Raw genomic sequence first — 57671 nt, 5'->3', positions numbered from 1 at the left:
CCGAACAGTCGCAGGCTCCTACGCGACGACGTGTACGAAGCGATCCTCACTGCGATCGTCGAGGGTCGAATCGCTCCGGGAGACGTCCTCCATGCTGGAGAGCTCGCCGACACTCTCGGCGTCTCGCGTGAACCGGTCCGGGATGCCATCCCCCGCCTCGCGGACACCGGCCTCGTGGAAGTCCTCCCCTACCGCCACGCCGTTGTGACCGGCGCAACAACAGCAGCCGTCAACGAGGCGCTGTTCATCGCAGACGCCCTCAGCCGCCACGCCGCCAGGCGCTCCGTCGCCGACCTCGACGAGGCGGACCTGCTCCACCTCGACAACCTGATGCGGACCGCCGAAACACAGTACGACGCGGAGGAACCGGCCGCACTCGGCGGAACCATTCAGCAATACATCTCCGCCCTGGCCATCCCCACCGAGAACATCGAACTCATCGACGTACTCGCCACCGTGGCACCGCTGCTCCAGAGCCACATGCAGCAGACCCCCGATGGCAACAGCAGCACCCGCGTCATCACCATGATGCGCAGCTTCCACGCAGCGGCGGGACGACGCGACGCCCTCGCCGTGCACGACACCATCGGCGCGTTCCACGAGCAGAGCCGACACGAACTGCGTCAACCGCCCCGGAGAACCTCGACGAACACTGCTTCACCCCCTCGGCAAGCCGGCCGGCAGCCGGTCGGTCGTCCGCCCGCCAGACCCAGCTGATCCGGCGAAGCCGATGCCCGGGACCGCCGTCGCAGCCTGAGGCGAGATCACCCTCCTCCCACGAGCCGCCTCCCTCCGTCGCGGCCGACCGAGATCACCCATCGGCACCCGCAGACGCGGGCTGTCGATGTGTCGGAATCGTCGTACGCCTCCGCGACTGATACTCCTTATGCTGAGGCAACACGCGGTGCGGTGCACTGGAAGGAGTCCGATGCACAACCGTCGGATCCACGCACCGATTGGAAACGCACATGCCATCACCACACCGCCCCACCGCGGGAAGACTCACCGCCCTCATCGCCTTGCCAGTGCTGCTGCTCGGACTCGCATCGTGCAGCGCCGACACCGATCCAGCTTCCGAACCGGCGCCGAGCGAGTCCGCTGCCAACTCTTTCGAGAGCTGGCAGCTGAAGTTCGCGCAGTGCATGCGCGACGCGGGGATCGACTTCAAGGATCCGGACTCGAAAGGCGGCCTGTCTGGAACCACCGGCGACTCGGCGAGCGCAGCAGCGTCGGACGCCTGCATGGAGAAGCTCGGCCCCCCACCCGCCGGACCCGGCGGAGAAGAGTCCGGCGGCGGTACATCATTCCTCGAAGCCGCGAAGTGCCTCCGCGATGAGGGGTTCGAGATCGACGACCCCAAGGAGTCCAACCAGATCACCATCCCCGAAGGCGTTTCGGACCCCGTCCTGGAGAAGTGCGGCTTGCCTCCGGGAACCTCCGGCGCCGCAATCTCCACGGCCAACTGAACACGAGGCGTGCGCGGGTGTGGTGACGCACGTTTCCGTCATCCATCCGCGCACGCCCCATCGTCCGTTCGCAATTCAGGAGCGCCGCGGCGCGTCGCGCCAAAACTCGGGCTCCCGAGCGCGACACGCCGGACCGCTCCTGAATTGCGAACGGGTGGCGCGGCCGCGCTCCGCGCGTGACGCGCGGACTACGCGACGACCGGAGCCGTGACCGGCACCGAGACGGACGGCAGGATCGAGCCGTCGGCCGCAGCAGCCCAGACCTCGAAGGTCACACCGACGACCGAGTAGGCGGCGTACTCGCCGAGATCGATGCTGAACGCACCGTCCTCCTCCACCTCACCGAAGATCGTGGACCCGAACACGTCGACGGCGACATCCTGCGTTCCGGCAGGCACCGAACCGGTGATGACGCCGGACCCGGCGGCGATCGCATCGACCTCGACCCCCGTTGTGACGTGCTGCGAGACATGCTGCGAGACCGTCGAGCCGATGAGACCGGCCGGCTTGACCGATGACGCCGCCGCAGCCGGCTTCGCACTCAGCTGCACGACGAAGTTCGCCGTTCCACCGATGCTGCCGTCAGCGCCAACCGCGGTGGCCGTGAGCGTCGACAGCGGGATGGCACGACTGGCGAACGGTGCCAGGTCGACCGTGAACGAACCATCAGCCGCCACGACACCCTCCCGATAGGCGCCGGGCCTGAGCGCGAGACCGGAGATGCGAACCGTTGCCGCTCCCGGCGTCGCGTGGCCGGTCACGACCTTGTCGCGAGAACGGAACCAGTCGACAGAGGTGATCGACACTGCGGACGAAGCCGTGTGAGCTTCGGTCTGCACCGAGCCGGACACTGCGGGCGAGGCCGAGACGACGCTTGCGCCGACCGGGGCGAGGGCTGCTGCGGCCACGGCGAGCGCGATCATGGGCGTGGAGATGATGGACATGCTGCTCCTAGAAGTGAATCGAGTGATTATCTAGGAATCAAGTTATCTTAAATTTATGCAGAAGGCGCGGAACTGACAGTTCTGTAAGACTTCCCTCGCCATATGCATCACCTGTTGCACACGTCCGACCGGATGACGCTCCGGTCGAACGTGTGCAGCGCGCTGACTCACACGCGAGGATCAGCCCCCTGCACCCGGATCGGTGGTCGGCTCCGTCGAGGGCTCCGGCGCTGGCGGTTCCGGTGCGGGCGGCGCCGGTGGCGCCTCCGGCTCGGTCGACGGCTTCTCGGACGGCTCCGGGTTGGAGTACTTGCCGGAGTCCCGCGGCGGAGTCGCGAACGCATCGCCGCCGTACTTGCTGTTCGCGACCGCCATCACGGCTGGCCACACGAAGTGGCGGATGCCCGCGGCCTGCCGTCCGTTGAGGTTGCTGCTCCGGCTCCGGAGGTCGGCGTGACCCGTCGCATTGAAGACGCCGGTCACGGTTGCAGCCTTGGTGCTGGCCCCGCTCATCCAGGTGGCCTTGTTGTCATCGGTGGTCCCCGTCTTGCCGATGACCGGGATGCCGTCGCCGATGCGCGACTGGCTCGTGGTTCCGCCGGCGAAGGTCTGCTGCAGCGCAGAGTTGGCCGCCGCGGCGATGTCTGGTTCGAGCGCCTGACGGCAGTTCGCCCCCGGCGCTGGAATCTCGGTGCCGTCATGCTTCACGATGCGGTCGATGGCGATCGGATCGCACATCATTCCGCCGGCGGCGAGCGTCGCGAACGCCGCAGCCATGCTGATCGGCGCGACCTCGTTGGTGCCGAGGACGTCGGACGGGTACTTGCTGAGCTCTCCGCCGTCGGCGCGGTGGACGCCCATCGACGCCGCGGTGTCGCGGATGCCGCACAGGTCGAGCTTCTTCGCCATGGCGATGAACCCCGTGTTCTCCGAATTGACCGTGTTGAACAGCGCAGACCAGGTGCCGCCGTTGCCGCCCTCGTCGTTCTTCGGGTTCCAAGCCCCCGCCGACACCGTCCCGCCGTCGACGCAGCTGTCCTTGAACGTGCCCCAATTGGCGCGGCGTTGCGCATCGACCGTCTCGCCCAGGCCGTGGCCCTCCTTGAGCCACTCGATGAGCGTGAAGATCTTGTACGTCGACCCCGGCTGGAACCCGGCGGACCCGCCGTACTCGAAGTCGGTGTTGTAGTTGATCGCGGAGTAGTTCGGCCCGGTTGCGAGCACATCCGGGTCGTTCGCGTAGTCCTTGTTCTGCGCCATCGCGAGGATGCGTCCAGTCCCGGGCTGCACCGTCACCGAAACGCTGCCGACGTCGTAGGTGTCGACGGCGTGCGGAACGTACTCGTCGAGCGTGGTCTGCGAGACGTGCTGCAGGTCGAGGTCGAGCGTGGTGTAGACCTCGTACCCGCCGCGGATGAAGTTGGTCCAGCGCTCGTCGTCGGTCGCACCGAAGACGGGGTCGTTCTGGAACACCTTCGTGACGTAGTCGCAGAAGTACCCGGAGCCCGGACTCACGTTCGCGGCCGTGGTGCAGCCGGTGCTCGGCTGCGTGATCGTGGGGGCGATGGGCGTCTCATCGGCCAGGTTGAACTGCTCCTGGCTGATCTTGCCCTCCTTGAGCATCTGCGTGAGGACGTAGTGGCGACGCAGGAGTGTCTCGGCGTAGCCGTTGGCTGCGCCGTTGCGCTCGCGGTCCGGGCGGTCGATGCGGAGCGTCTCCGGGTTGTTCACGATCGCCATGAGCGTCGCCGCCTGTTCGAGCGTCAGATTCGCGGCGTTCGTATTGAAGTAGTAGCTCGCCGCCGCCTCGATGCCGTAGACCCGCCCACCGAAGCCGGCGATGTTGAGGTAGCCGCGCAGGATGTCCTGCTTGCCGTAGCGCTTCTCCAGGCCGACGGCCATCCGGATCTCACGGATCTTTCGGCTCTCGCTGGTCTCCGTGGCCTCCTCGTACGCCGCTTTGCGCTTGGCCTCGTCGGTGATGGCCTCCGCCTTCTGCACGAGGACGTTCTTGACGTACTGCTGGGTGATGGACGATCCGCCCTGCGGGTCCCCGCCGCCGGCGTTGCTGATGATGGCGCGCGCCGTACCCATCAGATCGACGCCGACGTGCTCGTAGAACCGCGGGTCCTCGGCGGAGACCGCGGCGTCCTTCACGAACTGGTTGATGGCGTCCCAGCCGACCTCGACGCGATTCTGCTGATAGAACGACGCCATCAGCACGGGGGCGCCAGCGCTGTCGACGGCGTAGATGTTGGACTTCTGGGCGAGCTCGTCGAGCGCCAGGTAGTCGGGGATCCCGTCGAAGACGCCGATGGTCGCGTTCGTGGCGTTGGCCGTCAGGGCGATGGCTGGGGTGACGGTCGCGGCGACGAGTACCCCGGCGGCGACACTCAAGCCGAGAAACCCCACAAGACCGCCGACCACTTCCCCCGTTTGACGCAAGCTCGTATTCCTCATGCGCAGAGCGTAACCCGGATGTGTGATAGTTGCCTGATGGAATACCCATCGGTGCCGAACACAACACTTGTGCGTGAACGGACCCTCCGACGGCGGCGTCGAACGGTTGCAATCGGTCTCACGGCAGCGCTCGTCCTGGGCGGCGTCGGGTACAGCACGGTGGTGCTCGCCCAGCCGCTTCCGGTCGCCGCGGCCGAGATCACCGTGCCGAGCATCGATCTCCCCGAGGCTGCGCAACTGAACTGGCCAGCGGTCGGGCGGGGCGCCATCGGGGCCGTCGGATTCGACGGTGTGCTCAGTTCGAGCGGTGGCGACGATCCGTTCCCCATCGCGAGCGTCGCGAAGACCGTCACGTCCCTCGTGGTGCTGGATCACAAGCCCATCCCGGAGGGCGAGAACGGCCCGGACATCGAGATCACCAACGATGACGTGCAGTGGCTCGACGACACGATCGCGGAGAACGGCTCGTGGGCGCCGGTCGTCGAAGGTTCCGTGTTCACGCAGCGCCAGGTGCTCGAAGCGATGATGCTGCCCTCCGCCAACAACTACAGCAAGACGCTCGCCATCTGGGCGTTCGGTAGCGTCGATGCGTTCCTCGAAGCGACGCGGGTCTGGCTGGCCGACCACGGCCTCACGGGTACGACCCTCACCAATACGAGCGGCCTCGGCTCATCCAACGTGAGCACCACGCGCGACCTCGTCGAGATCGGCAAGCTCGCGCACGCGAACCCGGTGCTGGCGAGCGTTGTGGCAGAGAAGACCGCGGTGCTGCCGGCGATCGGCGAGATCGAGAACCTCAACTCCCTCCTCGGCACCGCCGGCATCACGGGCATGAAGACGGGCACGGACGACGACTCCGGCTCCTGCATCCTCTTCTCGGCCGAGGTTCCCGTCGGCGACACGACGGTGACCGTCGTCGGCACGATCCTCGGCGCGACGAACTCCGGTTCGCGGAACGCGGCCCTCCTCGATCTCCTCGCGAGCGTCCCCGCCGCGTTCGAGGAGGTGCAGCTCACCACGGCCGGCGATCGATTCGGGTCGTACACGCCGTCGTGGGCGGATGGTGCGATCATCGGGAGCGATGTCGTGGCCGGGGCGGACGCATCGGTGATCGTCTGGAAGGGCACGACCGTCGCAGTAACTGCGTCAGCGCGCTCCTTGTCAGCCGGCGCCGCGGGTTCCCCCGTCGGCACCGCCACCTACACGCTGAGCGCACCAGCCCTCGGCCAAGGCGCCACGATCACGGTCCCCCTGACCCTGACGACCGACATCGCCCCCGCCACCCCATTCCAACGCCTCCTCACCCCCACCCTCTAACCCCTTCGCCTCTGCTGAGGGGTCGCAAAGTGTGGGTGTTCACTGCCTCGGACCCGCAGTTTGCGACCCCTCGCGGGCTGGATCGGGGGCGGTCAGGCGGCGGATTCGGAGAGACGGAAGACGGATTCGACGGCGAGCTCGGCTGCGATCGCGTCACCGGACGTGATCGCGGCGCGCAACAGCGGATAGTTCTCTTCGAGCGACTCCCACGCGGTGTCGTCCTCCGTGCGCGTCACGGTGAGCTGGAACGCGAGCGAGTCGATGATGTCCCGCGTCGCCCGCACGAGGACCGGGTTCCGACAGAACTGCACGAACTCGTCGACGAGCTGCCAACGGAGGCGGCCCGCTTCATCGCCGGCCCGGTTCTCGACGGCGACGATGGTGGCGTCGAGGCATCCGAGCAGCGTCGTGCGCTGCGCATCCGTCAGTGTGGGCACCGTCAACCGCACAACACCGCCGACGAGGGCACCCATCGTCTGCATCACGTGCGTCCGGTCACCGGCGTTCGGCTCGGCGACGCGCGTGTACCGCTGCGGGGCCATCTCGATGAGCCCGACCCTCGCCAGATCATTGAGCGCCTCACGGATGGGCGTGCGCGAAACTCCGAGCCAGTCCTGCAGGTCGTGATCGTTGAGCGTCTCGCCGGGGAGGAGGGTCCCGTCGAAGATCGCGGCCCGGATCTGCTCCGCGGCCGCTTCTCGCAGCGACTTGCGCTGGAACATCGATTCGTCTTTCGGGGGGACAGGCATCGTGAACTCCTCGATCACATGAAACAACAGGTGGTGTCATAGTCAGGTTACCTGCTCTGTTCGCGAACTGGCAGTCGCGGCGGCTTTCGGCGTCACGAAAGCAGCCACGACTGTCAGTTCGCGGGCCGGTTCGGTCGACTGGTTCGGTCAGCCGATGGCCGGACGCAGCGTGTAGTCGAGGAGGGCGGATGTCGTCCGCACCCCCGGCATCGTCTGACGGACGACTCCGAGGTACCTCCCCGCGCCGAGCGGCGGCAGGGCCGAGGCGCAGGACCAAGCGCCGGCGTCGTCGACAACGGTGGCGCAATAGGCACGGTTGCCCTGTACCTGGATGGATGCACCCGGCGCACCGGTGCCCCTGAACACCGGAACGGGCGTCGAGACGACAGCGCCGACCGACGGCGAGACGAGTCCGACGGACACGGACGGGTCCGTCAGCACAACGGGGTGCTCGATGAATGCGCGGTACGCCTCGCCCACCGCCGTCAACCCGTAGGACCCGGTCGCCTGCTCGAGGTCGGCCAGGTTGTAATCCCCCGACTTGCCGCCATCCCCGGCGCCTTCAGGCCCGGAGAAGGTGAACGCGAACAGGCCGGCGATGTTGTACTCGCCGGCGAGGTTATACAACCCCGTCAGCAGGCGCGTGAAGCTTGAGGCCCGCATCGATTCATCCGCTCCAGGCGCCCCTTTCGGGAACACGCCGAACTCGGTGACGACGAGCGGCTTGCCGTAGCGGTCTCGGAAGTTCGCCGCAGCATTGCGCACCGCGAGGAGTTCAGCACCGTTGACGTTGTCGAACCCGGTCGACTGGTCGAGGACGTCGCCGACAGCATTGCCGTACCCGTTCTGGTAATACCAGTGCACAACCGTGAAGTCCCATCTGACCGGCACCGGATGCTGATTCGATGCCGTCGGGACGGCGTTCCACAGCGCGTCGGTGATGCCCCAGCGACTGCCGGACGTACCGACGGCGAAGCTGGGCACGGTTCCCACCGGCGCGTCGCCGCCGACTATGGCGTCGTCGACTCCGGCGCGGATGCCCGCCTGGAGCGCGAGAACGCTCGCCCGCACCCGGTCGACGCACTCGGCATTGAAATGTCCGGGTTCATTCCCCCACGGATTCCCCGGATTGACGCACGCGTGGTCGGGTTCGTTCCCGAGCTCGAAGTACGGAACCGCCCCGGACGCGACCTGACGCGCGAGCGTCCGCCCGATGTGACGTCCGAAGCCCTCGTAGTAGTCCGCGCGGAGCGCCTCGTCGAAGACCGGCGCGCCCTCCCCCTGACTGGTCGCCCAATTGATCTGCACGAGGGGCGCCACGGTGAGCCCGTCCTCGTCGATCATCCGTTCGACGACGCTGAGGTCATTCGGCTTACCCGTCGCACAGTTGAATGGCGAGAACGTCGCGAACTCCTCGACAGCCGCAGCATCAGAGCAGTACAGCCCGGCACGCACGACATTCACGCCGAGGGACTCGTCGAGAGCCTCGGCTGCCGCGTCCCAGTCATAACCGACCCCGCCCGCGCCGACCTTGTCCCGCGTCAGCATGGTCGAGAGATTGACCCCGAGGAACGGCACCGCCTGCGATGCGCCTGCGAACACCTCGCTCGAGTGATCCGCTGCGGCAAGTGCCGGCTGTGGCGCAGCCACGACGCACAACACAGCTACGGAGACGGCGGACGCGATGCGGATTCGGTTAGTCGTATTGCTCACACATCATCTAAACACAAGACAATGTTCATATCGAGGACTGGTCTAGGTGGTGCGATTTTCGCCAATCTCATTCTCGAAGCAAGAAAATATTAGATGGTGTTGCGTTTACGTCATCTTTAGTGGATACTTGCATCTGTCGAAATATTAGATTGGTAGACCGTGAGGTTCGCGTCACGTCATCTCTCCACATCGCATCTCGACTCACACACCTGAAACCCACCATTTCGAGCGCTCGATTCGGGATCGACGCGGCGAAACCACACTCTCTTCCCGAACGCATCACGCAGCACCCGAGGTGCCCGCTCGTCGGCCACCTGCCCAACCGGTTCTCTTCTCCTGAGACCGGAACTCTCTTGAAAGGAACCTCGTGAAGAAAGTCACGAAACTACTCGCCGGTGCCGGCATCGTCGCTACCGCCTTCGGTAGCTTCTCCACCACAGCCATCGCCGCCAGTGCGGCCGAGGTAACTTCGGTGTCGACCGAAGCAGCTGCACCGCAGGCGCAGAACCCGCGCCAGTACGGCTGGATCCAGTTCTTCATCCCTGGTTCTCAGGCGAACTGGATCGCACCAGACCGCCTGAATGCAGGCGACATCAAGGCGCTGATCGTCCCCGACCCGCCGAACCACGACCTGTTCGGCCGGCAGTGGTCATACCCGGCCCCCAACGAATCAGGTCCTGTCTACACGCTCCGAGGTACGAAACTCTGCCTGACTGCCCCCGCGACTCTCGCGGAAGGGACGCGCATCACGGCTCAGACATGCGACGGCAGCACTCGCCAAAACTGGACGTTCGCCAAAACGAGCCCCACCGCAGCCACGCTCAAGTACACCGCAGACTCGTCCTACGGGCTCGGCGTGGTGGGCCCCGGCGTCCCGAATGTCTTCTTCTCGGTGACCAAGAACCCGTGGGCAATGCGCATCAGCGACCGCGTAACCACCGAACCGGAAGGCAACTCGAACGCTTCGGCTTCGGCGTCCGCCGACAGCAAGGCCAACGCAGCAGCCCAGGCAGCCGCCAAGGCCGACGCAAGCTCGACCGCGTCCGCAGCAGCAGACGGCGACGCGAAGGCAGCAGCACAGGCGGCAGCAGACACCGATGCTTCGGTTGACGCCTCCAAAGACTCCGATGCCGCCTCGATCGCTGCGGCTGAAGCAGCAGCACAGAATGACGCCACCGACACGACCAACGCGGAAGCATCCGCCGCGACGAACGGCGACGCCACCTCCGCAGCACAGGCAGCAGCCATCGCCACGTCCTCCACCGACGCATCGAAGGACGCCAACACGACAGCGAACGCCAACACGGCAGCCGCAGCAGACGCCAACACCGCAGCAACCGCAAACGCGAACGCCGCAGCATCCGCAGCAGCAGACAGCAACGCCAACGCCGCAGCCCAGGCCGCAGCACAGGCCGACGCCACCACCACCGCCTCCGCAGCGACGAATGGTGACGCCACCGCAGCAGCCGCTAAGGCAGCTGACGCCGACGCATCAGTCGACGCATCCAAGGACACTGACGCTGCAGCCGCTGCGGCAGCACAGGCGGCGGCACAGGCCGACAACTCCGCGAACACCAACGCACAGGCAAGCGCCGCGAAGAACGGCGACGCCTCCGCAGCGACTCAGGCAGCAGCCATCGCCACGTCCTCCACGGACGCATCGAAGGACGCCAACGCAACCTCTAGCACCAACGGAGCGAGCGCGACGACCGACACGACCGGCGACGCCAACGCGAACGCCACCAACGCGGTAGCCAACGCCAGCACCAACGGAAACGACTCCACGTCCAACACGAGCACGCAGGGCAAGGACTCCACGTCCAACACCAGCACGCAGGGCGCCTCGGCTTCGTCGAGCACCAACGGGTCCGAGGCCGGCGGAAGCCTCGCCCACACGGGCGCCGATGGCGTCTTCACCTCGCTCATCGCTGCGATGATCGCGCTCGGAGGTGGCGCGCTCGCGTTCATCTTCGCTCGCCGTCGCAAGCAGAGCCAGGCCGAGAGCAACGATTCGGCCCTGTAACACCTGAGCACTCAGTTGCTCACCGGCCCCCGTCCCGCACCCAGTGCGAGGCGGGGGCCTTCCCATGCATGCCATTCAAACAAAATATTAGATGGCCTTGTGTTTTGATGAACGGTATGTCATCATATGTGAGACATGAAATATCAGACAACGAAAGGACACGTGATGGCGAAGACACCCGCCACCCCGACCCCCACGCGGCGCACGATCGTCGTGCGCATCGTCAGCGCAGGAGCGGTGCTCTTCACGCTCTGGCACGTCTTCGCGACGTTCCTCTGGATCGCCCCGGTCACCCCGCTGCGCGATGCAGTGCCCGGCGACACGCTTCGGAACTACATGCTCCCCTGGTACGGCCAGAGCTGGAGCGTGTTCGCCCCGGAGCCGATCAACGGCGACTACTACCTCAGCATCCGTGCAATCGTCCTCGACGAGAACGGCGAAGAGCAGGCCACCGAATGGGTCTCAGCCACAGACGTGGAGACCTCGATGGCACACCACAACCTCTTCCCGCCGCGCGCGGCAGGTCTCGCCATCAAGCAGTCCTCGCAGCTGAAGGACGCCTGGCAGAAGCTCACCCCCGAACAGCAGGAAATCGCCAAGCTCAACTACTACAAGGGCGACTCATGGCTCGGCCGCTTGCAGATCGCAATGGACGAAGCCGCTGACAACAGCAACAAGAACGACGTCGTCAACTACATCGTCCAGGAACGCTACACGGACGCCTATGCAACTCAGGTCGCCAAGGCCGTGTGGGGCGACAAGGTCGTGCAGGTCCAGTACGAATCCTCACGCCAGAACATCATCCCCTTCGACCAGCGCAACAACCCGGACGCTGAGCGCCCCGCACCCACGATCGTCCCGCTCGGCTGGCGCGGACTCATCACCCTCGACGACCAGTCGACCGACGACTTCGCGAAGACCTTCCTCGACGCATACGACAGGAGCAGCAAATGACCACCGCACCTTCCATCCCCGTCCGGCTGAAAAACGTCGTGACCTCGCTCATCGGCCGCGGCTTCGCGGGCCTCGTCTCACTCGTTCGCTCGCTCATCGGCCAGGGTGAATCCTGGCTCCTCGACGGCAAGCACGCCCAGTACGGACTCGCCGTCACCCGGATGCTCCTCGGCGCCACCGTTCTCGGCATGCTCCTCACCAACTGGAGCACGCGCCTCTACACCTTCGCCTCCGGCGCATCCTGGACCGGTCAGCACGGCTCACCGACGTCGGAGTTCGCCTCGATCTGGCCCGTCAACATCATGGTTGAAGCGGCGACGAACGACACCCTCTTCACCACGCTCTACGTGATCCTCGGAATCGCAGCCGTCTCATTCATCGTCGGATACCGCACCCGGATCTCCCTCGTGGTGATGTTCATCCTCTGGGTGGGGCTCGTGGAGGTCAACGAGCTCGTCTCGGACCAGTCCGACAACCTGACCCGCATGGTCATGCTCGCGATGTTCTTCACCGCGTGTGCAGACCGCTGGTCCTTCGACGCCCGCCGCCGCGAACGCTTCGCCGGCACGGGCGGGAACGTCCTCGTGCGCTGGTCACGCTTCCAGCCGGTGCTCCCCGCCTGGTCGACGAGCCTCGCGCAGAACCTCGCGATCATCGTGATGGCGACGCACGTGTTCTTCATCTACGTCTCCGGCGCCATGTACAAGTCCGGCGGCGACCCGTGGTCCGGCGGCTGGGCCATCTACGACCCGATCCACACCGTCCAGTTCGGTCCGTGGCCTGAGCTGAGCGCCCTCGTCACCGCGTGGGGCCCCGGCGTCGCAGCGATGACCGCGGTCACCCTGCTCGTCCAGCTCGGCTTCCCGCTGATGCTCATGCGCCGCGGAACCCGCATCGTCGCCCTGATCGTCGTCCTCGGCTTCCACCTCGGCATCGCCGTGCTGATGGGCCTGCCCTGGTTCTCGCTCTCGATGATCGCCATCGACGCGATCTTCATCCGCGACATCACCTGGAAGGCGATGGCCGGCGGACTCACGAAGACCTGGCGCAGCACGTCCGGCAAGGCTCAGCCCACCGTGGCCGCAACACCTGCAGCCGAACTCGACGCCCCGGAAACCGAATCGGCCACCACCGAGTCCGAGCGCCAGCCCGCGCTCATCGCAGCATCATGACCCGGGCGCAGGTCGACGCGATCATCGTCGGAAGCGGCCCCAACGGCCTCGCCGCCGGCGTCGTCCTCGCCCGAGCCGGCCTCGAAGTAGTTCTCTACGAGGCCAACCCTGACATCGGCGGCGGGGCCCGGACGAGCGAAGCAACGCTCCCCGGGTTCCGCCACGATTGGGGCGCAGCAGTGCACCCCATGGCTTTCGCCTCCCCCTTCTTCCGCGACTTCCAGCTGACGGACCGCGTCGAGTTCAGCGTCCCGGACGCCTCCTACGCACACCCCGTCGTCGGTGCCGCGAGCGGAATCGCCTGGCACGACCTCGATCGGACCGTCGACGCCCTCGGAGCAGATGGCGCAGCGTGGCGCCGGCTCTTCGGCCCACTCGCCCAGCACATCGACCGCTACATCCAACTCGCGATGTCGCCGATGCAGCAGGGCGTGCGCACACCGTTGACGACCGCTTCATACGGAGTCCGCGTCCTCGCCCACAGCACCCCGCTCGGCGCACTCGCCTTCCGCGACCGCATCGCACCCGCCATGCTCGCCGGCGTCCTGGCCCACTCGATCGGGCCCATCCCGTCCTTCGGCACCGCTGCCCCCGGCTTGATGCTCGGAGCCCTCGCCCACACCGCCGGATGGCCGATCCCCCGCCACGGCACACAGAGCATCACCGATGCGCTCGCCTCCGACTTCCGCGCCAACGGCGGCACGATCGTCACTGGCGCCCGGATCACCGATCTGGCCGAGCTTCCCCCGGCCAGAGCCGTCCTCTTCGATACCGATCCGGGCCAGCTCCTCAGGATCGCGGGTCGCCGGCTCGCTCCGGGCTATGTGCGTGCGCTCAACCGATTCCGACACGGCAACGCCGCCTCCAAAGTCGATTTCGCCCTGTCCGGACCGATCCCCTGGGCGGACCCGGACATCCGATCCGCCGGCACGGTACACGTCGGAGGGACGCGCGCCGAGATCTCGGCAGCCGAGCAGGAGGTCGCTGCAGGACGCCATGCGGAAGCCCCGTACGTCCTCCTGTCACAGCCGAGCATCGTCGACCCGACACGGGCTCCGGGCAGCGCCCACTCGGTCTGGACCTACGCACACGTGCCCGCCGGATCGGACCTCGACATGACCGAGGCGGTCACCGCGCAGATCGAGCGGTTCGCCCCCGGGTTCAGGGACCTCGTCCTCGCCTCGCACGCGACTCCGGCCACCGCCATCGAACGCGGCAATGCGAACTTCGTCGGCGGCGACATCGCCGGCGGCGCCGTCGACCTCCGGCAGCTCGTGGCCCGGCCACGGCTGGGCGCCGACCCGTGGCGTGCAGGAACCGGACTCTACCTGTGCTCGGCCTCAGCAACTCCCGGCCCAGGCGTCCACGGCATGGGCGGCTACCATGCCGCGAGAACCGCGCTCCGGGATGTGTTCGGAGCCGCTGTGCCAGAGCTCGGACGTTCCTCGTCCTGACCGCAACACGAACGGCCACCCTGGCAACCGGTGAGAACCGATGCCGGGTGGCCGTAGACGATCCGATCCGCTTCCGAGAGCGGGCACGAGTCATACCGCCGCGAACGCGACGAAAGGCGCCGGACGGGCGAACTGCCCGGACCGACGCCAAAGACGAGGATTGCCGCACCGCGAGAGCGGCATCGGTTTGTCGATCAATCGTCCTCAGGCTTCGGCCACACTGCCGATGCGAGCTGCATCACGTAGGCATCCAGGAGTTGCTGAGCCTCGCCTGCACGACCAGCAGCAACCGCGTCCATCGCGGTGATCAACCGGCGCGTGCGAGAGTGTGATGCTCCGGCGAGATCGATCTGATGGCGTTCGATCACTTCCTCGCGGAAGAACAGGCGCAAGGGGGCCATGAGGTCGAACAGGACGGTGTCTGCAATCGCGTTGCTGCCGTTGTTGATGATCCGTTCGACGAAATCCAGGAATGCCGTCGTATCCGCGGTCGGCGTCGGATCGAGGCCGAGGGCCTGAGTGCTTCCGACGAGGCGGGACAGGTCGAGTCTGGAGTCGCGAATCACGAGGCAGACGAGGCGCCCGCCGACCTCCAGCCGGTCTCTCATGTCCGCGGCGCTCCACTCGGCGACCTGGGTGCGGCTGTTCCGAACGACCTCGACGAAACCGGCCGACGACAACCTGATGATCGCCTCTCGCACCGGTGTGCGTGAGACGCCGAACTCTTCGGCGATGGCATCGACGTTGAGTCGTTCTTCTGGCATGTATCGCCCGAGGATGATGTCGCTGAGGAGACGCTCGTAAATCGAGTCCCCGAGGAGCTGCTTGTCGATCATCCTGCTCGCGATCGGGACCTGCATGGTCGGCACCGGCATTGCGCGTCCTCTCACGATAGGGAGTTCTTCCCATCTAATATTTTCGAGTGATCACGAGTTTGCCATATTTTCAGTGTGAGTGCAACATCATCTAGTATTTTCTCGCGAGAAGTTTGGTACCACTACGTCGCCAGCAACGTGAGCCAGCCCAGGCCACCCCGGTCGATCCTGAGTCAATGAGTCCCACATCAGTCCTACTCATCGGTTCGGACCCCAGCGTCGTCAACCATGATCACCGGCGTCGCGCGCCCGACCCGCACCGCCACCTGGTCGAAGTAAGCCACCACCGCCCGCGCTGCAGCTCCCGCATCACGCCGATCGATGCCATCCTCCAACCCCGCCAACACGTCATCGAGCAGCCGGAGATCGGGAGCAGGTCGCAGCTGCGTCCGTCGATAGATCCACGGAGTCAGACTGAGGAGAATGGTCACGAGCGACTGATTCTCCGATGCGTCCACGACCACCATCAGCGCATCGATGACCGCCGCGATCCCCTCGATCACATCCTCTGCCGCCAATGCCTCATCGAGGCGCGCCCGCGCGAGACGGACCTGGGCGATGTCCTCGACGCAGATCTTCGGCACGCCGAGACGCATCGCGAGCCCTGCGAACACCCCCAGCGCCGACATCACCCAGGACAGCTGGTCGACATCCAGCACCGCGACGCGAGTCATCCGGCCTGGCAGCGTCTCGACGAGACCGATGAGTTCGAGGCGCCCGAGCGCATCCCGGAGCGGCACCCGCGAGACGCCGAGCCAGGACAGGAGCTGGTCCTCACGCAGGCGCTCCCCTGAAGCGAACTCCGTGCGCCGCAGCGCATCCAGCAGGACGACATACACCTGCTCCCGCAGCAGTTGCCGGGGCTTGACGAGCGACTTCGGGAACTCCGCAGCCACCCGGACCGGCGCTGGCTCGGCAAGCACTCGAAGCACCTGGGCGAACCAGGCGTCGAAGAGCCCGCGGACCCGCTCGACGTCGCCACGCTCGCACGCGCTGAGCATGTCGGCCACCCGGGCCGCACCGACGCCCAGGTGCGTGGCCAGGCCGGGCGTGGTGTTCGCGTACCAGCGCAGGTGGAGCGCGATGGCCCGCACCGCCCGCTGGAGCGTCGGATTCCCTGCCACACCGAGGAAGGCATCGAGCAGTTCGCCGAGCGCATCGCCCTCCGCAATCGCCCGGGCTTCTGCGAGCAGGTCTTCGACGATGAGCGCGTGATACGCGCGGATGCGCTCCAGCATCGCCGCATCGTGCGACTCGACGGCGAGCTGGACCTGCGTCCCGAACACATGCCTCAGGACGATGATCGCGTCGCAGATCTCTTGCGAGCCAACGTCGCGCACACGCGTCTCACGCTGCGGCAGCACATCGACGAACCCGTCGGCGTCGAGCCGGCTGAGCGCTTCCCGGACCGGGGTCCGCGAGGCGCCCATCCGCGCTTCGATCATGGACTCGCGCAGCCGCTCACCCGGGAGATACACACCGGCGACGATGTCTTCACGCAGGCGCCGGTAGACATCGTCGCGGAGGGAGGTTCGGTCGAGTCGGGGCGAGTTCTGAGGTACCGGCATTGCCATATCATATGGTTTGACGATCAAAACGCGTAGTCCGCGCACCACAACCCGCTCCCGCTTCTGCCGAGGGGTCGCAAAGTGCGGGTGTTTGCGCGTCGCACCCGCACTTTGCGACCCCTCGGCAGAAGGAAGTGGGCTAGTGCGTCAGAGTCACCTTGCGGAGGCCGGCGGGGGTGTCGGGGTCGAGACCCCGACCGACCGCGAGTTCGAGGGCGAGACGCTGCAGCGGGATGATCTCCGCGATGGGCGTCAGCAACTCATCGGATGAGGGCACGTCGATACGCGCCACGGCATCGGGAACGAGCCCAGCACCGACCTCGATGACGTCCCCGCCGAGCGCAGCAGCAGCCTCCGCGAACGACAGCACGGACGCCCGCCCGGACGTGCCCGCCGTCAACACGACGACCGCGCTCCCCGGGACGACCTGCCCGAGCGGGCCGTGCGTCGCATCGGCCGCACTCCACCCGGACGCCGCGATCGCGTTGGTCTCCATGAGCTTCAGCGCCCCCTCGCGTGCGGAGGACATCGAGTATCCCCGCCCGACGACGAGGACCCGCTGCCGCCCGTCGAGCGCAGCGACGAGGTGGTCGATGGGCTGCGCGAGCCCGTCGCGCACGACGTCGACGAGCGCAGCGACCCGCGCCTCGATCGACGACCAGCTCTCGCCGGACGCCCGCAACAGGATGAACGCGATGGCGAGGAGCTCGGCCGTGTAGGTCTTCGTCGCGGCGACCGACACCTCCGGCCCGGCGCTCAACGGGACGTGGATGCGCGCAAGGCCGGCCAGTCCACTCCGGGCGTCGTTCGTCAGCGAGACGAGCGGGACGCCGGTATCGACGATCGACGCCGCCGTCTCGATGAGGTCCGGCGACTGCCCGGACTGCGAGACCGCGATCGCGACGGCCGACGGATACCGCAGCTGCGTCCCGAACGCCGTCACGGTCGCCGGCGTCGCGAGCATCGCCGGGATCCGCAACAGGTTGTGGGCGAGGTACTGGCCGTACATGGCCGCGTGATCACTCGATCCGCGCGCGATGAAGACGAGCATCTCCGGCTTGTCGTCGCGGATGAGGCCGGCTGCTGCATCGATCGCCTCGCGCTGCCCTGCGAGCAGGTCGAGCCATCGGTCCGGTTGCTCGGCGATCTCCGAGCGCATGATCGCGCCGCGCACGATCCCGTCGCTCACAGCACCGTCGCTCACGATCCCGTCGCTCGTCACACCGTCGCTCACGAGGTGAGGCCCGTGATCATCGAGACGAGTTCGTTGTGCGTGGTCTCGGCGACGGTCTTCGTCGCCACCTGCGTGCCGCGGCGGAGAACCGTGACGCGGTCGGCGATGCGGAACACCTGCTCCATGTTGTGGCTCACGATGAGCACGGCCGCACCGCGCGCCTTGAGCTTGAGGATCGTCTCCTCCACCTTCGCGGTCTCCGCGACACCGAGGGCGGCGGTCGGCTCGTCCATGAGCACCAGACTGCTCGACCAGTGCGTGGCGCGAGCGATCGCGATGCCCTGACGCTGCCCGCCGGACAGGTCGCTCAGCGCGGCCTTCGCGGACGGGATGCGCACGTCGAGCTCGTCGACGAGCGCCTGCGTGCGAGTCGCCATCTCCTTGCGATCGAGGATGCCGAACGGCTTCTTCCGCAGTTCCCGCCCGAGGAACAAGTTCATGTAGACGGGCTGCAGATCGACGAGCGCGAGGTCCTGATAGACGACCTCGACACCCTTGTTGCGGGCGTCCGACGCATCCCGGAACGTCGTCCGCTCCCCGTTCAACCAGATCTCACCATCGGTCGGCTGGTAGAGCCCGGAGATGATCTTGACGAGTGTGGACTTGCCGGCGCCGTTGTCGCCGACGAGGGCGACGATCTCCCCCGTCTCGATCTCGAGATCGAACCGCTTGATCGCGACGATGCCGCCGAAGTGCTTCGTGATGCCGTCGAGCCGGAGCGGGTTGACCGCTCTGCCAGAGGCCGGCGGCGTCGAGGTGGTGTCTGCGATGGTCATGCTGTCCTCCCGGATGCACTGGAGACGCTGGATGCGCTGGATGCGCTTGCTGGAGTTGGGCCGCCGACACCGCGGAGTGCGTCGTCGACGGTGAGCGGTGCCGAGCCGTCGGCCGACCAGATCCCGGCGACGACCGGGTTGCCGGTGGACAGCCCGGAGATTCCGGCGGTGAGCCCACGCGACACGAACACCTGGGGGCGGAACCCGAAGATGACGGTGTCGCCGGGGGCCGCTCGGTGGTCGCCGAGCGGAACACTTGCGTAGTAGTCGATGGCGTCGGCCGCCGGCATGTCCACGTGCAGTTCCGGCGCGGTCGCGACATCGGCACCCGGTGAGACGAACAGGGCGCTCGTGGGCGTGCCCTCCAACACCGGGTCGACGTAGAGGCCGCCGCCGAACACGTACGCGTCACCGTTCCAGAGGTGCGAGACCTCCGACACGTACGCGATGGCCGGCTCCTCGACGAGGTCGTGCGCCGCGTGCAGCGGAGTCGTCCCGGTCAGTCCGTGGCCCGGCTCCACCTGCGTGGCGCCCGCCTCGGCGAGCGTCGAGAGGATGGAGACCGACGTCGTGCCCGGCGCGTTGACCTGCACGTCCTGACGTCCGGCCTGCTCGAGCGCCCGCAGCGCGGTGGTGAGCGTCGCGAGGTTCGGCGTCGACTTCGCCGTCCCGCTCGCGCGGTCGAAGAGCGTCGCGGGGAACGTGGTGATCCCGGCGAATCGCACACCGGGGATCGCATCGATCCGGTCGGCGATCGCAACGACATCCGCAGCATCGAACCCGCCCTCGTGACCGCGATAGAAGCGGTCCCCGGGGGCGACGATGCGCAACAGCAGGTCCTGCACACGACCGGCGGCGATCGCTGCCGCACCGGCTTCGGCCGCTTTCGTCTCCGAGAACACCGTCCAATAGAGCGGTGCGAGTGCAGCGGCGGCAGCGGCTCGGTGCTTGGGGATCTGCACGAGGTGACCGAGGTGACCTGCCCTGAGCCCACCCGCGGCGGCGGCGATCGCGCACTCCAGGTCGACACCGACCGAATGGCTGATGCCACCCGCGGCGATCGCCAGGGACGCGTCCGGGTTCCGGCCGATCTGCTTCGTCATCGCGAACGGCGTCAGCCCGAGGCGGGCGGCCTCTGCGGCGAGCGCCGTCGCATTGCGGGTGACCGCATCGAGATCGATCACGTACGTGTTGGCGGGGATCGTCCCGTCCTGGTGGAATCGCGCGGCCGCTTCGAGGAGCGTCGGGTTGCGGCGGCGGAGGAGGTCCAAGAACATCGGTGGTCCTAACTGCTCTTCTTGGCGCGGAGGGAGAGGGAGACGGCGATGAGGATGATCACACCGCGCACGATCATCTGCTGTGCGACGTTGAGGCCGCCGAGGAGCAGGCCGTAGTTGATCATGCTCATGAACAGGCTGCCGACGAGGGCGCCGATGATCGAGCCCTTGCCGCCCGTGAGCGCGGTGCCGCCGACGATGACCGCGGCGAGCACACTCATGAGGTCGGAGGTGCCGAGCGTGTAGGTGGCTCCCGCGAGCCGACCGGCGTACAGGAGGCCGGCGAGCGCCGCGGTCGCACCGCTCAGGATGAAGACGATCATCGTGACCCGGTTGACCCGGATACCGCTCACGGCTGCGGCCGCAGGCTTGTTGCCGACCGCGAGCACGTGGGCGCCGAAGCGACGCTGCCGGAGGACGTGCCACCCGATCGCGACGATGATCACGGTCCACCAGATGAGGATCGGGATGCCGAGGAGGGTGCCGCCGCCGAAGACGAAGCTGAACACCGGCTCCGTCACCGGGACCGACTGCAGGTTGGTGAGCTGTTGGGCGAGACCGGTGACGAGCCCCATCGTCGCGAGGGTCACGAGGAACGAGGGCAGTCGCATGATCGTGACGAACGCACCGTTCACCGCACCGACCGCAGCGCCGATCGCGAGCCCGGCGAGGGCCGCGATCCACCACTGGTGAGTCGACTGCAACGTCACGGCCGCGCCGAGCGATGACAGCGCCACCGTGGAACCGATCGACAGGTCGATGTGCCCGATCGAGAGCACGAACACCGCACCAACGGCCATGACCGTGATCGGGGCGGCCTGGGTGACGATGTTGACGAGGGTCGTCACATTGAGGAAGTTCCCTCCCTGCGTGGCCGCGAAGTAGATGAAGACGACAACGAAGCCGATATAGACGACGTACTGCCTCCAATCGACGTGCCGCAGGGCCTCGCCGGCGGTCTTCCGGCCGTCGGTCGTCGTGGTTGTCATGATGCGTCTCTTTCTCGTGGGGTGAGCTCAGTCTCTTCGGAGCGGAGCACGGTGTCGATGGCCAGTCGGACGGCGCCGACGATGGGGGCGTGTGAACCGAGGCTGCTGATGACGACCTCGAGGTCCGGGCGGCCGAGGAGGACGAGCCAGTCGCGGATCGGTTCGAGCAGTTCCACCCGGGTGCCGATGCCGCCACCGAGGACGAACAGTCCAGGATTCACGACGGCGTCCACGGCGACGAGCGCGTGGGCGAGCCATCGCGCCTCGGCATCGAGGGAGGCGGTTGCGTGCGGGTCGCCGAGCTCTGCGCGGTCGAAGACGGCTGCGGCGTTGTGCAGCGGTTCACCGGAACCGGTCGTGTACCGGCCGGTGATCGCATCGCCAGCGACGACCTCTTCGAGCGCACCGCGGCGGTGCGACGCCGGGTCCAGCGGGTCCGCGCCGAGCGGCAGGTAGCCGATCTCGCCGGCGCCGCCGCGTGCACCCGTCCAGAGCTTGCCGTCGAGGATGAGCCCAACACCGATGCCGGTGCCCACCGATACGAACGCGAAGCTGTCGTGCTTGGCGCCTGCTCCCTCGTGCAGTTCACCCAGGGCGGCGATGTTCACATCGTTCTCCAGGATCACCGGGTGGCCGAGCGCGGATTCGAGTTCCGTCGTGAGGCTGAATCCGGCGAGGTCGCCGAGGTTGGGGGCGCGATCGAACCGGCCCGAGTCGCCGTCGGCGACACCGGCGCCGCCGATGGCCGTCGCCACGACGTCGACCGAGGTCGCGCCGGCAGCCTCGGCGAGCTTCGCGACCATGTCGCTCAGCTGGAGGACGAGGCCGCGGCCGGCGCCGTCGATCGTCGGTTCGGTCAGTTCATACAGGACGCGGCCCGAGAGGTCGGCGATGCCGGCGCGGACCTTGGTGCCGCCGAGGTCGATGCCGACGACGAAGCCGGTCGATGCGCGGTGCGCGCCGGACGGGAGGTCGGTCGTGAGCGTGTTCACAGCACCTCCAAGACGTGTGCGGGGTTGGTGGCGAGCAGTTGCTCGCACTGGTCGGGGGTGACGCCGCGTTCGAGCAGCGCGTCGACGAAGACGGTTCCGAGATAGGAGTAGCCGAGCTGTCCGTGGGTGTCCGGGTTCATCCAGACCTCCGCGCCCGTGAGGTCCTGCGCGAGGAGGATCCTGTCGGTGTACCCGAGCTCGACGAGCCAGGCGACGAGATCGGCGCGACCGGCGTCAGAGCGGTGGAAGGCGTGCTTCTCGAATTCGCCCTCCTGGCGCGACTCCGGGGCAGGGCCGAGGAAGAAGTCCCAGTTCTGCTTGCCGATCGTGTCGATGGCGACGCGCGCACCGGCATCGAGGATCTCCCGGACGAGGTCATGGGACAGGTGGGTGTCCATGTGGCCGATGACGACCCGGTCGAAGTCGACGCCCTCGGATCCGAGGATCGCGAGCTGCTCGGCCGCCATCGTCCCGTGGGTCGTGTGGGTCATGATCGACAGACCGGTCTCCCGCTGCGCCCGCCCGATCGCCCGCAGGCACTTCTCCTCGTGCGCGGTGATCTCGCCGAGGCTCGTCGCCTGTTCACCGAACACGCCGGCGCGGACGCCGGATTCGCCGATGCCGCCCTGCACATCCCTGAGGAGGCGGGTCGTGAGGGTGTCGAGATCGGCCTCGCGGGACCAGGCTGGTGAGTAGGACTCCAGGTAGAAGGCGGTGCCCGACACGATGTGGAGGCCGGTGCGCCGGGAGATCTCGGCGAGTGAGGCTGCGTTGTGTCCATCGGCGTCCCGGCCGACGACCCCGTACGGGCTGAGGTCCACGACGGTGCCGAAGCCCAGTTCACGCAGACCGGTGAGCGCTGAGACCGCGAGATCGACGGCGTCGTCGCGGGCGCCGCCGGTGAGCCAGGGCCCAGGGGTGAGGGACAAGAGGTGTTCGTGTGGCATGACCCGGCCCAGCTGATCTGCTGGAACCGGTCCGAGCACGGTGGTGACCTGCCCTGGCATCGGTACTCCTTCGGTGGTGCGTGCGTGGTGCGGGTGCCCCAGGTGGTTCCGGTCCCTGAGCTGCCACTCCGGTCCCTGAGCTGCCACTCCGGTCCCTGAGCTTGTCGAAGGGCGACGAGCCGGGCGGTTGGCGCAGGGTGGGGTGGGACGTGGACCCTTCGACAAGCTCAGGGACCGGGGGGGACGACGGGACGTGGACCCTTCGACAAGCTCAGGGACCGGGGGGAGGTCGGGGCGTGGTCCCTGAGCTTGTCGAAGGGCGATGGGCGAGCGAGGCGGCTGCTGGGGGGAACGGCCGCCCCGCCCGGTCTGTGGGTCAGCCTCCCGTGACGCTCGACGGCGGCTTGGTTCCGTAGTCGGATTCCCAGCCCTTGTCGAGATCGGCCTTCGTGACCTTGGTCGGGTCGGACGCGACCAGCTCCGGTGCAGCCTTGCCGATCACGCCGTACGCTCCGGCGAGGGCCAGACCCTTGCCGATGCCGATCGAACCGTTACCGACCATGCCGGCGACCGTGTTCCCGGAGACCATCGCTGCGCCGAGCGTGGTGTCGAGGTCGTTCGTGACGACCTTGATGTCCGTGCGGCCGGAGGCCTTGATGGCGGCGACGACACCCTGTGCCGCGGTGGCCCAGGAGACGTAGATGCCCTTGAGGTTCGGGTTCTTGGCGATCATGGCGGCCGCGATGGTCTGCGTCGCAGTCTCGTCGGCGAAGCCTTCCGAGTCGACGATCTTCATGTCGGGGTACTCGTAGGCGAGCCAGGACTTGAACGCCTCGTCGCGCTGGTTGGTGAACCAGAAGTTCGCGTTGTAGGAGATGTAGCCGACGTCGCCCTTCTTGCCGAGAGCATCGCCCAGGATCTCGGCGTTGTCGCGGCCGGCCTCGGTGAGGTTCTCGGTGACGATGGACACGAAGTCCGTGCCGGCCTTGTAGCCCTCCGGCGGGGTCGTCATGATGACGAGCTTCGTCCCGGCGTCGACGGCGGGCTTGAACGCCTTAGCCGCAGAGGTCGGGTCGACCGCGATGGTGACGATGATGCTGGGCTTCAGCGCGAGGACCGTCTGCACGTTGTTGGCCTGGGTCGCTGCGTTGAAGCTGGCCTGCGTGCTGGCGACGACGTCGATGCCGAGCTGTTTGAACTCGTCGCGGGCGCCCTTCTCGACGGCTGTGACGAAGTCGCTCGACGTGTGCCAGACGAAGGCGGCGGTGAACTTGCCCGCCTTGACCTTGGCCTGTTCGTCGCTCGTGAGGGACAGCTCGGACAGCGCGCCCGGCTTCTCGCCGTTCGGGCCGGTGAATTCGAGGCTGGGCTTGGCTGCCGGAGTCGACGACGAGGTCGATCCGCTTCCGCCGCCCGCCGAGCAACCGGCGAGGGCGAGGGTGAGTGCGAGGGCTCCAACGGCGATTGCGCGGGGGCGGAACCTTCGGGTGGTGGCTGCAGTGCTCATGGGGTGTGACCTTCCGTGACCGGGTGAGGAGTGCCTGTCCGGTGGCGGCCCTCGGAGAGATCCGGCCCGTCACCATCGACTTGTTGGAAATCATTTTGATTTCAACAAGCAATCAAAGTCAACCCCGAGTTTGTATCGAACAGATTACGGGCCGATGAAAAGCTCTGACATTGGGTGATTTTCGAGGATTGGAGTAGTTTTGAGTTCAGGCTGATCGCAATAGGGGACGAGGGCTCGATGGTGCAAGACACGCGGGAGTTGAACCGCAAAGCGGTGCTCACGGCGCTGATGCAGGCTCGTCCTGCCAGCCGCAAGCAGATCGCGGAAGCCTCCGGGATCTCCGCGGCAACCGTCACGCGGGCCGTCGACCAGCTCCTCTCAGAGGGCATCGTCACCGAGACCGCCGAGATCATCGCCGAGACCCGCGGCCGCCGGGCGGTTCAGCTCGACATCGTCGCCGAGCGCAGTTATGTCGTCGGCGTGGATCTCGGGGCGTCGAACACCCGCATCATCGTCGCCGACCTCCTCGCACATCCGCTCGTCGCCGTCGAGACGCCGACCCCCGTTGAGACCGACTCCCTCGAACTCGCCGCCTGGCTCGCCGGCACCATCCGCGAGGCGGCCGGCGATGTCTGGGACCGCGTCGACCACGTCTCGCTCGGCCTCCCCGGTGCGGTGAGCCAGCGGGATCGGACGGTGTCGAACGCGCCCAACCTGCCGCAGGTGGAGACGGTGACGTTCCTCGATGACGCGCAGGACGCCATCGGCAAGCCCGTCCGTTTCGACAACGACGCCAACTATGCGCTCCTCGGCGAGCAGCACTTCGGCGCCGCTCGGTCGGCGAGGAACGCGGCCATGCTGACGATCGGGTCCGGCCTCGGCGCCGGCCTCGCGATCGACGGTCGCATCCTGCAGGGCGAGCACGGTCTCATCGGCGAGTTCGGGCAGCTCCCGGTCGGCCCGCTGGGGACCCGGCTCGAACACCTCGTGACCGGCGGCGGGATCATCCGTCGTGCGGCGGAGGCCGGGATCGAGCTGACGGCGCCGAACGAGCTGTTCGCGGAGGACGCCGGGCCGGCGCTCCAGACGTTGCGCGCGCACTTCGATCAGGCGCTGCTCATCGTGCTGACTGCGACCACCGTCTCCTGCGACCCGCAGACGATCGTTCTGGGTGGCGGCATCGCGAACTCCCTGACATCGACGCTCGACCGGTATCAGCTCGCGCTGGAGCAGAATCTGCGGGTCTCCCCCACGCTCGCCTCTGCGGAGCTGGGCGACTTCTCCGGGTCGGTCGGCGCGGTCGTGGCGGCCTTGCACGCCGCCTACGAGGACCTCGGCATCCAGGAGGACACGCTCATCCGTCTCCCCCATGGCACCGCGCTCGCCCGTCCCCAGGTCGATGCCGCCCGCGCCCACGTCGATGCGGCCCACGCCAAGGTCGATGCGGCCCGCGCCCAGGTCGACGCGGCCCGCGCCCACGCCAACCCCAACGCCATCCCCGCACGCTAACCCTCCCCTCCAGCTCGCGAACTGTCACTCCTGGCTGGTTGGACGCCTCCCATTCCAGCCGCAACTGACCGCTCGCGAGCTGTCAGTCGTGGCTGGTTTCGGACGTCCAGAACCGCCAGGAGTGACAGCTCGCGGGCGAGAGGCGAACGGAGGGGAGGAAGAAGACCTCGTCAGGGGCATGTCCGGACATCGCGAAATGGGGGCGTATCGCGCGCAAACGAGGTCCACTATGCTCGGCGACAGCCTTCGAGAGCGTCGCGCGACCCGTTCCCTGTCGTCGTGACTTCTTTCCCTGGTATCGAGGATCTCGTATCACCGCTTGCCAACCGCTCAGAAGGACCCCGCCATGCGACGCTCCGCCCTCCGAAGCATCATCATCGCCCCGCTCCTCGTCACGCTATTCCTCAGCGGGTGCACGCCGGACACCGGCGGCGAGGCACCGGCCTCTGCGCAACTCACCGCGACGCCCAGCGCCAGCCCCACTCGTGGTGCAGCGGGGAGCACCGGTGACAAGATCCTCGGCGCGCTCAATCCGACCGATGCCCCGGGAACCGACGACACGCTCTCAACCGATGCGGCGGATCCCGGCGAAGCGAATACCGATGAAGCGTCAGGCTCCGCAGATGGTGATGCAGCAGATCCGGACGCAGCCAACCCGTCGGGCGGTGGGCTCCTCGGCGGCGGAAGCACCGGCGGCAGCAGGAGCATCAAGATCTCACTCTTCGTCTACGGCATGAGCCCGGGCGACACGCTCGAGCTGTGGCCACGGGACGGGAACTGCGTCCGCGACGAGTGGAACGGCAACCTCGATGTCAGCAAGAACGCCTTCGTCGACCGGATGATGACCACCTACTCCGCCAGCGCGGCTTGCGCGTTCGAGAGCTCCTGGTCGACCTGGAACATGCGGCTGATGCGCGCCGACTCGCAACAGTACTTCGGCATCCTCGAGATCGAGCAGACCTCTGCTCCTGCGGCGCTGCAGTACACGGCCCGCGCATCCTGCCAGAACAACAACAACCTCAAGTGCGAGTCGAAGCAGCAGATCATCGTGATCCCCTCCGACAAGAAGCAAGAAGGATTGCTGCTCATCACGCTCAAGCCCGAGTGAGGTGCCGGTCGCGCTCCGGCAGTCGTCTCGCCGAGAGGCATCATCGCGATGTCCCTCGCCGTCTCGACGGTCATATCACCACCCAGCCGACGCGTGGTCGCTTACGAACTTGCCCCCGATAGGGCGCCGCTATTGGACGCCTAGGTAGCTTGACGGCTGCGTCCCCATCAATCAAGCCAACCCCATCCCCGCACGCTAACCCTCCCTCCAGCGCGCGAACTGTCACTCGTGGCTGGCTAGACGCCGCTCATTCCAGCCACAACTGACCGCTCGCGAGCTGTCGGTCGCGGCTCAGCGGATCTCGAACGAGTACAGCGAGTAGCCGAACGGTGTCGCCCGCTCGGTGCCGTGGAACCTGATGTACCGCCAAGTCCCGTCGAGGGTCAGATTCTCTGTTCCCCCTGAGCCGTTCGATGTTGTGGAGAGGGTCGTCCAGGGATCCGTCACGCTGTTCCGCGCCTCGATCCGGTAGCTCTTCCCGTACGCCGACTCCCAGACGAGCGTCGCCCGATGCACCGCTTTCGCTGAACCGAGATCCACTTCGAGCCACTGATCGTCAGTGTGTCCACTCGCCCACCTGGTGGTCGAATCGCCGTCGACGGCTGCACCCGCGGGCACCGACGTCGACTCATCCGAGGACGATGACACGGTGGCGTTGTTCGCGAGATCCGGTGTCGGAGCGCCAGCTGAGGACATCACCCGGAACTCCCACAGTGACACCCCGTACTGGGTGTGCCTCGTGTCGGCGAGCATCCGCACGTATCGGCCCGATACTCCCGACAGCGCGTGTGACTCGTCACCGCCCTGTCCGCGGGTGTCGTCGACGACCGTCTTCCAGTCGTCGGACGCGGTATCACGGACCTGGATCCGATACGCGTCGGCATACGCGTCCTCCCAGTCCAGCTCGACGGAATCGATCGGGACCACCTGCCCGAGATCGACGGAGATCCACTGTCCGTCGGCGGCCGTGCTCGACCAGCGGGTACTGCCGGCCCCGTCGACAGCCCTGGAGCCGTCGAGATCGCCGCGCTCGTTCGACGACGTCTCGGTCGGTTTGCCGATGGCGATGTCCTGCGGGTGCCCCTGGTTCGGTTGATCTGGACGATCTCCGATGGTGGAGATGACCGACTGGCCGGAAACAGTGCCGACCACGGCAGTGACCGTCGCGCTCACGCCGCCGCTGTCAGGCGCCGTGTATGTCCCGCTGTTGTCAACGGAGCCGACTCCCCCGGCCGAGCCGGCATCGTCACCACCGGCGACCGCCCATGTCGCATCGCTCCGCCCGCCGTTGCCATCCGGATCGAACGCGTAGGCCGCGAGTTGCGTCTTCGACTTCGGCAGCACCGATGCCGTGCGCGGTCCCACGAGGACCTGGGTCGGCGCGATCGTCGACGCGGCAGGTGTGCCGTACACGTGGATGTCCCAGATGGAGTAGCCGTACTGCGTCAATCGGCTGACCCCGTGGACGCGTACCCATCGGGCAGTCTGCCCGACGGCGACGTCGTCTGCCGACGCATCGGACTTGTCGACCGTCTGGACGTCATGCCACGGCCCGTCTTCAGTGTCCGCGGTCTGGAGGATGTACCGTTTCGCGGCGGCGGCCTCCCACCGGATACCCACACGGCTGATGTCGGTGGCACGCCCGAGATCGAGCGTGTAGTCGACGTCGTCGGACCCGTGTCGGCTTTCCCAACGGGTGTGGTCGTCGCCGTCCACCGCCTTGTCCGGTGTGCTGTCGCCGAGGCTGGAGGTCGCAGAGGCGTGAGCGCTGAGCGCCGCGTCCGGGATCGAGCCCACCGAGGAGGCGATCGACGTCCCTTCGGCGCCGCCCGCGGTCGCGACGACGTATCCGGCACCCGGAGCGTTCGTCGTCAGGGTGCCGTCGGCGGCGATCGTGCCCGGCCCCGTGTACGACCAGGTGATCGCACCGGGCAGGGCGGCAGGATCGCCGTACTGGTCCTGCCCCGTCGCCGCGAACTGCTTCGGCTCCCCGACCACGGCCTGATCGAAGCCGGGTGTCACCGTCAGTCCGGTCAGGACCGGAGCCGGAGCGACGCGGAACTCGTACGAAGCGTGGACCGACCCGATCGATGCGGTGACGGTCGCCTTGTCGGTTCGGGTCGTAGCCGTGTAGGTGGCATCGGCCGTGGATCCCGCACCGGGCCCACCCGACGCCTCGACCGTGCCGACATCGGCAGTCCACTGCACACCATCGAGCGGGATCGTGGCCCCGTACTGGTCGTAGCCGGTCGCCGTGAACACGGTCGTCGACCCCGGCACGACGGTGCGCGGGCTGCCGTCGGTGCCAACCGTGATCTTCGTGAGGCGCGCATCGAGATGCGAGGTGATCTGCGTGTTCGCCGGTACGGCGATCTGGCCGATGACCGTGTCCCCGTCGTAGACGTCGTAGCTGTGCTGCACGGTGTCCGGGTTGTCGAGCACGTAGCTGTAGGTCCCGTCGGCCGCCCGGAACACCTGGCTCAATGGATCGCTCGTGTGGCGGTTCGTCACCTCGGTGCCGACCGTGCGGTTCGACATCGCTTGGTAGTAGACCATGCCGGCCATCGACTGCCCCGTCACGGCTGGGTCACCAGCCGTCCACAACGCGTGGTGGATGTCGGCGTAGGTGTCCGGATCGTATTGCGCGAGGTATCCGAGCACGACCTGGCCGAGCGCATCACCCATCTCGCTGAAGACCGCCGCCGCGTGCGCCGTGTCACGTCCGGCCTCGTAGTCGGTCAGGTCGACGCCGTACAGGCGGTTGATCGTGTCCGCGTCCGGTTCGTAGTCGGTGACGAGGAATGGCAGCAACGGCGACTGGACCGGCCAGTCCGCCGGCTGCTTGTCTGCGTCCGCTCCATCGAGCTTCGCGGGCACGAGTGAGGCCGGAAGCGTGTCAGGGGTCCAGTACGCGGCAGGGAAGACGACGTCGCCGTTCGCCCCGATCGACACGTACAACGTGTCGGAGGCCGCATCCCACAGCGGATTCGACGCGATCTTCTGTGTGACGTAGCCGGGGTGGTTCCGTTCGAGCGCTCGGATCGCATCCTGCAGCTCACCGATGGCGGCCTGCCGGTCCTGGGTGATCTTCGTGTCGCCGTAACTGCCGACGCCCCACCACTTCTTCGTGAGCATCTGCACGTGTGCGACGTTGCCGCCCGCGATGCCGTCGCCGAGCGATTTCGGCCGGGCCGTCATCATCTGCTTCATGATCGACTTCGAGAAGTCGGGGTCCCAGCCGAAGTAGTCGAACCACGGCGCCGTCGGCATCCACTGGATGCCGTAGATCCACGCCGGGTCGCCGGAGAAGTAGGTCGCTTCCGCCTGACCGGAGTCGAACAGGATGCCGACCTGACCGTGCTTGTACGCCGGCGGGAACGCGCCGTTCCCGTCGTATGACGCAGACGCCGGGTTGCCGTGGACGTTCTGGTAGTAGTCGCGGACGGCTGCGCGTTCGGTGACGTAGGCCATCGCGCCTGCCGCCTGCATGTCCGCGTTGCCGAGGACGGTTCCGAGGAGGAACTCTCCGGCCTCGGACTGGATCGCCTCCGAGGACGACTCCTGGTTGTTGCCGCCGGGCGACGACACGCCGCCGGCGTTCGAGTGCCCCTCCCACACGCCGAAGGTCCGCAGGTGCGGGAACTGCGTGTCCGTGCGGTCCCAGTTGCCGTACTGCTTCACCACGAGGGTGGCCATGCCGGCGTACTGCTGCGCCCACGACGGATCCACCTGGGCGAGTAACGCCGTGGCGACGGCGAAGTAGCCGTAGTGGAAGTGGTTGTCGTTGAATTGCGCAGAACCGTACGAGTCCGCGAAACCGATGAGCGCCTTCCACGTCGGGTACATCGCGAAGAAGTGCTCACTCTCACCATCGGTGTACGTGTACCAGTCGGTGAGCGCAGCGGTGAGCGTGGTCTGCAGTTTCTTCTGGTTGTCCGTGTCGCCGATCTGCTTGGCCACCATCATGTATTCGGCGAGCTGCAGCAGGTCCTTGCCTCCCCAGTACGTGTCGCCGCCGTAGGTCGTCTTCGCGGCGTAGTCGGAGAGGTACTTCTTCATCACGGTTGTGGAATATGCGTTCTCGGCAGGACCGGAACCTGCGTCGACGGACGGGGCGCCGCCGATCGGTGTGATGCCTGAGAAGGCGTAGTCGAGCGTCCAGCCGCCGTGGCCGACGGTCGTCTTCATCACGCCGCGCGGGGTGTCGTAGGTCGCACCGGTGAACCGGAGGTTGTTGCTCGATTCGGCGTATTGGTGCTGGAGCCAGCCCTGGATCGTGTTGTGGTCATCACCCTGCAGCGTGTCGGTGGAGACGGACCACTGCTGCTCGACCTGCCCCTTGGCGGTGTCGTAGGTGTACGCCATCGTCGTGTCGCGAGGGATGGCGAAGGCCGTCTTGTGCAGGTCGTCGAGCGTGAGACCGCTCTTCGGCACGGCACTCAGCACGAGGTACGCGGTCCCGTCCGAAGCGTGCAGCGTGTTCCCGAATCGGGTGAATGTCGTCTCCTTCGGCGCGTGCACGCCGAACACGTGACCGTTCTGGCGGACCTCGAAACGATCCGTCGTCAGGGGAAAGCTCAGCTTCTTCCCGTCGGCGTCGGTGAGCTGCGCATCGTCGCCGAGGGTGATGGACGGCGTCATGCCGTGGAACTCGAACCACTCGTACGGCGACCCCTGCATGCTCGTGACGTCCATGTACTGGCCGCCGCTGCCCGCCTGCGGCATCCGCCAGCTGACGTTCCAATCGCCCCAGCGAAGCGCATCGGCCTCGCTCGCCGCGAATGTCGTGGAGAACCGTTGGGCGATACCGTCGGGCACGTTCGTGAGCAGCACCTGGTCGACGAGGACGTGCGCCCAGCCGGCGGTCAACGCATCGACCACCCGGAGCTGAGCGGTCCGGCCGGCGTAGGCGCTCACATCCCAGCTCTTCCACGCCAATGTCTCCGAGTTGTCACCCGTGGCGCTCTCGACGACCTGACCGTCGACGACGAGCTGCACGGCCTCCTGATCCGGATGATTGCCGCCTCCGATGAGGAACGCGATGGTCGACCGGTCGACCGTGAAGTCCGGAGACGTGAGCGTCCCGGTGGCCCCGTCGCCGTCCTCGTCGGTGAAGGAGTTGAGGAATCGATTTCCGAGCCAGCCGGAGACCGCGCTCTGTCCACGGCTGGCACCGTCGGCCACGCGCTGGAATGCATCACCGGTGGCTGTCCATCCGGTCGGAATGCCGTCTTCGAAGTCGCCGAGGATAGTGTCGGAGGCGTCCGGGGCGGGGGTCACCGTGCCGCCGACCGTGATCGGCTCGTCGAGCTTCATCGCGGTGCCGTCCGAGTTCCACGAGTTCGGGTAGCTCAGCTTCGTGCCGTTCGCGCTGTTCGAGGAGACGAACGGGTACGCCCAGAGATCACCGGAGAACTTGCTCACGAGCAGGTCCGTCCACCACTGGTTCGTCGGCACCGGCTTCCCAGCCTGCGACGGGTCGATGTACAGGTGTTGGTTGAGCGTCGCCTGCACGTCTGCACTGTCGCTGATGCTCGCGGGCGGGGTCGAGGCGTACGAGCCTGCGCCGACGCCGACACCGTCCACGTGCGGAGCAGGGGCAGCAGGCGAAATCGGATCCGCTGATGGGATATTGGCCGGCCGTGCATCGACGGATGTCGCTGGCGGCTGGACTCCCGCTGTCTCCGACGATGACGGAGCCAGAGCCGATGCCGATGCCGCGTGCACGGGACCGGCGGGTCCGAGCATCACGGCGAAGCACCCGATGAGGACGGCTCCCCCCGTCAGGGTGGTAAAGGTTCGCGTCGAACGCTGGTTGTGGACAGGGGAAGAATCACGGCGACGAGGCCCGACAGAGTTCCACACGAGCCAACAGTAGCTATTCGGTTGAGAACGGCTAGTCGTCAGTTCAGAGGACCACCTGTCATTGCGCGTGCAGGCCGCATCGCATTCCTGTCACGGGCACGTGCAACGGCGACAACGGCGAGCGCGATACCTCTGCCAGAGGTATACGATGAAGGCATGACATCGCTCTCGCCAACGGCGCACACGATCCTCGGCTACCTCGCCTCGCATCCGAGAAGCGGCTACGAGATCAAGCAGGCTGCATCGCGGAACCCGTTCTGGGGCATCAGCGACGGGCAACTGTACCCGCAGTTGCGTTCGCTTGCGGATGCGCTGCTGATCGAGTCCGATGGCGCAGACGCACCGCGTGGCAAGACCGTTTGGCGCATCACCGCAGCAGGACGGGACGAGTTGCTGGGCTGGCTGCGGAGCGACTCCGCACCGGTGGCCGTCCGAGACGAGAATCTCGTGAAGCTGCTCTTCGCCGCCCGAGTCGACCACGACGCCGCGAAACGCCTCCTCCATGAGCGACGGCGGCAGTTCGAATTCTTCCGAGACGCCGCCGCCGCGAGCACCCCCGGTGCGACGTGGACTGCGCACGAGCGGGCGTCGGCAGCTTCGGTCCCAGAGCTCGTCCGCGACTACGGCCTCGCCTATGCCGAAACGGCGCTGGCATGGTGCGACCGGGCGCTCTCCGCCATCGACGAGGCTGGGACGGACCGATGACCGCCCGCCTGCGTCCTGCACGGATCACCTTCGCGCGGATCCTCTTCCTCCTCGGCGGAACGATCAGTGTCATCAACGGCGCCATCGAACTCGGCCCCGACGCCAGACCCGAGGATCAGGCAACCGGTTGGCCGCTCATCATCGCCGGCGTGGGCGCACTCATCATGGTCGTCCTCCTGCGGCGTCCACGCCCATGGTTGCCGGCCGCGGCGGCAGTCTCGGGCGGTCTGATGATCGCGGTGAGGATCGCGCAGACGATTGTGATCGAATCGCCAGCCCTCCTCGTCACGTGCATCCTCCCCGCCTTCGCCGCATGGTCGCTGCTGCGCCCGGCCGGACGTGAATGGGCGTCGACGACGACGTCGGACTGGACGGCCCGCGTTGCTGCGGTCCGCCGGGAACGCGCCCGTCACGGTGCTGTCCGCCGCACCCTCGCCGGCGTCGGCGCCGTGGGACTCGTCGCCGTCGCACTCGTGGCCGTCACCGGGGCAGGGGTCGGCGCGGCACTTGCACCATGCAACCTGCCGGCATCCGCGGCGACGAGCGGCCTCGTCACCGAGTCCGGGCCCGCGTCCGCCCACAAACCGACCGGGTCCATTCGAGCGACGGACGGGACGCGGCTGGCATTTACCGCGTTCGTCCCAGCCAATCCCGTCGCGAGCGTGCTGTTCTACCACGGCTCCGGCGCGAACGCAGCCGCCGGCTACCTGCCCATCGGACGGACTCTGCAGCAGCAGGGGATTGCGGTGTATCTGTTCGACATCCGCGGGCACGGCGCCTCAGGCGGTCCACGCGGAGACACCCCGAGTACCACGCAGCTGGAGCAGGACACCGCAGATGCGTTCGCGTATGTCCGTCACCAGCAGCCCGACGTCCCGGCGTTCATCGGCGGGCATTCGGCCGGAGCCGGTGTCGTGCTGAACAGTGCCCACCTCTTCGGGTCCGCGCCGGCCGGCTACGTCTTCCTCGCCCCCGATTTCGGACTGCATTCCGGAACCGAACGGCAGGACAATGCGTCGAACTTCGCAACGATCTGTCAGCGTCCACTGATCGCTGCGACCGTGACGAACGGCCTCCTCGGAGCACACACCGATGCGGTCGCCTTCGCCTACACGGCCGAGCAGGTCCGATCCGGCCTCGTTTCCCACTACACGGCGGCGATGGCGATCGCGCAGAATGCGGACGACAGTGCTGAGGTACTCGCAGGCTTGCACGCACCGGTCGGCGTCTGGATCGGCGCCGATGATGAAGTGTTCGATCCATCAGCGGTGACGCGCTTCGCGCACGAGCACGGCGGCAGCAACGTAACGACTGATGTCGTCCCCCAAGCGACACACCTCGGGATCCTCGACGACAGCGCACCGATGGGGCACTGGATCCTCGAGCACACGAAGCAGCGCTGAGACGAACGGTACGTGCACGGGCCCCGCGGAAGTAGCGGATGTGCGGATCGTCAGCGCTAGCAGCGCCTGATCCCTCTGACACAACCGTCTTCACAGCGCGATCGACTTCGTCGAGCGTCTGCAGTCCCACGAGCTGAGAGAATCGAGCGTATGCGCCGCGTCTCTCTCCTCGCCCTGCTCGTGACGAGCATCATCGTGCTCACCGGGTGTGCGCAGTCGATCGACGAGCGTCGCGCAGACGTGCAGGCGACCATCGAGAGCATCGAGGGGGTCGACGTTGCACAGGTCAGCGGCTTCCAGGTCAGCATCGCAGCCGATGAGGGCTTGAGCCCTGAGGAGGCATCGAAGGTTCTGCGGCAGGTGCGGGCGGTGGTGGTCGAGCTCGATGATCCGATCGCCCCCGCCTACCTCACCGTCGGATTCTCTGGGCCATCCGATCGGCGTTGGCTGGCGGAATGGAGATTCGGCGCGCTCTCCGAAGACGGGTTCGATCAGCAAGCAGACTTCGTCGCCAGCCTGTCGCAGTGGAACGGGATCAACGCTGCAGATGCGCCGTTCTCGAAAATCAGACTCGAAGTCAGCGAGCCGGACCCGGATCAGTTCGTGTCGATCCAGGCGTACCAGATGACCGGCAGCACCTCCGATGAGGTGCGCGCCGATCTGCTTGGCCTGTGGGTCGAGAGCGGCGGCGATCCCGACGTCTACATCCACTGGCGTGGTCGCGGATGAGAGCGAGCATGCTCAGACGTCCGACACTCGCATTCGCCGCGGTCGTCGGCCTGGCGTTGGCAGTGACCGGCTGCAGTACGACGGGATCCGCTCAACGAGACCTCGCCGCACGGTTGGACGACCTCGACGGCGTCACCTCCACGACGTACACGCTCACGGACAGCATCTTCCAGCTGCCGGTGCACTTCCTGAAGATCATCGTCGCCACGGATCTCAGCGCCGAGGATGCACAACGAATCGCGCACGAGAGCTGCAATCCGACCATCGAGATCAGCAATCTCACCGTCACGACGAACGACGACACCCTCGCCCCACGAGCCGTCGTGACCAGCCAGAACGGAGTCGACACCACCTCGTGCATGGACGAGAACGAGCTCGTCGCTTTCTCCCTCGCCAGTGATGTCATGAACAAACTCGGCCCCGACTACGACGGTCGCTTCAGCGTGTTCCTCGGAGGCCTCGACGGCACGATTCCCGACGCGCTCTCCGTTCGAACGTTCGCCAGTGATCGCACCCGCCTGGTCGACGCCCTCCGCGCCCTGCACAACCGCTATCACGGCCCGATCGACTTCACCGGAAAATGGGCGAAGAGTGGCGATGAGTACCTGCCCTCGCTCCCGGAATTCGCCGCGCAACTCACTGACGACGCCGATCTCGACACGCTCACGCCGCTCATCGGACGCGCTTTCGACCTCGGCGTCGGCGACATCGCGGTGAACGACTCCACACTGTCCGTCGAGATCACTGATGACACCGCTCCAGGGGCCGAGGCGGCACTCCGTGCCATCGCAGACGCGGCGGGCATCACCCTCACCGCCACCGTGCCCCAGTAGCTGCCGCCGACCTCCTGCATCGCGTACGCTGATGGCATTCTCGGAACCCGACCGCGACGGTCGGCTGCTGCGTGAGGAGACACACGATGGGCATCGCATTCCCGACGGGGACGGTCTCGGTCAGGACCGCGGATGGCGACATCGTCATCCTGCGCATCTGCGATCTGTGCGGAGCGGCTGTCATCGAAGCCGACGAAACCGATCTTGCGTTCCACAAGCGCTGGCACCGGATCACCGGTTCCGGCAACTGGGTCGACCCCGAGACCGGGAAGCACCACGGTCCGTGAACCCGTTTCTTCCGGGCGCGTCGTCCGACTGAAGGCCGATGCCTGCGGCCCGACGCCCAAGCTCATTCCGTCGACAACTGACAGCTCGCGAGCTGGCGGTTGTGGCTGGTTTCAGGTGGGTCAGAGCAGCCACAAGTGACAGTTCGCGAGCAAGTCGCGGCGCTGCGAAAAGCCATCGTCTGGTGCAGCCCAATTCCTTGCGGACTTCGGTCAGGCGAGTAGCCTCGCGTCATGACTGACATGACGCCTCGGGACGCAGTGGGCACCTCACTGATCGAGCTGTCCACGGCGCCCGGCTCATCGGCGTACACGGTCCATCGCGATGACGACATCCTCGTGTGTCAAGTCGGATCCACGAAGCTCACGTATCAATTCCGGGCGATCGAGGATCTTGCGGCCTGGCTCGTGGAGCAAGGTGATTGGGTCGCACTCGGCGGGGCGGACGAGGGCAAGACCCCGCCCGCCGGTTCGGTTGAGGCGTGGGGACGTGACGACCAGAATCCCGTGGGCGGGTGGTACGGGCTTCGGAAGGGCTATCGTGGGCGCTTCGGCGTCTACCTGCCGCCACTGCTGGAGCACCTCGGGTTGGTCGAGCTCGAGCACAATCCCCGCAACAACCGCGTCAGAGCAATCCCACGCTGACTCCTCGTCGCTTCCGCCTCAGCTCGCGAACTGTCACTCGTGGCTGGTAAGACGCCGCTCATTCCAGCCACAACTGACCGCTCGCGAGCTGGCGGTCGTGGCTGGTTTCAAGTGTGTCAGAGCAGCCACAAGTGACAGTTCGCGAGCAGGCGGAGACGGCAGACTAGGCGGAGAGACTACTGCGTCAGCTTGACGAAGTACTCGTAGCGGTCGCCGGGCGAATAGCTGCGGACGTACTCGACGGCGCGACCGAAGCGATCGGTCGTCCATCGGTGGATCGTGAGCAGCGGCGAGCCGAGGGGCACTTCGAGCAGCCGTGCGAGTTCCTCGCCGGCTGCTTCGGCACGGATCTTCTCCTCCGCTTCCTTCAGCTGGATGCCGAGCTCCGCCATCACCTCGTACAGCGACTGCTGCTCCTGCAATCGTTCGACCGTGATCGAGCTGCCGATGTCGTCCGGCAGCCAGGACTGCATCACGCTGAACGGCCGCCCCTCGCTCATCCGCACACGACTGACGCGCCACAGGTGCGAGCCGGGGAGGAAGGCGAGCGCGGCCTTCGGCGGGTCCGGATCCGGTGCGATGTCGATGTCGCGGATGCCGGGGGCCATGCCGAGGTCGGTCATGACCTTCGTGAAACTGCGGAGGTCGCCGAGGGTGTGCGTCAGTCCCTGGTTGCTCACAAAGGTGCCGACGCCCTGCTGTTTGCGGACGAGGTTGACGCTCGCGAGCACGTTGAGCGCCTGCCGGATCGTGTTCCGGCTGACCCCGTAGGTGTCCACGAGTTCGAGCTCTCCGGGCAATTGCTGGCCCGCGGCCCACTGCCCGGACCCGATCTGCTCGCGCAGAGAATCGGCTACGCGCTGGTATGCGGGCGTTCCCATTCGACCTCCTCGGACAATTGTACCTACAACCTCTTGCACTTGTACCAACAAGTAGCTACGTTAATGTCTCAACCCAACCTACTGCGGTTGTGTCGGGAGCTGCGTCCCCCCAGCGCCCACCTGAATTCAAAGAGGAATCAACCACATGAATCGTCGCTTGCTCGTGTCCATCGTGGCACTGTCTGCGCTCACGCTCACCATGGCGGGGTGCACCGCTCCCGGATCCGGTTCGGGAAGCTCCGGTGGCGCATCCACCGGCTCCGACAAAGTCGCCTTCGTCTCCCAGGTCGAGGGCATCCCCTACTTCACCGGGTTCAAGGCCGGTGCAGAGAAGGCCGCGAAGGAATTCGGCGTCAGCTACACCCAGGCAGGCCCCGCCACCGCCGATGCGGCCGAACAGAAGCGCATCGTCGACGGCCTCGTCTCCCAGGGCTACAAGGCCATCGCCATCTCCCCGCTCGACCCCACCTCCATGAACGGCTCGATCTCCAACGCCGTGAAGTCCGGCGTCGCCGTCATCACCTCCGACGCAGACGCGCCGAAGAGCGACCGCCAGGTCTTCGTCTCCCAGGCCAGCGACGAACAGCTCGGTGCGACCGTCCTCGACCAGATCGCCGAGCAGATGGGCGGCTCCGGCCAGTACGCGATCGTGTCCGGCGCCCCCGACGCCTCCACCTTCAACGCCTGGACCGATGCTGCACAGGCCGAGGCCTCGAAGAAATACCCGGGACTCGAACTCGTCGGCGGCATCCGCCACACGACGGACAGCGCCGGCGCCCTCACCGAAGCGCAGAACCTCATCACGGCGTTCCCCGACCTCAAGGGCATCATCGCGGTCCCCTCGACCGCCGTCCCCGGCGTCGCGCAGGCCGTGCAGAACGCGGACCGCGTCGGCAAGATCGCCGTCTCCGGCTTCGGCTCCCCCAAGACCGTCGCCCAGTACATCAAGTCCGGCGTGATGAAGTCGAGCGTGCTGTGGAACGTGCAGGACCTCGGCTACCTGACCGTGTGGGCGCAGAAGCAGATCATCGACGGCAAGGACTTCCAGGCGAGCAACGACGTCCCCGGGCTCAAGGAACCCGTCCTGTACGACGCGTCCACGAAGATCCTCCTCCTCGGGAAGCCGACGGTCTTCACGAAAGAGAACGTCGACCAGTTCGACTTCTGAGTCCCAGACATCATGACAACCGCACCCCTGCTGCAGGTCACGGGCATCTCGAAGCGATTCGGGGTGACCCGTGCCCTGGACGGCGTTGATCTCACCATCAGCGCCGGCGAACGCGTCGCCGTGATGGGCGAGAACGGCGCCGGCAAATCCACCCTCATGAAGGTGCTCTCAGGCGTCTACAGCCCCGACTCCGGGACGATCGAGCTCGACGGCGCACCCTACAGCCCAGCTTCCCCCTTCCACGCCCTCGCGGCCGGCATCTCCACCGTGTACCAGGAGCCGGCGGTGTTCGCCCACCTGAGCGTCCTCGAGAACCTCTACGCCGGGGACCTTCCCCGGACGAAGCTCGGCAACGTCGACGACAAGCGCATGAAGCGCGAAGCGGCGGCGCTCCTCGACCGGCTGCGCCTCCCCGCGCGGCTCGCCGGGGCGGACATGGGCGAGCTGTCCCTCGCGGAACAGCAGCTCGTACTCATCGCCCGGGCTGTGAAGAACGACGCGAAGCTCCTCATCCTCGACGAGCCGACCTCGATCCTCACCCACGCGGAGTCCGAGACGCTGTTCTCGCTCGTGGACCAGCTGAGCGCCGCGGGCACCGCCGTGCTCTACATCACGCACCGCTTCGACGAACTCGACAAGGTCGCAGACCGGTTCGTGGTCCTCCGCGACGGCGCCCTCGTCGGCGAGATCGACGTGCCGGACCAGAGTCGCATCCTCGCGATGATGGGCGGCCGATCCAGCTCCAGCGTCGAAGCCAGCGCGGAACTGAACGACACGATCTCCATCCCCACGGTCGTGGAGGACGGCGAACGGGTCCTCTCCATCCGCGGTCTCACGGTCGACGGACGGTTCGAGGACATCTCCCTCGACGTGCACGCCGGCGAGATCGTCGGCCTCTACGGGCTCGTCGGGGCCGGACGGACCGAGGTCGCCCTCACCGTCTTCGGCGTCCTCGAACCCGACGCAGGCACGATGACGCTCTCCGGAACGCCATTCAGCCCCACTGGGCCGGCGGACGCGCTCCGCAACGGCGTCGCCTACCTGCCGGAGGACCGCAAGACGCAGGGCATCCTGCCGTTTATGAACATCCGCGAGAACCTCGTGGCCGCGACGCTCTACAAGCTCACGACCTCCGGATTCATCTCCCGGAAGCGCGAACGCGAGGTGACGAACCGGTGGATGCAGACCCTCGCCGTGAAAGCGGCCGGGACCAACGCACCCATCACCTCGCTCTCCGGCGGCAACCAGCAGAAGGTCCTCCTGGCCCGCGCCGTCGCCACCGAACCGACGCTGCTCATCCTCGATGAGCCCACCCGCGGCATCGACGTGGCGACGAAGACCGACATCCACACCGACATCGGCGCACTCGCCCGCGGCGGAACGGCGATCCTGCTCATCAGCAGCGAACTGCCGGAACTGCTCGGGCTCGCCGATCGGGTGCACGTCCTCCGAGAAGGAAGAATGATCCGCACACTCAGCACCGCCGAGGCGACGGAGGACGCCGTCCTCCGGGCGGCCGTCGGCCTGAGCGATGAGGCGGCACCCGATGCCTAGACTCACGCTCTCCCGCGCACGCCTCCTGCTCCTCCCCGTCCTGCTCATCGCCGAGATCGTCGTCTTCGCGAGCCTGTCCCCTCGGTTCCTCACGGCGGACAACTTCGCGAACATCGTCATCAACGCGTCGGACCTCGCCCTCATCGCGGCCGGGCTCACGCTCGTGATCATCCTCGGCGGGATCGACGTCTCCACCGGCTACGCCGTCGGTGTGGTCGCGTGGATCGCGGCCAAGCTCATGAGCGCCGGACAGCCTGCGATCGTCGTGGTGCTCGTCTCCCTCGTGGCCGGCGCCGTGCTCGGCTCCATCAACGGCCTGCTGACGACCGTCGCGAAGGTGCCTCCGATCATCGCGACCCTCGGGACGGCCGCCGTGTTCCAAACGGCGCTCTTCGCCCTCTGGAACAGCAACGACCTGTTCGCGACGCCGGTCGCCCCGATCCTCTCCGGCCAGCGCTTCCTCGGTGTGCCGATGGTGCTCGCCGTGGTGACCATCGTCTACGCACTCCTCTGGTGGCTCTCGCGCAAGCGCCGCTTCGGCCGGAACGTGTACGCGATCGGCTCCAACCCCGAAGCCGCCTCCCTGTCCGGCATCCGCTCACGACTCGTCGTGTTCGCCTGCTACGGGATCCTCGGACTCCTCGTCGGTCTCGCGGCCACGATCTACGTCGGCCGTGTCGGCGTCGTCCAGGCGTCGACCGGCAACGAGCTCACCCTCCTCGCGATCGCCGCGGTCGTCGTCGGCGGGACGTCGATCCTCGGCGGTGAAGGCAGCGTCCTCCGCACCCTCGGCGGGCTCGCGTTCATCGTCGTCCTCCAGAACGGCATCGTGCTCGCCGGAGTGCCCCCGCTCTGGAACGGCCTCATCATCGGCCTCACGATCCTCCTCGCCGTCAGCGTCGACGTCCTCGCCAAACGGGGCGACAGTCGCAAACTCTTCCGGAGACTCGCATGAACCGCATCTCGCTCACCGATCGCCGACTGTTCCTCGTGGTGCTCATCGTCCTGCTGGGCATCGTCATGTCGTTCCTCTCGCCGTACTTCCTCCGGGCGGACAACCTGCTCTCGATGACCCAGTACGGTGCCGTGCTCGGCCTGCTCGCCCTCGGCCAGACCTTCGTCATCCTCGGCGGCGGAGGCGGCATCGACCTCTCCATCGGGTCCACGATGAGCCTCGCCACGGTCGCGTTCGGGCTCGCCGCGGTGAAGCTCGGCCTGGACCCGTGGGTGGCGGCGGTGGTCGCGATCGCCGCTGGTGCAGCACTCGGTGCCGTCAACGCCTTCCTCATCAACGTGCTCCGGCTGCCACCGCTCATCGCGACCCTCGGGACGCTGTACCTCTACTCCTCCCTCGCGCTCGTCCTCTCTGGCGGCGTCGACATCAACGGCTTCGACCGGTCCGGCTTCGCCTACCTCGGGCAGAGCAAGATCGCCGGCATCCCGTTCCAGGTGCTCTTCGTCCTCGTGCCCGTCTTCATCGTCGCCGCCGTCTACATGGTGCGGACGAGGCAGGGACGGCAGATCTACGAGGTCGGGAACGGCTCCATCACCGCAGCGCTCGCGGGGGTCAACGTCCGCAAGGTGCGCACCTCCCTCTATGTGTACTCGGGGATGCTCGCGGGGCTCGCCGCCGTGGTCAACGCATCGTGGCTGCTCAACGCGAAGCCGACCGCCGGCGCCGGCATGGAGTTGCAGGCCATCACGATCGCCGTGCTCGGCGGCGTGGTCATCACGGGCGGCATCGGCACGGTCCTCGGCACGCTGCTCGGGCTCACGGTCGTCGTGGTGCTGAACTCCGGCCTCCAACTCGCCGGCGTCAGCAACACCTGGCAGATCGGGCTCCTGGGCGCCGTGCTCATCGCGAGCGTCATCCTCAACAACATCGTCGGACGGAGGCGAACACGATGACCGTCCTGACGAACGTCTTCCCGGATCTCGCACGCACGGGGGATCGACCGATCGACCTCCTCGTGGTCGGTGACACGGGAGTCGACCTGCTCGTGCAGGTCGACGAACTCCCCAAACGGGACAGCAAGTCCATCGGCACGAGCCTCGGCATCTTCGCGGGCGGGATGGGCGCGAGCTTCGCGTCCTCCGCCAGGCGTGCTGCAGAGGATCTCGAGATCGCCCTCGTCTCCCGGGTGGGCAGCGATGCCTTCGGGCGGGCCTGCCTGCTCGACCTCGCCGACCAGCGGATCGGCACGGCGCTCGTGGAGACGATGGCGGACGAGATGACCTGGTGGTGCGCCGTCGCGATCGCCGACGACGGCGAGAAATCGCTCCTCGGCGGGCGGTCGCCGGCGAGCCTGCCCGGCCCGGAACAGGTCGACCAAGCGGCGCTCACGAGCGCCCGCTGGCTCCACGTCCTCGGCGACGTGCCCGGCTCCGAGGACATCGTTCGCCGCGCTGCCGATGTCGGCACCCTGACGAGCGTCGACATCGAGGGCAGCTTCGTCCGCACCGACCGCGGACGAGCCGAGGAACTCCTGCGGACCGCCAGCCTGAGCGTGCTCAACGAGGAATCGCTGCACGGCCTCGCCGGCCTCGACGATGTGCACGAAGCGCTCGTCGAACTGCTCGGCCGGAACGAACGGTCATCGGCGATCCTGCTGACACTCGGCACCGCGGGCAGCCTCTTCGCCTGGCGCGCGGAGGACGGCGCGCTCCAGACCATCCGCCAAGCGGCCGAACCCGTCGCCAGGGTCGTCGACACGACGGGCGCCGGCGACTCGTTCGCCGGAGCCTGGGTCGGCCGCGCCCTCGCCGGCGACGACCTGACCCGGGCGCTCGCCACGGCGGCCAGCAGCGCCGCCCTCACCATCACGCACTTCGGTGCACGGCAGGGTGGCCTGCCCAACTGGACCACAACGAACACGAAGGACGCACTGTGACCACGCTCACCACTGACCAGCCCCGCGCGACGGGCGCGACGTACGACCGACTGCACGACAAGATCCTCGGATCGATCGCGACCGCGGTCATCGGCGACGCCCTCGGCGCCCCCACGGAGACCCGCAGCATCGCGCAGATCCGCCAGCTCTTCGGCGGCCGGGTCGAGGAGTTCTTCGCCCCGCTCCCCGACTCCCCCTACTCGCGCGGTCGCAAGGCCGGACAGATCACCGATGACAGCAGCCAGCTCCTGATGCTGGCCCGCGTGATCGTGGATTCCGGCAACCACCTGACGGCCCGCGGGGTCGCCGACATGCTCCTCGAATGGTCGCGGAACGGCGACTACTTCCCGCACTTCGCGGGCCCGTCCACCCGTCGCGCCATCGCACTCCTGAAGGAGGGCGGCGACCCGGAGCAGATCGGCGCGGGCGGCAACGAGGCGACCACGGGTGCGAGCAACGGCAGCGCCATGCGCGTAGGGGTCGTCGGTCTGGCCCACCCCGGTGACGTCCGCGCCGCCGTCGACGACGCGCTCATCACCTGCCGGCCGAGCCACTTCACCTCCCAGGGCGTCGCGGGCGCCGCCGCCATCGCGGGCGCCGTCGCGGCGGCCCTCCCCGACGCGGCGACGATCAACGACGTCGTCCAGGCGTTCCTGTGGAGCGCGGAGGAGGGCGACCGGTTGGGCGCAGAACTCGGCCGCGAGGTCCCCGGCGCGTCGATCAGCGCCCGCGGACGCCGGGCCGTCGAGATCGGCATCGGCGCGCGGAGCCTCGACGAGGCGACCCAGCTGATCTCCCGCGAGATCGGAACCGGCCTCCCCGCCTCCGAAGCGGTCCCCGCCGCCATCGGCTTCTTCGTCGCAGCAGCCGGCGACCCCTGGCTGACGGTCGTCGGCGCGGCCAACGCGGGCGACGACACCGACACCGTCGCGTGCATGGCCGGGTCCATCGCGGGCGCCTATTCGGGCTTCGCGCGCGTGCCCCAGGACAAGTACCAGCAGGTGCTCGCGGCCAACCCCATCGACATCCAGGGCGTCGCCGACGAGCTCTACGCGCTCGTCAGCCGCTGAGCAGCGCGGCCGCCCGGCCATCCATCCGTGATCTCCGAACCACCCTCTCCAACAGAAAGCGAGCAGCCATGAGCGCTCCAGTCGTTATGCCCCCGCGCGCGAGCGCCCTCCAGAACGAATTCGACGTCAGCCACCCCATCGTCGGCGTCGTGCACCTGCGCCCCCTGCCCGGTGCACCCTCCTACGACGGCGAATCCGTCCGGGACATTGCCGCAGCCGGCGTCCGCGACGCCCTCACCCTCGTGAACGGGGGCATCGATGCGGTCATGATCGAGAACGCCTCCGACCAGCCCTTCCTCCGTCCCGACGACATCGGACACGAGACCGTCGCAGCCCTCACCGCCGCCGGCCTGGAGATCCGCAACGCCGTCGACGTGCCGCTCGGCGTCACGTGCGTGGCCAACGGGGCCATCCCCGGCATCGCCGTCGCGAAGGCGATCGGCGCGCGCTGGGTCCGCGTCAACCAGTGGGCGAACGCCTACGTCGCCAACGAGGGGTTCCTCAACGGTGAAGCAGCCAAGGCCCTCCGCTACCGCAACGCGATCGGCGCCCGCGAGGTGCGCATCATGGCCGACGTGCACGTGAAGTTCGGTGCGCACGCGATCACCGCCGACCGGTCGATCGCCGAGCAGGCGACGGACGCCGAATGGCACCTCGCGGACGTCCTCATCGCAACCGGCACCCGCACCGGATCCCCCACCCAGCCGGCCGAGGTGCAGGAGGTGCGTGCGGGGACCAACCTGCCCGTCATCGTCGGCTCCGGCCTCGACCCAGAGCAGCTCCCCTCGCTCTTCGAGGTCGCCGACGGCGCGATCGTCGGCCAGTGGTTGAAGGAGGACGGTCGCTGGTGGAAGCCGGTCGATCCTCGTCGCGTCGAGCGCCTGATGACCGCCGCCCAGGCCTTCCGCACCCGCGCCTAGCCGTTCCCTGTCCCCGTCCCGCCCCGTCCCCGTCCCGCCCCGTCCCCGTCCCGCCCTCAGCTCGCGAGCTGTCACTCGTGGCTGGTCAGACGCCTCCCATTCCAGCCACAACTGACAGCTCGCGAGCTGTCGGTTGTGGCTGGTTTCAGCCGTCCAGAACCGCCACGAGTGACAGCTCGCGGGCTAGACGGGGGCTGTTGTGGCGCCGGGGATGAGGGTGCCGGGGAGGATGTCGTGGATGGGGGCGGCGGAGACGATGGGGGCGGGACCGGTAACAGAGCCAGCAACGGAACCGGCAGCAGGACCGGCGGCGGGAGCGGCCAGGAGCTCTGCCATTCGCTCGATGGTGCGGACGGCGAGCGCCTCGACGGGCAGACGCACCGTCGTCAGCCCGAGCAGATCCGAACCGTGCAGAAGGCCGTCGCACCCGGTCACCGACACGTCCTCCGGCACGCGGATGCCCCGGGCCGCGGCCGCGCGCAGGACCTCCAACTGACGCAGATCCGTCGGGCACATGATCGCACTCACCCGACCGGCGACGACCTCGTCGAGCGCCGCCTCGACGCCATCCGTCTGCGCAACGGCCGGGACGATGCTCAGCACGGCCCCGAGCGACGCCAGCCGGTCAGCCATCGCGACCGCCCGCGACCACTCCGGATACGACACCTCGGCCGATGGTGTGACCACGGCGATCCGCCGGTGCCCCAACAAGAACAGGTGGTCGGCCAGCATCCGGCCATGCAGTTCCTCGTCGTAGGAGACCGCGTTGATCGTGTCGTGCGGTTCCGGACGCCCGGCCCGGATCATCGGCACGTCGCCACTGAACGGAAGGAGCTGTTCGCTCGGGACGTCGCCGGTCGCGATGATGAGTCCGGCGACCCGCATCCCGAGGAGCCGACGCAGCCCGGACATCTGCGCCCGTCCGTCGCCGTCGTGCGTCGCCGTGACGGAGACGAGTTCCATGCCACGCGCGTGCGCCGCCGTCTGCAACGAGTCGAACAGCTGCCCGTACACCGGATTCGTCGAATCCCGCAGCAGCAGACCGATGAGCTTGCTCCGCCCCGCAGCGAGTTCGCTCGCCATCATGTTCGGGACGAAGCCCAGCTCGTCGGCCGCTGCGATGACCCGCTCCCGCGTCGCATCGGACACACGCCCGCTGCCGTACAGGGCACGCGAGACGGTCGCCCGTGAGATGCCGAGGTGGCGGGCGAGGTCGGTCTCGGTGAGGCGGAGCCTCGCGGGAACGGATGCCTCGGACGCATCCGCTGCATCCGCTGCGTCCGCTCCCGTCGTCGACTCGGATCCTGCTGCCACCGTCCACCCTCCGGCCCGAATCGAGGACACGGGAGCGATCGCCCGCCGTCCAGCCCGCCGCAGCGGGTGCCGTCAACTCTAGCGACCCGGTTCTCGGAGATCCCAGGTGTGGACGTGCTCCCAGGTGAGGCTCGTCCACCAGTGACCGGACCAGTCGTCGGAACGGAATCGGTACATCGAGACGTGCTCGGCCGTGAAATCGGTCGACGGCGTGACATCCATCTCTCGGATGAAGGCGTCGATCTCCGGCCGCCGCGACGGCCACACCATCAGTTCGTGCGATGCGAGCGACAGGTGCCCGTTGAAGTGCTCCGCACTGAACTCCTTCACGAGGTATCCGTCGAGCGGGACGGCGAGCGGCGCGAGTGCGGCGTTGACGTCGATCGCGAGTTGCCGGAGCGGGTCGTTCACCGTCCCGTCCGACAACCGGTCGATGTCGTAGGCGACGACGCTGCGGGTCACGATCCCCGAGTTGTGGACGGGGAACTGCGACCGGCCGATGAGCACCGGGTCGAGCGCGGCGACGACCGCGTCGTCACCGGCGACCATCGGCACGGACCCCGCGAGTGTCGCGTGCGGCGGATACGCTCCAGCCGACACGAGGCCGAACTGCCGCTCGATGTGGAAGGTGATCGTGGAGACCGCCATGGACGTGCGGACGTCCGGGCGGAGGTAGACGCCGTACACGGCTGGTTCCGGTGTGTGGGAATCGGTCATCGAATCGCTCACTTCCGGACGTTGTACTCGGAGATGGCCTTGTCGCCGCCATCCTGCGCCTTCTGCAACGCCTGCGTGACGTCTGCGCCGCCGAAGATCTCCTCGACCGCACCCTTCGCCAGTTTCCGGGCCTCCCCCATCGCGCCGGTGTGGCATCCGGCGCTCGCGACGGAATCGGTGGTGCCCTTGAGCTGCTCGAGCAGCACGTCCTGCGTCGGCGTCACCGAGCCGCTCAGCTCATCGAGCGCCTGCTTCGAGCTCGGCAGGTAGCCGGTCTCGGTGAAGATGCGGCTCTGCGACTGGGGCGATGCGAGGAACTCGGCGAACGACGCCGCCGCAGCAAGCTCCCCCTCGCTGCTGCCTTCCTTCACGAGCCACACGGAGTTGCCGCCGGGGACCGCGCCGCCCTTGGACGAATCGATGGGGAGCGGCCACGCCCCGAACTCGAACCCCGCCGCCTTCGTGGCATCGCCGTAGATGCGCGAGGACTGCAGCATGAGTGCGGCCTCGCCGGCGACGAAGGCGTTGAGCGCCGCCCCGCCATCGCTTCCGACGTTGAGCATCGCGCCGCTCGCGACGAGGTCCTGCACCTGCTGCCAGAGGTCCACCTGGCGGTCGCTCGTGTATGAGAACCCGGTGGCGGCCTCCGCGCCGACCCCGTTGTCCGGCGTGCAGTAGGCGATGCCCTCCGATGCCGAGAACTGCTCGGGCCACCACTGGTCGACGAAGGTCGTGAACCCGGCCTTGCCGGAGGACTGCTGCAGCTTGGTCGCGACCTCGAACAACTCGTCGAGCGTCTTCGGCGGCTTCGCCGGGTCGATGCCCGCCGCCTGCAGGACGGCCGTGTTGTAGAGGATCACCGGCTGCGAGACCATGATCGGGATCGAGGAGAGCTCGCCGTCGAAGGTGTAGTAGTTGGCGAGGACGGGTACGAGGTCCGAGTCGTCGAAGGTCTTGCCGTCGAGGTTCTTGACCTCGCCGGGCGGAACCGTCAGCCCGCTGTCCCGCAGGTACGTCGAGAACGTGTCGCCGCCCTGGATGAGCGCCGGGAGCTCCCCGCCCTGCACCGCGTTCGCGAGTTTCGCCATCGACTCCTCGTACTGCCCCTGGAAGATCGCGTTGATGGTGACGTCGTCGTGGGCGGCGTTGAACTCCTCGACGAGCGCAACGAGCGTGTCGGCCGGGACGCCGGTGGCCGAGTACCAGAAGTCGAGCTTCACGGGGCCGGCCGACTGCTCGGGCGTGCCCGAACATCCGGCCAGCATTGCGACGGCTAGACCGAGTCCGACGGTGGATGGGACGATGCTTCTGCGTTTCATTTCACTGCTCCTTGGGTGAGTCCTCGCGCAAGGAATCGTTGCCCTGCGATGACGAGGATGATGGTGGGGACGACGGCGACGAGCACACCGGCGAGCGATGCGCCGATGTCCGCACCGGACTCGTCGGTGAGGATCTTGATCCCCACCTGGACGGTCCGGACCTCCGGGCTCTGCGACACGATGAGCGGCCAGAGGTAGCCGTTCCACGCCCCGATGGCCGAGAGGAGTGTCACTGTCGCGACGGTCGGACCGTTGAGGGGCACGAGGAATCGGAACAGGAACGCCATCGGTTTGACGCCGTCGACGACGGCCGCCTCGTGGATCTCCTTCGGGAACGACAGGAACGTCTGCCGGAGCAGGAACACGTTGTACGCGGAGACGAGGTACGGGAGGAACATCGCCACGAGGGTGTCGAAGAGCCCGAGCGACTGGATGGTCAGATAGTTGGCGACGAGGGTGGTCTCGCCCGGGATCATCATCGTGATGAGGATGAACGCGAACATGATCGCGGGCCGCCGCAGCCGCCCGAACACGAGCGCGTACGCCGCGAGGAGGGCCGTGAGGACCTGCGCCCCCGTCTGAGCGATCGTGACGAGGGCGGAGTTGACCATCTGCTGCACGAGGGGCGCCCGCCGCAGGGCGTCCTCGAAGTGCTCCCAGGAGAATCCGGTCGGCAGGATGTCCGCGAGGGTCCCGGTGATGGCCTGCCCGGGCCGGAACGCCGCGAACGCGACGTACAACACGGGCAGGATGACGAGGAGCGAGACGATCGCCAGGTAGGCGATGATCCCGTAGCGGGCGAGTCTGGCGTTCACGAGTAGTTGACCTTCCGCTCGAGGAACCGGAACTGGATCGCCGTCATGATCGCGATGATGACGAGGAGGATGACGCCGCGCGCCGAGGAGGCGCCGTAGTCCGCCGTCCCGCTGAACGCCTTGGACCAGATGTCGAAGACGAGGGTCTTCGTCGATCCGCCCGGCCCGCCGCCGGTGACGACGCTGATGACCGTGAACTCGCGGATAGCGCCGGCCGACTGGGTGACGACGAGGAAGAAGAGGGTCGGTGTGATGAGGGGGATCGTGACGGATCGGAGCCGTCGCCACCAGCCCGCCCCGTCGACCGCTGCCGCCTCCTCGACTTCGACCGGGATCATGTCGATGGCCGCGATGAGGATGAGGGTGACGAAGCCGATCGACGTCCACACCTCGACGGTGACGATCGACACCATCGCCATGGTCGGCTCGGTGATCCAACCGGCGGGTCTGCCGGTGAGGCCGATCGCGACCTGGTCGAGGATGCCGATGTGCGGGGTCATCATCGCGCGGAAGGCGAGCCCGCCGACGGCCGCAGAGACCGCCATCGGGATGAGCACGGTCACCCTCGCGAAGGTCGTGCCGCGCAGACGTTTGGCGAGCGGGACGGCGATGGCGAGGCCGACGACGAGCTTGCCGGCGACCGTGAGGACCACGAAGACGACGGTGGTCATGAGGGTTCGGCGGAGCTCTGGGTCGGCGAACATGTTGACGTAGTTGTCGAGGCCGATGAAGCCTGCCGCGCGCCCGAACAGGTCGGTCTTCTGGAACGAGAGTCCGAGGGTGCTCGCGAGCGGCGCGTAGCTGAACGCCAGCAGCAGGATCGTCACGGGTGCGAGGGAGAGCCACGCCCAGACCTGCGGTCTGCGGCGGGCGCGGGGTCGAGGGCGAGGGCGGCCGGGCGGGAGGTTCGGGCGGTTCGGGCGTCCGGGGCGGTCTGGTGGGCCGGACGAGCCGGACGAGCCGGTCGGGCCCGGCGGGCCTGCCTCCGGGGTGTCGCTCGCGACGGTGGTCGGGGTCATGCGGTGCTCCTCGGTCTCGACGGTGAGTGTGTTTGGTCGGCGTTGCAGCGTGCCGACGCGAGCGATGCGCAGTTGCGAGAGCGTGACCGCACCGTGGCCAAACGATGCGAGAGCGCGTCCGCAATTGCAGTTACCCTAGTTCGATGTCGCGCATCGTGCAATACCAGACTCAGGAATAACAGATGTTGTTTAGTAGCGAGTGGATCTCGGTGCGGCGAAGGTACTCCCCCGCCGCACCAGCAGCCCCGGGTGCGAATGCCCGACTCCGCTCATCGGCGCGCGTTGTACTCCGTGATCGCCTTGTCGCCCGCGAGCTGCGCCTTCGTCAGGGCCTCCAGGACATCACTGCCGGCGTAGATCTCCTCGATCGCGCTCGTCACAAGCGGTCTGGCCTCCCCCAGCGCGCCGGAGTGGCAGCCCGCGCTGGCGACGGAATCACCGGCACCGGCGAGCTGCTGCAGGATGACATCCTGAACCGGCTCCACCGCACCAGACAGCGCATCGAGCGCCTCCAGGGAACTCGGGAGATACCCGGTCTCCTCGAAGATGCGGCGCTGGACATCGGGCGACGCGAGGAACTCGGCGAACGACGCGGCCGCCGCGAGCTCCTGCTCACTGTTGCCCTCCTTCACGAGCCAGACCGAGTTGCCGCCAGGAACGGCGCCGCCGTCGGCATCGTCGATGGGGAGCGGCCACGCACCGAACTCGAATGCGCCTGCCTTCACGATGTCGCCGTACGCGCGCGACGACTGCAGCACGATGGCGGCCTGGCCGGTCACGAACGCCTTGAGTGCAGCATCGCCATCGGTGCCGACGTTGAGCATCGCGCCACTGGCAACAAGGCCCTGCACCCGCTGCCAGGCCGCCACCTGCGCATCGGAGGTGTACGAGAATCCGGTCGCGGGTTCAGAACCGACGCCGTTGCCCGGCGTGCAGTACTCCACGCCGGCGGACGCCGCGAACTGCTCCGCCCACCACGGCTGGATGTGCGCGGTGAGCCCGGGCGCACCCGACGCGCCATGCACGGCGGCGGCCACATCGAAGAGTTGACCGAGCGTGGACGGCGCCGTCGACGGATCGATGCCGGCCGCTTCGAGGAGCGCGGTGTTGTAGAAGACGACCGGATGCGACACCATGATCGGGATCGACGAGAGCTCGCCGTCGAACGTGTAGTAGTTCGCGTTCGCCGGGACGAGATCGGAGTCGTCGAAGGTCTTCCCGTCCAGATTCTTCACCTCCCCGGGCGGCACGGTCAGCCCGCTATCGCGCAGGTAGGTCGAGAAGGTGTCGCCGCCCTGGATGATGGCGGGCAGCTCGCCGCCCTGCACCGCGTTGGCGAGCTTCGCCATCGATTCCTCGTAGAGCCCTTGGAAGATCGGATTCACGGTCACGTCGTCGTGACTCGCATTGAACTCGTCGACGAGCGCGACCAAGGTGTCGGCCGGGACACCCGTGACCGAGTACCAGAAATCGAGCTTCACCGGCCCGGCCATCTGCTCCGAGGCGCCCGAACACCCGGCGAGAAGTACCGCGGTCATTCCCACGCCGACGACGGCGGGGAGGATGCTGCTGCGTTTCATGTCACTGCTCCTTGTGTCTGCCCTCGACCGAGGGGATGTGGACCGTCGGCGAGGAGGGCGACGGCGCGTGCTCACGTGGCCGCTACCATAATTCGCCCACACGGAATGTGCAATATAAGTGGCAAACACAACAAGAAAAGCTTCTTTGCCCTATGCTACGAGGATTTGCGTGGCGATCGGGAAGGAGCAGCATGGACGTGATCGTGGCGGCATCGGCGTGTGCGATCGTGCTCCTGACCGGGAGGAACGACGGATCACCGCTCGCGTCGATCGCTCAGTCGACGTCGCGCGGCACCGGCCGCTGGGCTCCACTCGTCATCGTCGGCGCTCTGCCCATCGCCCCGCTGCTCGGGGTCCACCACGTCGCCGATTCGCTCGATGCGCTGGCCGCCGGACCAGCCGCCTCCGATGCCGCACTCAGTGCGTTCCTGATCGCGATCATCGCGACCATCAGCCTCTCCGTCGCGCTCTCCGCACCGAACAGCATCACGCTCGCGATCGTCGGCGCCCTCGCCGGAACCTCCCTGGCCACCGGCGCGGATGTCGATGTGCGCCGCATCGTCACCGTCCTCGTCATCGCGACGACGGCGCCCATCGCCGCCGCCCTGCTCGCCTGGTGGCTGACGCGGCTCCCGCTCCACCTCGGCGGATTGCGCGCCGACGCGGTGCTCGCCGGCGCCCGCAAGGCCGCGTTCGGAGCGCTCGCCCTCGCGTATTCGGCGAACGACGGGCAGAAGGTGCTGTTCCTCGTCGCCGTCGCGAGCGGCAGTTCCATCGATGCTTCAGCCCGGGGGCCGATTCACGTGGCGACGGGGATGGCGCTGTTCGGCGCAGGCACCCTCATCGGCCTGCGCCGCTCAGGGCGCGCACTCCGACACGGTGCGAGCTCACCGAGTCCGGTCCAATCGCTGTGGTCGCAGACCTCTGCGGCGATCGTGGTCTCGGTCGGCGCCGCGGTCGGAACGCCCATGAGCATGACCCAGGCGATGGTCGGCGGGGTCGTCGGCGCCGGGCTCACCCGCGGATGGCGGGCACTGCGCTGGATGCCGGTCGTGCGGATCACCCTGTCCTGGCTGTGGTCACTGCCCGCCTCAGCAGCCATCGCGTACCTGCTGACCCAGCTGCTCACGCACCTGTTCTCACCCCTGCCGCTCGTGTGAGCGTCACCCTCCTGAAAGGCCGACCACCATGAATCAGCTCACCGATCGCCTCCGACGCCGCAAGCGCCGCACCATCCCGGAGCTGCTGCTGCGGCAGATCGCGCACACCATCGACGGCGTCGAACTGGCCAGGCAGGTGTGCGCCGAACCCGTCGCGCGGGCGGCGGATCGCGCCGATGACGTTGTTGCGGGTACCGGAGAGGCAGGGGCCGGCCAGGCGAGGGCAGGCCTCGGTGACGCGGCCCTGACCGAGACCGGGCGAACCGAGACCGGGCGAACCGAGACCGGGCGAGCCGAGATGGCAGAGATCGAGCACCGCGGCGATTCTGCGCGTGCGCGGCTCATCGACCACATGTCGAGCTCGCTGACCACGCCGCTCGATCGCGAGGACATCTTCCGGGCGTCCAGATCGATCGACGACGTCCTCGACAACGTGCGCGACTTCATCCGCGAACTCGACCTCTGGCAGGTGCAGATCCCGTCCGGCGGCGCAGCGGCGCTCGAAGCCATCGCCGACGCACTCGTCCACCTCGAAGAGGGCGTCCGCACGATCCGGCTCCCCGAATCGCAGAGCCACCTGCTCGCCGCCCGGAAGGCCGCGAAGGGCGTGCGATCCCACTACCAGCACGGGCTGGCGGAGATCTTCGACGGCGAACTCACGATGGATACCCTCAAGCGACGGGAGGCGCTGCGGCGGCTCGACGTCGTCTCGCTCCGGCTCGTCGAGGCGGCCGACGCCCTCCTGGACGGGCAGGTCAAGCGCACGATGTGACGCGCCGCCTCGCAGAAGGTGAACCGCACGGCAGAAGGACGTCTGCGCAGAATGCGTCCTTCCCTCGCGCGGTTCTCCTTGTCCCGCGCCGTGACGCCATCGTGAGCCCTGTGGATAACTTCGACGCGCGCAGTGCGATCCGCGATATATCTGATGACCTCAGATGCGCCACAGCGAAGGAGACCGCATGCACAGAACCACGAAGTCGACCCGCGTCATCGCGTGGACGGTGATCGCCGCCGGGATGCTGCTCACCGCAGCCACCGGCGGACCCGTCAACGCGAACCCCCTCGCTGCGGAAGATGACCGCGCCGGATGGTGCCCGACCTGGCAGCAGCAGTACGAGGAACAGTCCAACGTGATCGGGGTGACCCAGGACACGGTGTTCGCCATCAGACATCGAGGCGACTTCAGCGCCGCGGTCCCGGAGAACAGTCTCACCGCGTTCGACACCTCATACCGATACTGCCGCGCGGCGATCGAGACGGATGTGCGACAGACCAAGGACGGACAGCTCGTCGCCTTCCACGACGCCACCGTCGGCAGGATGCTCGAACCCGGATTCGACCCGATATCCCTCACCGGCTCGAATGAACGGCTCGACCGCCTGACGCTCGCCGAGGTCCATGCGAAGCGACTCGTCAACACGGCGACGAGGCAGCCCACCGCGCACACGGTGGCAACGATCGAGGAGATGCTGCTGCGGTATCTCGATCAGAACGGACAGTCGACGCTCTTCCTCGAGATCAAGGACGGTTCGAGCATCCTGCCCGTCGGTCGCCTCATCCAAGACGTTGCAGCACGCCATCCGGGTGCTGAGCTGTACAAGCGCGTCGTCCTGAAGATCAGGATGTCCGAGTACCCCGAGCCCGCTCGCTACGTCGAAGCCCTCCGACAGGCGGGGATCACCCACGACATACGCGTCGCGCCGTTGATGGCACCGGCTATCGCAGATCAGATCAACAACCTCCCCATCACCATCCCCGACGCACCAGGTCAGTCGTACCAGTCGAACGCCACCCGTGCCGTCGCGCTCTGGGCGAGCCAGCCCGGGAGCCTCGTCCAGAGCGTCGAAGTCCTCGTCAAGGACTCGTCGGACTTCGTGCGCACCACGTCGAAGCCGAGTCCGCAGGGCGACTTCGCCGCGCCAACTGAACTGACCGTCGCGAACACGAGCGAGGGCACGATGGCCGAAATGGCGATGGTCGTGCGAGCCAATCACAAGGCGCTCGGGAACTTCGCGGCCGTTCCGGACTACATCATGTGGCGGACGGACCATGTCCGGGACATCGGGGTTCCGAACATCGCCCAGGGCAAGAACGAGTCGATTCCGATCACCGAAGCGTTCTACCACAACGATTCCTCCTGCTGCTTCCAGCTCAGCGACAGGTTGTCGCAGAGCGCGACCGCCCACGAATTCGCAGACGTGCGCATCAATCTCGCCTGGCAGCGCAGCATCGGGTTCAACGTGCTGACGACGGACGACGCCGACTCCGTCGACACGTTCTACGGCAGCCGCGGCGAACTCTCGACGGTTGCGACTCCACGGACCTACCGGCCGTCCGCGGCGATGAACTCCCGGCTCTCCTGGGACCTCGGATACGTCGCGGTGCCGTCGCCGCCGGACGTCGCCATCCAGGCGTGGGCGGGACGGGCCTCCGGCTGGTGGGGCGGCAAGGTGTGCCTGTGGGACAACTTCGTGGACGTCTCCACGTCGTACGGCTGGCTCTACAACTGCGGACATCCCGCCGCGACCGAGCACGGCTACAGCGACCGCTTGAGCACCCGGGTGCACCTGGACGGCCGCATGGTCATCCAAGACCATCGGGGATACTGCCTGGTCTCGCTGGAGTCCACGAGCCCGGATGTCGTCGGCGACGCGGACTGGCTCCCGGCCCCGGAGTGCGACAGCGAACGAGCACGGTGGACCTGGACGAGGGAGGGACGATTCCGCGACTCACACAACCGGTTCCTCGGGTTCTCGAACAACGGCGCGCTCTACTACGGGCTCTCGTACGGGGTGATGAAGGTCATCCCCGTCGGTGAGGCACGAGACGAGTGGTCCAAGTGGGCGATCGTGCCGCACTCCTGAGCTGGCGGCCGCCCGGCAGAAGCCGGCCGGCAGAAGCCGCTTGGCAGAAGGAGAACCGCGCGAGAGAAGGCACATTCCTGAAATTGCGTCCTTCTCTCGTGCGGATCACCTTCTGCCGGGCGGTCGGGCCGGCGCGGCGGGCGCGTCAGTCGACGGGCATCACCGTACAGAGGGCGGCGAGCGCGCCCGGCCAAGCACTGTCGGGCACGGCGGAGAAGTTGACGACGATGGCATCGGTGGCAGCAGTGTCGGTGTCCGGGACAGCAGCAGGGATGCTGACACCGGAGCCCGGGGCACGGGCGATGCCCGGCCGCTTCGGATCGAGGGCCGAATGCCGGAACTCGGACATCGCGGTCACGCTCAAACCGCGGCGCGCGGCGTCCGCCACCACCCGCGACTCCGTCCCGGCAGGGAGCCGGACGACCGCTTGCAGACCAGCGGCCATCCCGGTCACGGCAACCCTGGGCGCGCGCGCAGCCAATGCCTCGATGAGCTCCTCCCGACGCCGCCGGTACCGCTGCCTCCCGGCACGGACATGCCGGTCGAACGCGCCGGCGGTGATGAACTCCGCCAGAGTCAACTGGTCCAGGACGCTCACCGTCTCGACACTCCCCTTCGCCCTCGCCACATCGGCGACGAGGTGCTCCGGCACGACCATCCACGACAGTCGGAGCGCGGGCGCGAGCGACTTGCTCGCGGTCCCGAAGTACACGACGCGCTCCGGATCGAGCCCCTGCAGCGCGCCGACCGGCTTGCGGTCGTACCGGAATTCAGCGTCGTAGTCGTCCTCCAGGATCAGGCCCCCGGTCGTCCTCGCCCAGTCGAGCGCCGCCGCCCGCCGCTCGGGTGACAGCGCGAACCCCGTCGGGAATTGGTGCGCAGGGGTCAGGAGCACCGCGTC

Annotated in this window: 47 protein-coding genes (2 of these 47 cut by a window edge); 25 read left to right on the top strand and 22 right to left on the bottom strand. The window is 67.4% G+C overall.

Going from position 1 to position 57671, the window contains the following annotated elements:
* Together ACL9RL_RS17900 and ACL9RL_RS17895 are read left to right on the top strand one after the other, a co-directional pair.
* Positions 1–717, top strand: the 3' portion of a protein-coding gene (locus ACL9RL_RS17900; protein WP_422781647.1) for a GntR family transcriptional regulator. The gene continues 678 nt to the left of window position 1, outside the view; the window shows 717 of its 1395 coding nt (coding positions 679–1395); its start codon lies off the left edge, out of view; the stop codon is at positions 715–717.
* Between the two features lie 251 nt (positions 718–968).
* The gene (locus tag ACL9RL_RS17895; protein ID WP_422781646.1) at positions 969–1466 is read left to right on the top strand and encodes a hypothetical protein; all 498 of its coding nucleotides are present in this window, start codon (positions 969–971) and stop codon (positions 1464–1466) included.
* A 188-nt stretch (positions 1467–1654) separates the two neighbouring features.
* Here ACL9RL_RS17895 and ACL9RL_RS17890 read toward each other — a convergent pair whose 3' ends face one another.
* Positions 1655–2410: a hypothetical protein gene (locus ACL9RL_RS17890; RefSeq protein WP_422781645.1), complete on the bottom strand. Its 756-nt coding sequence runs from the start codon at positions 2408–2410 to the stop codon at positions 1655–1657.
* Between the two features lie 180 nt (positions 2411–2590).
* Entirely contained in the window at positions 2591–4870 is a 2280-nt protein-coding gene (locus ACL9RL_RS17885) for a transglycosylase domain-containing protein (protein WP_422781644.1), read from the bottom strand.
* A gap of 36 nt (positions 4871–4906) precedes the next feature.
* Between ACL9RL_RS17885 and ACL9RL_RS17880 the strand changes: the two genes are divergently transcribed.
* Entirely contained in the window at positions 4907–6187 is a 1281-nt protein-coding gene (locus tag ACL9RL_RS17880; RefSeq protein ID WP_422781643.1) for a D-alanyl-D-alanine carboxypeptidase family protein, read from the top strand.
* A 92-nt stretch (positions 6188–6279) separates the two neighbouring features.
* Here ACL9RL_RS17880 and ACL9RL_RS17875 read toward each other — a convergent pair whose 3' ends face one another.
* Both ACL9RL_RS17875 and ACL9RL_RS17870 read right to left on the bottom strand, forming a co-directional pair.
* Complete coding sequence (locus tag ACL9RL_RS17875; protein WP_422781642.1) at positions 6280–6936, bottom strand: GntR family transcriptional regulator; 657 nt, start codon at positions 6934–6936, stop codon at positions 6280–6282.
* A gap of 147 nt (positions 6937–7083) precedes the next feature.
* Positions 7084–8586 carry a hypothetical protein gene (locus ACL9RL_RS17870; protein ID WP_422781641.1) on the bottom strand — a complete coding sequence of 501 codons (1503 nt, stop codon included), beginning with the start codon at positions 8584–8586 and terminating at the stop codon, positions 7084–7086.
* Positions 8587–9016: 430 nt separating this feature from the next.
* Here ACL9RL_RS17870 and ACL9RL_RS17865 point away from each other — a divergent pair, with 430 nt between their 5' ends.
* From ACL9RL_RS17865 to ACL9RL_RS17850, 4 genes are all read left to right on the top strand, one after another.
* Positions 9017–10672: a hypothetical protein gene (locus ACL9RL_RS17865; RefSeq protein WP_422781640.1), complete on the top strand. Its 1656-nt coding sequence runs from the start codon at positions 9017–9019 to the stop codon at positions 10670–10672.
* A 165-nt stretch (positions 10673–10837) separates the two neighbouring features.
* Complete coding sequence (locus ACL9RL_RS17860; protein WP_422781639.1) at positions 10838–11626, top strand: DUF5819 family protein; 789 nt, start codon at positions 10838–10840, stop codon at positions 11624–11626.
* On the top strand, positions 11623–12798 hold the full coding sequence (locus ACL9RL_RS17855; protein ID WP_422781638.1) for an HTTM domain-containing protein: 1176 nt from the start codon (positions 11623–11625) through the stop codon (positions 12796–12798). Before ACL9RL_RS17860 ends, ACL9RL_RS17855 begins: the two co-directional genes overlap by 4 nt.
* A complete protein-coding gene (locus ACL9RL_RS17850; protein ID WP_422781637.1) occupies positions 12795–14252 on the top strand; it encodes a phytoene desaturase family protein in 1458 nt (485 codons plus the stop codon). Before ACL9RL_RS17855 ends, ACL9RL_RS17850 begins: the two co-directional genes overlap by 4 nt.
* Before the next feature lie 194 nt (positions 14253–14446).
* Here the strand turns inward: ACL9RL_RS17850 and ACL9RL_RS17845 are convergent, their stop codons facing one another.
* From ACL9RL_RS17845 to ACL9RL_RS17805, 9 genes are all read right to left on the bottom strand, one after another.
* Positions 14447–15127 (bottom strand): GntR family transcriptional regulator, encoded by a 681-nt coding sequence (locus ACL9RL_RS17845; RefSeq protein ID WP_422781636.1) that lies wholly within the window; start codon positions 15125–15127, stop codon positions 14447–14449.
* 194 nt (positions 15128–15321) lie between these two features.
* Positions 15322–16695: a GntR family transcriptional regulator gene (locus tag ACL9RL_RS17840; protein WP_422781635.1), complete on the bottom strand. Its 1374-nt coding sequence runs from the start codon at positions 16693–16695 to the stop codon at positions 15322–15324.
* Between the two features lie 139 nt (positions 16696–16834).
* The gene (locus ACL9RL_RS17835) at positions 16835–17929 is read right to left on the bottom strand and encodes an SIS domain-containing protein (RefSeq protein ID WP_422781634.1); all 1095 of its coding nucleotides are present in this window, start codon (positions 17927–17929) and stop codon (positions 16835–16837) included.
* Positions 17926–18705, bottom strand: a complete 780-nt coding sequence (locus ACL9RL_RS17830) for an ATP-binding cassette domain-containing protein (protein WP_422781633.1) — start codon at positions 18703–18705, stop codon at positions 17926–17928. Before ACL9RL_RS17830 ends, ACL9RL_RS17835 begins: the two co-directional genes overlap by 4 nt.
* Positions 18702–19982 (bottom strand): alanine racemase, encoded by a 1281-nt coding sequence (locus tag ACL9RL_RS17825; protein ID WP_422781632.1) that lies wholly within the window; start codon positions 19980–19982, stop codon positions 18702–18704. The genes ACL9RL_RS17830 and ACL9RL_RS17825 overlap by 4 nt, the downstream gene beginning before the upstream one ends.
* Positions 19983–19990: 8 nt before the next feature.
* Positions 19991–20971: an ABC transporter permease gene (locus tag ACL9RL_RS17820; RefSeq protein ID WP_422781631.1), complete on the bottom strand. Its 981-nt coding sequence runs from the start codon at positions 20969–20971 to the stop codon at positions 19991–19993.
* The gene (locus ACL9RL_RS17815; protein ID WP_422781630.1) at positions 20968–21963 is read right to left on the bottom strand and encodes an ROK family protein; all 996 of its coding nucleotides are present in this window, start codon (positions 21961–21963) and stop codon (positions 20968–20970) included. Before ACL9RL_RS17815 ends, ACL9RL_RS17820 begins: the two co-directional genes overlap by 4 nt.
* On the bottom strand, positions 21960–22970 hold the full coding sequence (locus ACL9RL_RS17810) for a phosphotriesterase family protein (protein WP_422781629.1): 1011 nt from the start codon (positions 22968–22970) through the stop codon (positions 21960–21962). Before ACL9RL_RS17810 ends, ACL9RL_RS17815 begins: the two co-directional genes overlap by 4 nt.
* A gap of 316 nt (positions 22971–23286) precedes the next feature.
* A complete protein-coding gene (locus tag ACL9RL_RS17805; RefSeq protein ID WP_422781628.1) occupies positions 23287–24417 on the bottom strand; it encodes a substrate-binding domain-containing protein in 1131 nt (376 codons plus the stop codon).
* 237 nt (positions 24418–24654) lie between these two features.
* On the opposite strand from ACL9RL_RS17805, the gene ACL9RL_RS17800 reads away from it, so the two are divergent.
* Positions 24655–25926 (top strand): ROK family transcriptional regulator, encoded by a 1272-nt coding sequence (locus ACL9RL_RS17800; RefSeq protein WP_422781627.1) that lies wholly within the window; start codon positions 24655–24657, stop codon positions 25924–25926.
* Between the two features lie 346 nt (positions 25927–26272).
* On the top strand, positions 26273–27034 hold the full coding sequence (locus ACL9RL_RS17795; protein ID WP_422781626.1) for a hypothetical protein: 762 nt from the start codon (positions 26273–26275) through the stop codon (positions 27032–27034).
* 291 nt (positions 27035–27325) lie between these two features.
* Here ACL9RL_RS17795 and ACL9RL_RS17790 read toward each other — a convergent pair whose 3' ends face one another.
* Positions 27326–32620, bottom strand: coding sequence for a discoidin domain-containing protein (locus ACL9RL_RS17790; protein ID WP_422781625.1), 5295 nt, complete (start codon positions 32618–32620; stop codon positions 27326–27328).
* Positions 32621–33055: 435 nt separating this feature from the next.
* On the opposite strand from ACL9RL_RS17790, the gene ACL9RL_RS17785 reads away from it, so the two are divergent.
* From ACL9RL_RS17785 to ACL9RL_RS17760, 6 genes are all read left to right on the top strand, one after another.
* Positions 33056–33604 carry a PadR family transcriptional regulator gene (locus ACL9RL_RS17785; protein ID WP_422781624.1) on the top strand — a complete coding sequence of 183 codons (549 nt, stop codon included), beginning with the start codon at positions 33056–33058 and terminating at the stop codon, positions 33602–33604.
* Entirely contained in the window at positions 33601–35007 is a 1407-nt protein-coding gene (locus tag ACL9RL_RS17780; protein WP_422781623.1) for an alpha/beta hydrolase, read from the top strand. The genes ACL9RL_RS17785 and ACL9RL_RS17780 overlap by 4 nt, the downstream gene beginning before the upstream one ends.
* Before the next feature lie 150 nt (positions 35008–35157).
* Positions 35158–35736 (top strand): hypothetical protein, encoded by a 579-nt coding sequence (locus ACL9RL_RS17775; protein ID WP_422781622.1) that lies wholly within the window; start codon positions 35158–35160, stop codon positions 35734–35736.
* Positions 35737–35744: 8 nt separating this feature from the next.
* Positions 35745–36569: a hypothetical protein gene (locus ACL9RL_RS17770; RefSeq protein ID WP_422781621.1), complete on the top strand. Its 825-nt coding sequence runs from the start codon at positions 35745–35747 to the stop codon at positions 36567–36569.
* Positions 36570–36655: 86 nt separating this feature from the next.
* Positions 36656–36856, top strand: coding sequence for a histidine ammonia-lyase (locus ACL9RL_RS17765; RefSeq protein ID WP_422781620.1), 201 nt, complete (start codon positions 36656–36658; stop codon positions 36854–36856).
* Positions 36857–37087: 231 nt separating this feature from the next.
* Positions 37088–37498: a DUF6855 family protein gene (locus tag ACL9RL_RS17760; protein ID WP_422781619.1), complete on the top strand. Its 411-nt coding sequence runs from the start codon at positions 37088–37090 to the stop codon at positions 37496–37498.
* A gap of 176 nt (positions 37499–37674) precedes the next feature.
* On the opposite strand, the gene ACL9RL_RS17755 is transcribed toward ACL9RL_RS17760, so the two are convergent.
* The gene (locus tag ACL9RL_RS17755; protein ID WP_422781618.1) at positions 37675–38379 is read right to left on the bottom strand and encodes a GntR family transcriptional regulator; all 705 of its coding nucleotides are present in this window, start codon (positions 38377–38379) and stop codon (positions 37675–37677) included.
* 145 nt (positions 38380–38524) lie between these two features.
* Here ACL9RL_RS17755 and ACL9RL_RS17750 point away from each other — a divergent pair, with 145 nt between their 5' ends.
* The 7 genes from ACL9RL_RS17750 to ACL9RL_RS17720 all read left to right on the top strand — a co-directional run bounded on the left by ACL9RL_RS17750 (position 38525) and on the right by ACL9RL_RS17720 (position 45982).
* Positions 38525–39547, top strand: a complete 1023-nt coding sequence (locus ACL9RL_RS17750; protein WP_422781617.1) for an autoinducer 2 ABC transporter substrate-binding protein — start codon at positions 38525–38527, stop codon at positions 39545–39547.
* Between the two features lie 12 nt (positions 39548–39559).
* Positions 39560–41101 (top strand): sugar ABC transporter ATP-binding protein, encoded by a 1542-nt coding sequence (locus ACL9RL_RS17745; protein ID WP_422781616.1) that lies wholly within the window; start codon positions 39560–39562, stop codon positions 41099–41101.
* On the top strand, positions 41094–42056 hold the full coding sequence (locus tag ACL9RL_RS17740; RefSeq protein WP_422781615.1) for an ABC transporter permease: 963 nt from the start codon (positions 41094–41096) through the stop codon (positions 42054–42056). The genes ACL9RL_RS17745 and ACL9RL_RS17740 overlap by 8 nt, the downstream gene beginning before the upstream one ends.
* On the top strand, positions 42053–43009 hold the full coding sequence (locus ACL9RL_RS17735) for an ABC transporter permease (protein ID WP_422781614.1): 957 nt from the start codon (positions 42053–42055) through the stop codon (positions 43007–43009). Before ACL9RL_RS17740 ends, ACL9RL_RS17735 begins: the two co-directional genes overlap by 4 nt.
* Positions 43006–43992 (top strand): carbohydrate kinase family protein, encoded by a 987-nt coding sequence (locus tag ACL9RL_RS17730; protein ID WP_422781613.1) that lies wholly within the window; start codon positions 43006–43008, stop codon positions 43990–43992. Before ACL9RL_RS17735 ends, ACL9RL_RS17730 begins: the two co-directional genes overlap by 4 nt.
* Positions 43989–45062 (top strand): ADP-ribosylglycohydrolase family protein, encoded by a 1074-nt coding sequence (locus ACL9RL_RS17725; protein ID WP_422781612.1) that lies wholly within the window; start codon positions 43989–43991, stop codon positions 45060–45062. Before ACL9RL_RS17730 ends, ACL9RL_RS17725 begins: the two co-directional genes overlap by 4 nt.
* Positions 45063–45130: 68 nt before the next feature.
* Entirely contained in the window at positions 45131–45982 is an 852-nt protein-coding gene (locus ACL9RL_RS17720; RefSeq protein ID WP_422781611.1) for a BtpA/SgcQ family protein, read from the top strand.
* Between the two features lie 183 nt (positions 45983–46165).
* On the opposite strand, the gene ACL9RL_RS17715 is transcribed toward ACL9RL_RS17720, so the two are convergent.
* From ACL9RL_RS17715 to ACL9RL_RS17690, 6 genes are all read right to left on the bottom strand, one after another.
* Positions 46166–47296 (bottom strand): LacI family DNA-binding transcriptional regulator, encoded by a 1131-nt coding sequence (locus tag ACL9RL_RS17715; RefSeq protein ID WP_422781610.1) that lies wholly within the window; start codon positions 47294–47296, stop codon positions 46166–46168.
* A 78-nt stretch (positions 47297–47374) separates the two neighbouring features.
* Complete coding sequence (locus tag ACL9RL_RS17710; protein ID WP_422781609.1) at positions 47375–48013, bottom strand: heme utilization protein; 639 nt, start codon at positions 48011–48013, stop codon at positions 47375–47377.
* A gap of 8 nt (positions 48014–48021) precedes the next feature.
* Positions 48022–49332 carry an ABC transporter substrate-binding protein gene (locus ACL9RL_RS17705; protein ID WP_422781608.1) on the bottom strand — a complete coding sequence of 437 codons (1311 nt, stop codon included), beginning with the start codon at positions 49330–49332 and terminating at the stop codon, positions 48022–48024.
* Positions 49329–50147: a carbohydrate ABC transporter permease gene (locus tag ACL9RL_RS17700; protein WP_422781607.1), complete on the bottom strand. Its 819-nt coding sequence runs from the start codon at positions 50145–50147 to the stop codon at positions 49329–49331. Before ACL9RL_RS17700 ends, ACL9RL_RS17705 begins: the two co-directional genes overlap by 4 nt.
* A complete protein-coding gene (locus ACL9RL_RS17695) occupies positions 50144–51166 on the bottom strand; it encodes a carbohydrate ABC transporter permease (protein WP_422781606.1) in 1023 nt (340 codons plus the stop codon). Before ACL9RL_RS17695 ends, ACL9RL_RS17700 begins: the two co-directional genes overlap by 4 nt.
* A gap of 269 nt (positions 51167–51435) precedes the next feature.
* Complete coding sequence (locus ACL9RL_RS17690) at positions 51436–52746, bottom strand: ABC transporter substrate-binding protein (protein WP_422781605.1); 1311 nt, start codon at positions 52744–52746, stop codon at positions 51436–51438.
* Between the two features lie 191 nt (positions 52747–52937).
* On the opposite strand from ACL9RL_RS17690, the gene ACL9RL_RS17685 reads away from it, so the two are divergent.
* From ACL9RL_RS17685 to ACL9RL_RS17675, 3 genes are all read left to right on the top strand, one after another.
* A complete protein-coding gene (locus ACL9RL_RS17685; protein WP_422781604.1) occupies positions 52938–53906 on the top strand; it encodes an inorganic phosphate transporter in 969 nt (322 codons plus the stop codon).
* 28 nt (positions 53907–53934) lie between these two features.
* Positions 53935–54678: a DUF47 domain-containing protein gene (locus ACL9RL_RS17680; RefSeq protein WP_422781603.1), complete on the top strand. Its 744-nt coding sequence runs from the start codon at positions 53935–53937 to the stop codon at positions 54676–54678.
* A gap of 187 nt (positions 54679–54865) precedes the next feature.
* Positions 54866–56770, top strand: coding sequence for a glycerophosphodiester phosphodiesterase family protein (locus ACL9RL_RS17675; RefSeq protein ID WP_422781602.1), 1905 nt, complete (start codon positions 54866–54868; stop codon positions 56768–56770).
* A 145-nt stretch (positions 56771–56915) separates the two neighbouring features.
* Here the strand turns inward: ACL9RL_RS17675 and ACL9RL_RS17670 are convergent, their stop codons facing one another.
* Positions 56916–57671, bottom strand: partial view of a PLP-dependent aminotransferase family protein gene (locus ACL9RL_RS17670; RefSeq protein ID WP_422781601.1) — the 3' portion only. It continues 747 nt past the right edge of the window; only the last 756 of its 1503 coding nucleotides appear in the window; the start codon falls outside the window, past its right edge — the gene reads right to left on this strand; it ends in the stop codon at positions 56916–56918.

The organism is Plantibacter sp. Mn2098 (genome assembly GCF_049319745.1).
GTDB lineage: Bacteria > Actinomycetota > Actinomycetes > Actinomycetales > Microbacteriaceae > Plantibacter.
This window is presented reverse-complemented; position numbering and strand designations above follow the sequence as displayed.

What these genes read in the sequence shown, in the direction of transcription:
- ACL9RL_RS17765 (WP_422781620.1), top strand. Translation starts at nt 36,656, where the DNA reads ATGGGCATCGCATTCCCGACGGGGACGGTCTCGGTCAGGACCGCGGAT.
- ACL9RL_RS17860 (WP_422781639.1), top strand. Translation starts at nt 10,838, where the DNA reads ATGGCGAAGACACCCGCCACCCCGACCCCCACGCGGCGCACGATCGTC.
- ACL9RL_RS17695 (WP_422781606.1), bottom strand. Translation starts at nt 51,166, where the DNA reads ATGACCCCGACCACCGTCGCGAGCGACACCCCGGAGGCAGGCCCGCCG.
- ACL9RL_RS17735 (WP_422781614.1), top strand. Translation starts at nt 42,053, where the DNA reads ATGAACCGCATCTCGCTCACCGATCGCCGACTGTTCCTCGTGGTGCTC.
- ACL9RL_RS17680 (WP_422781603.1), top strand. Translation starts at nt 53,935, where the DNA reads ATGAATCAGCTCACCGATCGCCTCCGACGCCGCAAGCGCCGCACCATC.
- ACL9RL_RS17675 (WP_422781602.1), top strand. Translation starts at nt 54,866, where the DNA reads ATGCACAGAACCACGAAGTCGACCCGCGTCATCGCGTGGACGGTGATC.
- ACL9RL_RS17880 (WP_422781643.1), top strand. Translation starts at nt 4,907, where the DNA reads ATGGAATACCCATCGGTGCCGAACACAACACTTGTGCGTGAACGGACC.
- ACL9RL_RS17760 (WP_422781619.1), top strand. Translation starts at nt 37,088, where the DNA reads ATGACTGACATGACGCCTCGGGACGCAGTGGGCACCTCACTGATCGAG.
- ACL9RL_RS17685 (WP_422781604.1), top strand. Translation starts at nt 52,938, where the DNA reads ATGGACGTGATCGTGGCGGCATCGGCGTGTGCGATCGTGCTCCTGACC.
- ACL9RL_RS17855 (WP_422781638.1), top strand. Translation starts at nt 11,623, where the DNA reads ATGACCACCGCACCTTCCATCCCCGTCCGGCTGAAAAACGTCGTGACC.
- ACL9RL_RS17740 (WP_422781615.1), top strand. Translation starts at nt 41,094, where the DNA reads ATGCCTAGACTCACGCTCTCCCGCGCACGCCTCCTGCTCCTCCCCGTC.
- ACL9RL_RS17890 (WP_422781645.1), bottom strand. Translation starts at nt 2,410, where the DNA reads ATGTCCATCATCTCCACGCCCATGATCGCGCTCGCCGTGGCCGCAGCA.
- ACL9RL_RS17850 (WP_422781637.1), top strand. Translation starts at nt 12,795, where the DNA reads ATGACCCGGGCGCAGGTCGACGCGATCATCGTCGGAAGCGGCCCCAAC.
- ACL9RL_RS17705 (WP_422781608.1), bottom strand. Translation starts at nt 49,332, where the DNA reads ATGAAACGCAGAAGCATCGTCCCATCCACCGTCGGACTCGGTCTAGCC.
- ACL9RL_RS17805 (WP_422781628.1), bottom strand. Translation starts at nt 24,417, where the DNA reads ATGAGCACTGCAGCCACCACCCGAAGGTTCCGCCCCCGCGCAATCGCC.
- ACL9RL_RS17720 (WP_422781611.1), top strand. Translation starts at nt 45,131, where the DNA reads ATGAGCGCTCCAGTCGTTATGCCCCCGCGCGCGAGCGCCCTCCAGAAC.
- ACL9RL_RS17770 (WP_422781621.1), top strand. Translation starts at nt 35,745, where the DNA reads ATGCTCAGACGTCCGACACTCGCATTCGCCGCGGTCGTCGGCCTGGCG.
- ACL9RL_RS17895 (WP_422781646.1), top strand. Translation starts at nt 969, where the DNA reads ATGCCATCACCACACCGCCCCACCGCGGGAAGACTCACCGCCCTCATC.
- ACL9RL_RS17775 (WP_422781622.1), top strand. Translation starts at nt 35,158, where the DNA reads ATGCGCCGCGTCTCTCTCCTCGCCCTGCTCGTGACGAGCATCATCGTG.
- ACL9RL_RS17875 (WP_422781642.1), bottom strand. Translation starts at nt 6,936, where the DNA reads ATGCCTGTCCCCCCGAAAGACGAATCGATGTTCCAGCGCAAGTCGCTG.
- ACL9RL_RS17710 (WP_422781609.1), bottom strand. Translation starts at nt 48,013, where the DNA reads ATGACCGATTCCCACACACCGGAACCAGCCGTGTACGGCGTCTACCTC.
- ACL9RL_RS17730 (WP_422781613.1), top strand. Translation starts at nt 43,006, where the DNA reads ATGACCGTCCTGACGAACGTCTTCCCGGATCTCGCACGCACGGGGGAT.
- ACL9RL_RS17830 (WP_422781633.1), bottom strand. Translation starts at nt 18,705, where the DNA reads ATGACCATCGCAGACACCACCTCGACGCCGCCGGCCTCTGGCAGAGCG.
- ACL9RL_RS17745 (WP_422781616.1), top strand. Translation starts at nt 39,560, where the DNA reads ATGACAACCGCACCCCTGCTGCAGGTCACGGGCATCTCGAAGCGATTC.
- ACL9RL_RS17750 (WP_422781617.1), top strand. Translation starts at nt 38,525, where the DNA reads ATGAATCGTCGCTTGCTCGTGTCCATCGTGGCACTGTCTGCGCTCACG.
- ACL9RL_RS17795 (WP_422781626.1), top strand. Translation starts at nt 26,273, where the DNA reads ATGCGACGCTCCGCCCTCCGAAGCATCATCATCGCCCCGCTCCTCGTC.
- ACL9RL_RS17690 (WP_422781605.1), bottom strand. Translation starts at nt 52,746, where the DNA reads ATGAAACGCAGCAGCATCCTCCCCGCCGTCGTCGGCGTGGGAATGACC.
- ACL9RL_RS17840 (WP_422781635.1), bottom strand. Translation starts at nt 16,695, where the DNA reads ATGCCGGTACCTCAGAACTCGCCCCGACTCGACCGAACCTCCCTCCGC.
- ACL9RL_RS17845 (WP_422781636.1), bottom strand. Translation starts at nt 15,127, where the DNA reads ATGCCGGTGCCGACCATGCAGGTCCCGATCGCGAGCAGGATGATCGAC.
- ACL9RL_RS17785 (WP_422781624.1), top strand. Translation starts at nt 33,056, where the DNA reads ATGACATCGCTCTCGCCAACGGCGCACACGATCCTCGGCTACCTCGCC.
- ACL9RL_RS17885 (WP_422781644.1), bottom strand. Translation starts at nt 4,870, where the DNA reads ATGAGGAATACGAGCTTGCGTCAAACGGGGGAAGTGGTCGGCGGTCTT.
- ACL9RL_RS17810 (WP_422781629.1), bottom strand. Translation starts at nt 22,970, where the DNA reads ATGCCAGGGCAGGTCACCACCGTGCTCGGACCGGTTCCAGCAGATCAG.
- ACL9RL_RS17755 (WP_422781618.1), bottom strand. Translation starts at nt 38,379, where the DNA reads ATGGGAACGCCCGCATACCAGCGCGTAGCCGATTCTCTGCGCGAGCAG.
- ACL9RL_RS17800 (WP_422781627.1), top strand. Translation starts at nt 24,655, where the DNA reads ATGGTGCAAGACACGCGGGAGTTGAACCGCAAAGCGGTGCTCACGGCG.
- ACL9RL_RS17780 (WP_422781623.1), top strand. Translation starts at nt 33,601, where the DNA reads ATGACCGCCCGCCTGCGTCCTGCACGGATCACCTTCGCGCGGATCCTC.
- ACL9RL_RS17825 (WP_422781632.1), bottom strand. Translation starts at nt 19,982, where the DNA reads ATGTTCTTGGACCTCCTCCGCCGCCGCAACCCGACGCTCCTCGAAGCG.
- ACL9RL_RS17820 (WP_422781631.1), bottom strand. Translation starts at nt 20,971, where the DNA reads ATGACAACCACGACGACCGACGGCCGGAAGACCGCCGGCGAGGCCCTG.